59 protein-coding genes (1 of these 59 running past the window's edge) are annotated in these 54,653 nt (G+C 67.5%); 29 read left to right on the forward strand and 30 right to left on the reverse strand.

The window, feature by feature from the left end:
* The first annotated feature begins 418 nt into the window (after positions 1-418).
* From GGR48_RS08515 to GGR48_RS08525, 3 genes are read left to right on the forward strand one after another with little or no spacing between them, the layout of a single operon-like run.
* Positions 419-1,423, forward strand: coding sequence for a glycosyltransferase family 2 protein (locus GGR48_RS08515; RefSeq protein WP_183951495.1), 1,005 nt, complete (start codon positions 419-421; stop codon positions 1,421-1,423).
* The gene (locus GGR48_RS08520; protein ID WP_183951496.1) at positions 1,420-2,898 is read left to right on the forward strand and encodes an oligosaccharide flippase family protein; all 1,479 of its coding nucleotides are present in this window, start codon (positions 1,420-1,422) and stop codon (positions 2,896-2,898) included. Before GGR48_RS08515 ends, GGR48_RS08520 begins: the two co-directional genes overlap by 4 nt.
* Positions 2,899-2,942: 44 nt before the next feature.
* Entirely contained in the window at positions 2,943-3,221 is a 279-nt protein-coding gene (locus GGR48_RS08525; RefSeq protein WP_183951497.1) for a hypothetical protein, read from the forward strand.
* Between the two features lie 63 nt (positions 3,222-3,284).
* On the opposite strand, the gene GGR48_RS08530 is transcribed toward GGR48_RS08525, so the two are convergent.
* From GGR48_RS08530 to GGR48_RS08550, 6 genes are all read right to left on the reverse strand, one after another.
* Complete coding sequence (locus tag GGR48_RS08530; protein ID WP_183951498.1) at positions 3,285-4,112, reverse strand: DUF4167 domain-containing protein; 828 nt, start codon at positions 4,110-4,112, stop codon at positions 3,285-3,287.
* Positions 4,102-4,239 carry a hypothetical protein gene (locus GGR48_RS17925; protein ID WP_206362501.1) on the reverse strand — a complete coding sequence of 46 codons (138 nt, stop codon included), beginning with the start codon at positions 4,237-4,239 and terminating at the stop codon, positions 4,102-4,104. The genes GGR48_RS08530 and GGR48_RS17925 overlap by 11 nt, the downstream gene beginning before the upstream one ends.
* A gap of 141 nt (positions 4,240-4,380) precedes the next feature.
* Positions 4,381-5,193, reverse strand: coding sequence for a peptide chain release factor N(5)-glutamine methyltransferase (prmC, locus tag GGR48_RS08535; RefSeq protein WP_183951499.1), 813 nt, complete (start codon positions 5,191-5,193; stop codon positions 4,381-4,383).
* A 174-nt stretch (positions 5,194-5,367) separates the two neighbouring features.
* Positions 5,368-6,441, reverse strand: coding sequence for a peptide chain release factor 1 (gene prfA, locus GGR48_RS08540; RefSeq protein WP_183951500.1), 1,074 nt, complete (start codon positions 6,439-6,441; stop codon positions 5,368-5,370).
* The gene (gene hisS, locus GGR48_RS08545) at positions 6,438-7,760 is read right to left on the reverse strand and encodes a histidine--tRNA ligase (RefSeq protein WP_183951501.1); all 1,323 of its coding nucleotides are present in this window, start codon (positions 7,758-7,760) and stop codon (positions 6,438-6,440) included. Before hisS ends, prfA begins: the two co-directional genes overlap by 4 nt.
* A gap of 48 nt (positions 7,761-7,808) precedes the next feature.
* Positions 7,809-8,393: a cysteine hydrolase family protein gene (locus GGR48_RS08550; protein WP_206362502.1), complete on the reverse strand. Its 585-nt coding sequence runs from the start codon at positions 8,391-8,393 to the stop codon at positions 7,809-7,811.
* A gap of 145 nt (positions 8,394-8,538) precedes the next feature.
* On the opposite strand from GGR48_RS08550, the gene GGR48_RS08555 reads away from it, so the two are divergent.
* From GGR48_RS08555 to ppa, 3 genes are all read left to right on the forward strand, one after another.
* A complete protein-coding gene (locus GGR48_RS08555; protein WP_183951502.1) occupies positions 8,539-9,192 on the forward strand; it encodes a DUF1345 domain-containing protein in 654 nt (217 codons plus the stop codon).
* A gap of 93 nt (positions 9,193-9,285) precedes the next feature.
* On the forward strand, positions 9,286-11,214 hold the full coding sequence (locus GGR48_RS08560) for a M61 family metallopeptidase (protein WP_183951503.1): 1,929 nt from the start codon (positions 9,286-9,288) through the stop codon (positions 11,212-11,214).
* 112 nt (positions 11,215-11,326) lie between these two features.
* On the forward strand, positions 11,327-11,905 hold the full coding sequence (ppa, locus tag GGR48_RS08565) for an inorganic diphosphatase (RefSeq protein ID WP_183951504.1): 579 nt from the start codon (positions 11,327-11,329) through the stop codon (positions 11,903-11,905).
* Positions 11,906-12,175: 270 nt separating this feature from the next.
* Here the strand turns inward: ppa and GGR48_RS08570 are convergent, their stop codons facing one another.
* Positions 12,176-12,655 carry a GNAT family N-acetyltransferase gene (locus GGR48_RS08570; protein WP_183951505.1) on the reverse strand — a complete coding sequence of 160 codons (480 nt, stop codon included), beginning with the start codon at positions 12,653-12,655 and terminating at the stop codon, positions 12,176-12,178.
* On the reverse strand, positions 12,652-13,545 hold the full coding sequence (locus tag GGR48_RS08575) for a DMT family transporter (RefSeq protein ID WP_183951506.1): 894 nt from the start codon (positions 13,543-13,545) through the stop codon (positions 12,652-12,654). The genes GGR48_RS08570 and GGR48_RS08575 overlap by 4 nt, the downstream gene beginning before the upstream one ends.
* A gap of 127 nt (positions 13,546-13,672) precedes the next feature.
* Between GGR48_RS08575 and GGR48_RS08580 the strand changes: the two genes are divergently transcribed.
* Complete coding sequence (locus GGR48_RS08580) at positions 13,673-14,449, forward strand: transporter (RefSeq protein ID WP_183951507.1); 777 nt, start codon at positions 13,673-13,675, stop codon at positions 14,447-14,449.
* On the opposite strand, the gene GGR48_RS08585 is transcribed toward GGR48_RS08580, so the two are convergent.
* The 3 genes from GGR48_RS08585 to ispG form a co-directional block, all read right to left on the reverse strand.
* The gene (locus GGR48_RS08585; protein ID WP_183951508.1) at positions 14,450-14,755 is read right to left on the reverse strand and encodes a hypothetical protein; all 306 of its coding nucleotides are present in this window, start codon (positions 14,753-14,755) and stop codon (positions 14,450-14,452) included.
* A gap of 418 nt (positions 14,756-15,173) precedes the next feature.
* The gene (locus GGR48_RS08590; protein WP_183951509.1) at positions 15,174-15,587 is read right to left on the reverse strand and encodes an NUDIX domain-containing protein; all 414 of its coding nucleotides are present in this window, start codon (positions 15,585-15,587) and stop codon (positions 15,174-15,176) included.
* Positions 15,584-16,711 (reverse strand): flavodoxin-dependent (E)-4-hydroxy-3-methylbut-2-enyl-diphosphate synthase, encoded by a 1,128-nt coding sequence (gene ispG, locus GGR48_RS08595; protein WP_183951510.1) that lies wholly within the window; start codon positions 16,709-16,711, stop codon positions 15,584-15,586. The genes GGR48_RS08590 and ispG overlap by 4 nt, the downstream gene beginning before the upstream one ends.
* A 60-nt stretch (positions 16,712-16,771) precedes the next feature.
* Here ispG and GGR48_RS08600 point away from each other — a divergent pair, with 60 nt between their 5' ends.
* Genes GGR48_RS08600 through GGR48_RS08610 form a run of 3 tightly spaced genes read left to right on the forward strand, consistent with a single transcriptional unit; the run spans position 16,772 to position 19,779 of the window.
* Positions 16,772-17,938, forward strand: coding sequence for an acyltransferase family protein (locus tag GGR48_RS08600; RefSeq protein ID WP_183951511.1), 1,167 nt, complete (start codon positions 16,772-16,774; stop codon positions 17,936-17,938).
* A gap of 42 nt (positions 17,939-17,980) precedes the next feature.
* Entirely contained in the window at positions 17,981-18,907 is a 927-nt protein-coding gene (locus tag GGR48_RS08605) for an isoaspartyl peptidase/L-asparaginase family protein (protein WP_183951512.1), read from the forward strand.
* Between the two features lie 11 nt (positions 18,908-18,918).
* On the forward strand, positions 18,919-19,779 hold the full coding sequence (locus tag GGR48_RS08610; RefSeq protein ID WP_183951513.1) for a S1/P1 nuclease: 861 nt from the start codon (positions 18,919-18,921) through the stop codon (positions 19,777-19,779).
* A gap of 529 nt (positions 19,780-20,308) precedes the next feature.
* On the opposite strand, the gene pal is transcribed toward GGR48_RS08610, so the two are convergent.
* From pal to GGR48_RS08640, 6 genes are read right to left on the reverse strand one after another with little or no spacing between them, the layout of a single operon-like run.
* Positions 20,309-20,833, reverse strand: coding sequence for a peptidoglycan-associated lipoprotein Pal (pal, locus tag GGR48_RS08615; protein WP_183951514.1), 525 nt, complete (start codon positions 20,831-20,833; stop codon positions 20,309-20,311).
* 54 nt (positions 20,834-20,887) lie between these two features.
* On the reverse strand, positions 20,888-22,294 hold the full coding sequence (gene tolB / locus GGR48_RS08620) for a Tol-Pal system beta propeller repeat protein TolB (protein WP_183951515.1): 1,407 nt from the start codon (positions 22,292-22,294) through the stop codon (positions 20,888-20,890).
* A gap of 11 nt (positions 22,295-22,305) precedes the next feature.
* Complete coding sequence (locus GGR48_RS08625) at positions 22,306-23,343, reverse strand: cell envelope integrity protein TolA (protein ID WP_183951516.1); 1,038 nt, start codon at positions 23,341-23,343, stop codon at positions 22,306-22,308.
* Positions 23,343-23,786, reverse strand: a complete 444-nt coding sequence (gene tolR / locus GGR48_RS08630) for a protein TolR (RefSeq protein WP_183951517.1) — start codon at positions 23,784-23,786, stop codon at positions 23,343-23,345. Before tolR ends, GGR48_RS08625 begins: the two co-directional genes overlap by 1 nt.
* Before the next feature lie 13 nt (positions 23,787-23,799).
* Complete coding sequence (tolQ, locus tag GGR48_RS08635; protein ID WP_183951518.1) at positions 23,800-24,492, reverse strand: protein TolQ; 693 nt, start codon at positions 24,490-24,492, stop codon at positions 23,800-23,802.
* Positions 24,489-24,959: a YbgC/FadM family acyl-CoA thioesterase gene (locus GGR48_RS08640; RefSeq protein WP_183951519.1), complete on the reverse strand. Its 471-nt coding sequence runs from the start codon at positions 24,957-24,959 to the stop codon at positions 24,489-24,491. Before GGR48_RS08640 ends, tolQ begins: the two co-directional genes overlap by 4 nt.
* A 98-nt stretch (positions 24,960-25,057) precedes the next feature.
* On the opposite strand from GGR48_RS08640, the gene GGR48_RS08645 reads away from it, so the two are divergent.
* Together GGR48_RS08645 and GGR48_RS08650 are read left to right on the forward strand one after the other, a co-directional pair.
* Positions 25,058-25,480 carry a hypothetical protein gene (locus GGR48_RS08645; protein ID WP_183951520.1) on the forward strand — a complete coding sequence of 141 codons (423 nt, stop codon included), beginning with the start codon at positions 25,058-25,060 and terminating at the stop codon, positions 25,478-25,480.
* On the forward strand, positions 25,477-25,683 hold the full coding sequence (locus GGR48_RS08650; protein WP_183951521.1) for a helix-turn-helix transcriptional regulator: 207 nt from the start codon (positions 25,477-25,479) through the stop codon (positions 25,681-25,683). The genes GGR48_RS08645 and GGR48_RS08650 overlap by 4 nt, the downstream gene beginning before the upstream one ends.
* A 9-nt stretch (positions 25,684-25,692) precedes the next feature.
* Here GGR48_RS08650 and GGR48_RS08655 read toward each other — a convergent pair whose 3' ends face one another.
* The 3 genes from GGR48_RS08655 to GGR48_RS08665 form a co-directional block, all read right to left on the reverse strand.
* Positions 25,693-26,487 carry a hypothetical protein gene (locus GGR48_RS08655; RefSeq protein ID WP_183951522.1) on the reverse strand — a complete coding sequence of 265 codons (795 nt, stop codon included), beginning with the start codon at positions 26,485-26,487 and terminating at the stop codon, positions 25,693-25,695.
* 214 nt (positions 26,488-26,701) lie between these two features.
* Positions 26,702-27,739 carry an NAD(P)H-dependent flavin oxidoreductase gene (locus tag GGR48_RS08660; RefSeq protein ID WP_183951523.1) on the reverse strand — a complete coding sequence of 346 codons (1,038 nt, stop codon included), beginning with the start codon at positions 27,737-27,739 and terminating at the stop codon, positions 26,702-26,704.
* Between the two features lie 176 nt (positions 27,740-27,915).
* Positions 27,916-29,166, reverse strand: a complete 1,251-nt coding sequence (locus tag GGR48_RS08665) for an aspartate kinase (RefSeq protein WP_183951524.1) — start codon at positions 29,164-29,166, stop codon at positions 27,916-27,918.
* A gap of 54 nt (positions 29,167-29,220) precedes the next feature.
* Between GGR48_RS08665 and ubiG the strand changes: the two genes are divergently transcribed.
* The 3 genes from ubiG (at position 29,221) to GGR48_RS08680 (ending at position 32,186) form a co-directional block, all read left to right on the forward strand.
* Positions 29,221-29,961, forward strand: a complete 741-nt coding sequence (gene ubiG, locus GGR48_RS08670; protein ID WP_183951525.1) for a bifunctional 2-polyprenyl-6-hydroxyphenol methylase/3-demethylubiquinol 3-O-methyltransferase UbiG — start codon at positions 29,221-29,223, stop codon at positions 29,959-29,961.
* Positions 29,958-31,376, forward strand: coding sequence for a DUF2029 domain-containing protein (locus GGR48_RS08675; RefSeq protein ID WP_338110514.1), 1,419 nt, complete (start codon positions 29,958-29,960; stop codon positions 31,374-31,376). Before ubiG ends, GGR48_RS08675 begins: the two co-directional genes overlap by 4 nt.
* Before the next feature lie 72 nt (positions 31,377-31,448).
* Positions 31,449-32,186 (forward strand): polysaccharide deacetylase family protein, encoded by a 738-nt coding sequence (locus GGR48_RS08680; protein WP_183951526.1) that lies wholly within the window; start codon positions 31,449-31,451, stop codon positions 32,184-32,186.
* Here GGR48_RS08680 and GGR48_RS08685 read toward each other — a convergent pair whose 3' ends face one another.
* The 5 genes from GGR48_RS08685 to GGR48_RS08705 form a co-directional block, all read right to left on the reverse strand.
* Positions 32,187-32,636: a hypothetical protein gene (locus tag GGR48_RS08685; RefSeq protein WP_183951527.1), complete on the reverse strand. Its 450-nt coding sequence runs from the start codon at positions 32,634-32,636 to the stop codon at positions 32,187-32,189.
* Positions 32,633-33,106 (reverse strand): hypothetical protein, encoded by a 474-nt coding sequence (locus tag GGR48_RS08690; protein WP_183951528.1) that lies wholly within the window; start codon positions 33,104-33,106, stop codon positions 32,633-32,635. Before GGR48_RS08690 ends, GGR48_RS08685 begins: the two co-directional genes overlap by 4 nt.
* 83 nt (positions 33,107-33,189) lie before the next feature.
* Positions 33,190-34,374 carry a glycosyltransferase gene (locus GGR48_RS08695; RefSeq protein ID WP_183951529.1) on the reverse strand — a complete coding sequence of 395 codons (1,185 nt, stop codon included), beginning with the start codon at positions 34,372-34,374 and terminating at the stop codon, positions 33,190-33,192.
* 10 nt (positions 34,375-34,384) lie between these two features.
* A complete protein-coding gene (locus GGR48_RS08700) occupies positions 34,385-34,912 on the reverse strand; it encodes a DUF2141 domain-containing protein (protein WP_183951641.1) in 528 nt (175 codons plus the stop codon).
* A gap of 20 nt (positions 34,913-34,932) precedes the next feature.
* Positions 34,933-35,868, reverse strand: a complete 936-nt coding sequence (locus GGR48_RS08705) for a hypothetical protein (protein WP_183951530.1) — start codon at positions 35,866-35,868, stop codon at positions 34,933-34,935.
* 230 nt (positions 35,869-36,098) lie between these two features.
* On the opposite strand from GGR48_RS08705, the gene GGR48_RS08710 reads away from it, so the two are divergent.
* Positions 36,099-37,229: a glycosyltransferase gene (locus GGR48_RS08710; protein ID WP_183951531.1), complete on the forward strand. Its 1,131-nt coding sequence runs from the start codon at positions 36,099-36,101 to the stop codon at positions 37,227-37,229.
* Here GGR48_RS08710 and GGR48_RS08715 read toward each other — a convergent pair.
* From GGR48_RS08715 to pyrE, 5 genes are all read right to left on the reverse strand, one after another.
* Complete coding sequence (locus tag GGR48_RS08715; protein WP_183951532.1) at positions 37,173-38,243, reverse strand: AI-2E family transporter; 1,071 nt, start codon at positions 38,241-38,243, stop codon at positions 37,173-37,175. The genes GGR48_RS08710 and GGR48_RS08715 overlap by 57 nt on opposite strands.
* A gap of 5 nt (positions 38,244-38,248) precedes the next feature.
* Positions 38,249-39,217 (reverse strand): signal peptidase I, encoded by a 969-nt coding sequence (lepB, locus tag GGR48_RS08720; protein ID WP_183951533.1) that lies wholly within the window; start codon positions 39,215-39,217, stop codon positions 38,249-38,251.
* Positions 39,214-39,624 (reverse strand): holo-ACP synthase, encoded by a 411-nt coding sequence (gene acpS, locus GGR48_RS08725; RefSeq protein ID WP_183951534.1) that lies wholly within the window; start codon positions 39,622-39,624, stop codon positions 39,214-39,216. Before acpS ends, lepB begins: the two co-directional genes overlap by 4 nt.
* A gap of 133 nt (positions 39,625-39,757) precedes the next feature.
* Positions 39,758-40,486, reverse strand: a complete 729-nt coding sequence (locus GGR48_RS08730) for a pyridoxine 5'-phosphate synthase (RefSeq protein ID WP_183951535.1) — start codon at positions 40,484-40,486, stop codon at positions 39,758-39,760.
* Positions 40,483-41,067: an orotate phosphoribosyltransferase gene (gene pyrE, locus GGR48_RS08735; RefSeq protein WP_183951536.1), complete on the reverse strand. Its 585-nt coding sequence runs from the start codon at positions 41,065-41,067 to the stop codon at positions 40,483-40,485. The genes GGR48_RS08730 and pyrE overlap by 4 nt, the downstream gene beginning before the upstream one ends.
* 240 nt (positions 41,068-41,307) lie before the next feature.
* On the opposite strand from pyrE, the gene coxB reads away from it, so the two are divergent.
* From coxB to GGR48_RS08795, 13 genes are all read left to right on the forward strand, one after another.
* A complete protein-coding gene (gene coxB, locus GGR48_RS08740; protein WP_425326505.1) occupies positions 41,308-42,492 on the forward strand; it encodes a cytochrome c oxidase subunit II in 1,185 nt (394 codons plus the stop codon).
* 3 nt (positions 42,493-42,495) lie between these two features.
* Positions 42,496-44,169 carry a cytochrome c oxidase subunit I gene (gene ctaD, locus GGR48_RS08745; protein ID WP_183951537.1) on the forward strand — a complete coding sequence of 558 codons (1,674 nt, stop codon included), beginning with the start codon at positions 42,496-42,498 and terminating at the stop codon, positions 44,167-44,169.
* A 205-nt stretch (positions 44,170-44,374) separates the two neighbouring features.
* Positions 44,375-46,099, forward strand: coding sequence for a DUF1800 domain-containing protein (locus GGR48_RS08750; RefSeq protein WP_183951538.1), 1,725 nt, complete (start codon positions 44,375-44,377; stop codon positions 46,097-46,099).
* A 5-nt stretch (positions 46,100-46,104) separates the two neighbouring features.
* Positions 46,105-47,502 carry a DUF1501 domain-containing protein gene (locus GGR48_RS08755; protein ID WP_240456074.1) on the forward strand — a complete coding sequence of 466 codons (1,398 nt, stop codon included), beginning with the start codon at positions 46,105-46,107 and terminating at the stop codon, positions 47,500-47,502.
* Positions 47,503-47,747: 245 nt separating this feature from the next.
* Positions 47,748-48,812 carry an NAD(P)-dependent alcohol dehydrogenase gene (locus tag GGR48_RS08760; RefSeq protein ID WP_183951540.1) on the forward strand — a complete coding sequence of 355 codons (1,065 nt, stop codon included), beginning with the start codon at positions 47,748-47,750 and terminating at the stop codon, positions 48,810-48,812.
* 234 nt (positions 48,813-49,046) lie between these two features.
* Positions 49,047-49,946 carry a heme o synthase gene (locus GGR48_RS08765; RefSeq protein WP_183951541.1) on the forward strand — a complete coding sequence of 300 codons (900 nt, stop codon included), beginning with the start codon at positions 49,047-49,049 and terminating at the stop codon, positions 49,944-49,946.
* Positions 49,943-50,077 (forward strand): hypothetical protein, encoded by a 135-nt coding sequence (locus tag GGR48_RS18315; RefSeq protein ID WP_007406524.1) that lies wholly within the window; start codon positions 49,943-49,945, stop codon positions 50,075-50,077. The genes GGR48_RS08765 and GGR48_RS18315 overlap by 4 nt, the downstream gene beginning before the upstream one ends.
* Entirely contained in the window at positions 50,077-50,616 is a 540-nt protein-coding gene (locus tag GGR48_RS08770) for a cytochrome c oxidase assembly protein (RefSeq protein ID WP_183951542.1), read from the forward strand. Before GGR48_RS18315 ends, GGR48_RS08770 begins: the two co-directional genes overlap by 1 nt.
* 37 nt (positions 50,617-50,653) lie before the next feature.
* A complete protein-coding gene (locus GGR48_RS08775) occupies positions 50,654-51,565 on the forward strand; it encodes a cytochrome c oxidase subunit 3 (protein ID WP_183951543.1) in 912 nt (303 codons plus the stop codon).
* Positions 51,525-51,962, forward strand: coding sequence for a DUF983 domain-containing protein (locus tag GGR48_RS08780; RefSeq protein ID WP_183951544.1), 438 nt, complete (start codon positions 51,525-51,527; stop codon positions 51,960-51,962). The genes GGR48_RS08775 and GGR48_RS08780 overlap by 41 nt, the downstream gene beginning before the upstream one ends.
* A complete protein-coding gene (locus tag GGR48_RS08785; RefSeq protein ID WP_183951545.1) occupies positions 51,959-52,579 on the forward strand; it encodes an SURF1 family cytochrome oxidase biogenesis protein in 621 nt (206 codons plus the stop codon). Before GGR48_RS08780 ends, GGR48_RS08785 begins: the two co-directional genes overlap by 4 nt.
* Positions 52,580-52,592: 13 nt before the next feature.
* A complete protein-coding gene (gene thrC, locus GGR48_RS08790; RefSeq protein WP_183951546.1) occupies positions 52,593-53,981 on the forward strand; it encodes a threonine synthase in 1,389 nt (462 codons plus the stop codon).
* 9 nt (positions 53,982-53,990) lie between these two features.
* A protein-coding gene (locus tag GGR48_RS08795; protein WP_183951547.1) for a class I SAM-dependent methyltransferase crosses the window boundary here: on the forward strand, positions 53,991-54,653 show its 5' portion. 207 nt of this gene lie beyond the right edge of the window; only the first 663 of its 870 coding nucleotides appear in the window; it begins with the start codon at positions 53,991-53,993; the stop codon falls past the right edge of the window.

Here is a 54,653-nt window from a genome sequence, read left to right on the forward strand (position 1 = left end):
CGATCCCCAACACACCTTGAATGTGTGAGTGACCGCCAAGCCGCCGCCCGCATGTCCCTTCATCTAACCTACAATGTCAAAGAGCCCGACAACAATACGGGCGCCTCTTTCACCCCTAAACCTTTCGGTCTAGAGACCCAGAGCGCCAGCATCTCGATGCCAGTACCGCAGACCCCGAAGCCACCGCAGCGGCCCGCTCCGTCGCGGTGAAACCCCTCTAGGCGGACGTGCCAAATGGGTCAACACAAAAATCGACATGAAACCGTAAAAATCCGCAATCCCGCTATTTTTCAATGCCTTATCGGATCGGAATGTTGGATATCGAACGGGAACCTTTCGTCCATTCGGGATTAGGCCCTTTATCGTCACCCCTTTAAGGGGCTGTTTAGCCCTCGCTTATAGGACCGGTGATACGAGCATGACGTCGCCCCGCATCACCGTCGCCCTGAGCGTTTACAACAATGACCGCTATCTGGCGGCCGCGCTGGACAGCCTGTTGGCGCAGAGCTTCGGCGATTTCGAGCTGCTGGTCGTCAACGACGGATCGACCGATGGCTCACGCGCGATCATCGACGCCTATGCCGCACGCGATCCCCGTATCCGTCCCATCCATCAGCCCAATCGCGGGCTGGTCCCCAGCCTGAACCGGATGATCGCCGAGGCGCGGGGCGACTATATCGCGCGGATGGATGGTGACGACATCGCGCTGCCTGAGCGTTTCGCCCGGCAGGTGGCGTTTCTCGACGCGCATCCCGATCATGGCGTCGTCGGGACGCGGGTGATCGCCATTACCGAGACCGGCGAACCGCGTGCCGACTGGACGATCGATCACCCGATCGACGCGGACGCGGTCCATGCCGCGCTCGAGGCCGGGCCACTCTTGTGTCACCCCTCGGTGATGATGCGGCGGTCGCTGATGACGATGGTCGGCGGCTATCGCGCGGCCTATCGGCATTGCGAGGATTACGACCTGTGGCTGCGGCTGGACGAGCGGACTCGCATGGCCAATCTGCCCGAACGGCTGCTGCGCTATCGCTATTCGACCACCCAGGTGTCGCATCGCCATGTGCTGGCACAGCATTATGGCGCGGCGGTCGCGCGACTGGCGCGGGCCGAGCGGATCGCGGGGCGGCCCGATCCGACCGATGGCTGGACCACGCTGCCGCCCGTCGACGATCTGGACGCCGCTTTCGGCCGCGCCGGCGTCGCGCGGGCGATCCGCGCCGAAGTGACGCGCGGAATTCTCTATCATCCCGACTCGCTGGCGGGGGACGGTCTGCCGCTGATCGCTAAGCATGTCCGGGATACACGGTCGGACCGCGGCGCGCGGGTGCCCGGGCTATGGCGCGCGGTCGCGCGGCTCGCACGCAGCGGCAAACCGGTCGCGGCGATGCGGCTCGCCAAGGCCCTGGCCCGAGGATGAGCGGATCGTCGATACGCGGCGCGGCGCTCTGGTCGATCGGCTCGCAATATATCGCCTTTTCGATCCAGTTCGTGGTCAGCGTGCTGATCTCGCGCTTCTTCCTCACGCCGCCCGAAATGGGGCTGTATTCGATCGCGCTGTCGGCGGCGATGCTGGTGTCGGTGCTTCAGGATTTCGGCATCAGCCGCTTCGTCGCGGGCGAGCGCAACCTGACCGATGCGCAGGTCGAGACGTGCTTCTCGGTCTCGTTGATCTTCGCGCTGGGCATCGGGCTGTTGATCTTCGTACTCGCCTGGCCGGTGGCGTGGTTCTACGACAATGTCCGGCTGACGCCGCTGCTGATCATCATCGCCGGCTCCTATCTGGTGGTGCCGTTCGGGATCGTGCCGAGCGCGATGCTGCAGCGGCGGATGGACTATTATTCGCTGTTCCTGGTCAATGTCGGTGCGGCGGTCGTCAACGCCGCCTTCTCGCTGGGGCTGGCCTGGGCGGGCTATTCGGCGTTCGCGCTCGCCTGGGCGGCCGTGGCGCAGCAGATCGCGCGCGCGCTGATCGGCCAGTGGCGCTCAGGCATACGCCCCCCCTTCCCGCCGCGCCTGGAAGGTGTCGGACCGATCCTGCGCTTCGGCTCGAACAGCTCGCTCCTCCATATCAGCGGCGCGATCGGCACGCGCAGCCCCGATCTGGTCATCGGTCGCGTCCTGACGCTGACCGCCGTCGGCCTGTTCAGCCGCGCCTCCAGCCTGGCGGCGCAGTTGCAGATGCTGGTCAGCGGCGCGGTCGACGGCGTCTTCTATCCCGCCTTCGCCCGGTTGCGCGACACCGGCGCCGACCTTGCCGCCCCCTATCAGCGGGTGGTCGCGGCCTATAGCGCGGCGACCTGGCCGGCGATGGCGTTCCTGGCCGCCGCCGCGACGCCGATCGTGCTGATGCTCTATGGCCCGCGCTGGGAAGGCGTGGCGCCGCTGCTCGCCTGGATCGCGATCGGGCAAATCTTCTTCGCCGCGCTGCCGCTGCATGTCGAGCTGCCCATCCTGCTGGGTAAGATCCGGCGGCTGGTGGTGCTCAACGTCTTCGATACCGTCGCCTCGATCGGGCTGCTCTTGCTGGGGGCCATGGTGGGGCTGGAGGCAGCGGCGGCCTCGCGCATCGGTTACGGCGCGATCTGGTTCCTGCTCTATGTCGGGCTGATCCGGCGGCTGACCGGTTTCGCATGGCGGGGCATGGCGATCGTCTATCTCCAGAGCCTGATCGCCACGCTGGCGACGGTGGCACCGCTGCTCGCCGTCTATCGCTGGGTCGCCGCCCCCGACGCGGTGGGGCTGATGCTGCTCGCCGGCGCGGCGGTGGCGGGGGTGCTGGCCTGGCTGGTGGTGGTCTATGCGCTGCGCCACCCGATCCGGCTGGAGATCAACGCGATCGTCGGCGGGGTCTGGACGCGATTCCGCTGCGCAAAGGCACCTGCCGGCATCTGACCGCTCGGCTTGCCGGGACGGTGCGCGCGTTCCATAGTCGCGTCATGCAGCCACCCCCCTCCGGTCTCGACGATCCCGATCAGGCGGCCTTCGCCTGGGCGCGGTTCCGGCTGATCATGGCGTGGATGACGCTGGCCGCCGCGATCGCCGTGGCGCTGGCGATGATGGCGCTGGCGCATGTCTATGGCCCGCTCAACTGGGTGACGATGCTGGGGGTTATCGGCGGGATCGGCGGCACGGTGATGCTGACCGGCGCGCTGATGGGTCTGGTGTTCCTGAGCTCGGGCACCGGCCATGACGAGGATGTCGACCGGCGGCCATGAAAAACCGGCCCCCGCGACGATCGCGGAGGCCGGTCCTTCATCGTTCGAAGGGATGGAGGGCGATCAGCCCGCCGCCGCCTCCGGCTCCACCGGGGCGGCCGCGCGAACGCGACGACGGCGGGGCTTTTCTTCCGGTGCGGCGTCGGCCTCCGGCGCGGCGCTGAGCGCGGGCGGCAGGCGATCGGCGTCGAAGCCAACGCTCTGCTCACCGGCATCCTGCACCTCGGGCGCGCGTTCGCGACGCGGACGACCGCGACGGCGGGGTGCTTCCTCCTCGGCCTGGGGTGCCGCGACGACCTCCGCGTTCATGGCGGGGGCGGCGATGGCCGGCTGGGCGTCCTCGGCCATGACGGGCTGTTCGGCGCGCATCGGGCGGCGATCCTCGCGCGGCTCGCGCCGGGGACGATCGTCGCGGTCGCGGCGCGGACGGTCCTCGCGCTGCTGCGTGTCGCGCTGATAATTCTCGCGTGGTTGGCGCTCGCGGCGCGGTTGTTCGACCTCGCCCTGCTGTTCGCCGGGGCGGATGGGATCGCCCTCGTCGCCATAATCCTCGGCATCGTTGTCGAAGCCGTCGTCATACTGGTCGTCGCGCGATTCCTCGCGCTGGCGGCGCTGATTCTGTTCCTCGAAGCGCGAGCGGGTTTCGCTCAGCACCCGGAAATAGTGATCGGCGAACTGCCAATAATATTCGGTGTTGACGCGGTCGCCCTGGCGCTGCGCCTCGGCCGCCAGATTCTTGTACTTCTCGTACAGCTGGCTGGCGTTGCCGCGCGCGCGATTGTCGATGCGATTGCCATTGTCGGGGCGACCAGGATTGCCACCCGGACGCTGCCCACCATTGTTATTGCCGCCACGACCGCGACGGCGGCCGGCCTGCCGATTATTGATCAAGCTGTTCGTCCTTAGTCGTCAAACCAACAAGGTCCACTTTTCCCGACACCGCGCGCGTGTCGCACGATGCGAAGCTCTCGCGCCCCGGGAGGCGCTTGCCACGGCCGCCGGACAGCAGCGACTGCATGACGAGGGGTACGGGCATCGGCCCGAAATCAACGACCCCGATAAAACGGTGCAAGGTGTCGATGTTCGCGTGCCCCTGTACGCGCTGTAGCGGGTCCGGGCACGGTCCTACAAGCGAAATATGGGGCATGGTCGCAATTGTTCAATGGGCCAGCAGGGCGCGCGGACGGCCGCCCAGATCACGGTGGAGCGCGACGCGAAAACCCTGTTCTTCCAGCAGGCTGGTGACGGCCGGCGCCTGTTCGTGCCCGATCTCCACCACCGCCGCGCCGCCGGGCGCGAGCAACCGGCGCAGTTCGGGGGCGAGCGCCCGATAATCGTCCAGACCGTCGGCGCCGGCGAACAGCGCCGATGCCGGTTCATACCCGCGCACCTCGTGCGACAGGGTTTCACCGGTGCCGATATAGGGCGGATTGGTGACGATGCAGTCGAACGGCCCGGTCAAGGCGGTCGCCCAGTCGCCGCACACGAACCGCGCCCGGTCGGCCATCCCGCAGGCTTTGGCATTGGCGACGGCATAGTCGAGCGCTTGCGGGGAGCGGTCGACGCCCAGCCCCCTGGCATCCCGCCATTCGTCGAGCAGCGCGAGCAGCAGCGTGCCCGGCCCGGTGCCCAGGTCGAGCAGCGTGGTGGGCCGACGCCCCTTGAAGTGCCGGAGCGCCGCGTCGATTAGCGTCTCGCTATCCACCCGCGGCACCAGCGCGCCGGGACCGACCATCAGGTCCAGCGTCCAGAACCCGCGCGTGCCGGTGATATAGGCGACCGGCTCCTGGCGCGCGCGGCGCTCGACCAGCGGCCAGAATCTGTCGGGGACGAGTCGGGTCAGGTCGAGCAGCAGCGCGTTTCGCTCGATCCCCAAGGCATGGGCGAGCAGCAGTTCCGCGTCGAGCCGCGCGGTGGGGGAGAAAATAAAACGCTCTGCGGCTTGTGCGAGCGCCGTGCGGGCGTCGGTCACGCCGCCGTCTCATCCCGGCAAATGCCGGAAATGAGAAGAGGGTTCGCGCGGAGGCGCGGAGGCGCGGAGATGTCCGGCATGGCGCAACGCCTGGGCGCCATCAACCGGCGGAGATGGAGAGCCTGCGGCGCAGCGGGCTGGACCGGTCCGCGTCTCCGCGCCTCCGCGCGAATATCACCCATCGAGCGCGGCAAGCCGTTCGGCCTCATCCTCCGCGAGCAGCGCGCCGACCAGTTCGTCGAGTTCGCCTTCCAATATCTCGGGCAGGCGATGGAGCGTCAGGTTGATCCGGTGATCGGTCACCCGCCCTTGCGGAAAATTATAGGTGCGAATCCGCTCCGACCGGTCGCCCGAGCCGACCATCGAACGCCGTGCGCCCGCGCGCTCCGACGCCAGCCGCTCGCGCTCCGCCTCGTACAGACGCGTCCGCAGCACCTTCATCGCCTTGGCGCGGTTCTTGTGTTGCGAGCGTTCATCCTGCTGGATGACGACGAGGCCAGTCGGGATATGGGTGATGCGGATCGCCGAGTCGGTGGTGTTGACGTGCTGTCCGCCCGCGCCCGACGAGCGATAGATGTCGATGCGCAGGTCCTTGTCGTCGATCTGGAGGTCGACCTCCTCCGCTTCGGGCAGCACCGCGACGGTCGCCGCCGAGGTGTGGATACGCCCGCCCGATTCGGTGACCGGCACGCGCTGGACACGGTGGACGCCGCTCTCGAACTTCAGCTTGGCGAACACGCCCGCCCCCGCGACCGAGGCGACGACTTCCTTGTAGCCGCCGGTGTCGGGCACTGAGGCGGAAATGACCTCGACCCGCCAGCCCTGCCGCTCGGCATAACGCTGGTACATGCGGAACAGGTCGCCCGCGAACAAAGCCGCCTCGTCACCGCCGGTCCCGGCGCGAATTTCGAGCATCGCGGCGCGTTCGTCGGCGGCGTCGCGGGGCAGCAAGGCGAGGGCGAGATGCCGATCCGCCGCCGCCAGCGCATTGCGGTTGGCGTGAAGCTCCTCCGCCGCCAGCTCGCGCAATTCGTCGTCGCCGTCCTGCGTCATGAACGCCAGGCTGTCGGCCTCCTGCCGCAACCGGCGCACCTCGGCGGCGGCGTTGGCGACCGGCTCCAGCTCGGCATATTCCTTCGACACCGCGACGAAGCGGTCCGAGGGCAGGTCGCCGGTGGCCATCATCGCCTGAAGTTCGTCGCGCCGCGCCTCGATCTGCGCGATGCGCTCGGCCGAGATGGTCTTCATCGCGGAGTCAGACGCTGCGCCAATGGAGGAAGCTGCTCGCCATGATCTTCGGCGATCTCGTCCTCGAACAACAGGTCGGACAGGCTCTGCGCCGCCACGTCCAGCGACACGGTCGCCTGCTCGCCGGTCTTCAACGCCTTCACCTGGACCTGACCGTTCGCCAGTTCGTCATCCCCCAGGATCAGCGCATAGCGGGCGCCCTGATCGTTCGCCTTGGCCATGCGACGCTTCATATTGCCGCGAAACGCCATGTCGGTGGCGATGTCCGCGCGACGCAGTTCGGCGACGAGGCCGGTCGCGCGCAGCTCGGCCGCTGCGCCCATCGGCACAACGACCGCGTCGATCGCCAGCTTGGCAGGCTCGTCCAGCAGCATCGCCAGCCGCTCGACCCCGGCCGCCCAGCCCACACCCGCGGTCGCGGGACCGCCCAGCGACTCGACCAGCCCGTCATAGCGACCGCCCGCCAGCACCGTCCCTTGCGAGCCCAGCCGGTCGGTCACGAACTCAAACGCGGTGTGGCGATAATAGTCCAGGCCACGCACCAGCCGCGCATTGCGCGTCCAGGCGACCCCCGCCGCATCCAGCCCCGCCGTCACCGCCTCGAAAAAGGCGCGCGCTTGCGGAGTTAGATAGGCGTCGATATCCGGCGCCGCATCGGCGATCGGCCGGTCGCGCGGGTCCTTGGAGTCGAGGATGCGTAAGGGATTCTTCTCCAGCCGCGTCAGGCTGTCCTCGGACAGCTGATCCCGGTGCGCCTCGAAATGCGCGACCAGCGCGTCGCGCCACGCATCGCGCGTCGCGGCATCGCCCAGCGTGTTGAGCTGCAACGTCACGCCCTCGGCGATGCCCAGTTCGCGCAGCAGCTGGTCGGCCATCACCAGCAATTCGACATCCGCCGCTGGTTCGGCCGCGCCCAGAATTTCGGCGTCGATCTGGTGGAACTGGCGATAGCGCCCCTTTTGCGGGCGCTCATAGCGGAAGACCGGGCCCGAGGTCGCGAGCTTGAGCGGCGCATATTGCTGCCACCCCTCGGTCAGATAGGCGCGCGCGATCCCGGCGGTGAATTCGGGCCGCAGCGTCAGCAGGTCGCCGCCGCGATCGGGGAAGGTGTACATCTCCTTCGACACGACATCGGTCGTCTCGCCGATCGAGCGGGCAAAGACCTGCGTATCCTCGAACACCGGCAGGTCGAGCCGCTGAAAGGCGTAGAGGCCGTGGACATGCTCGAAGGTGGCGAGCACCTGCGCGAAGCGGCGCTGCTCTTCGCCGAAGATGTCCTGCGTGCCGCGCACGCGCTTGGGGGTTTCGATCCGTGCCATAGAGGTGGCGCTATCTAAGGTAGCGAAGGCCCGTGCGCTAGAGTGCGTTCAACCGTCGCGGGACAGCCAGTCCGCCAGTGCCAGTTCATGGGTGGGACCGGTCTCGGCGCACATGCTGTGCCGCATGATCTCCAGCGCCCAGCGGCGATGGTCGTCGCTCTCGCTCGCCACCGTGTCGCCCGGCACCCACAGGTCGTACTCGCGCATATGCGCATCGGCGGCGGTGAACAGCACGCAGATGTCCGCCGCCACGCCTGTCAGGATCACGCGAGACACGCCCAGCTGCGGCAGCAGCACCGGCAGGTTGGTGGCATAGAAGCCGGAAAATTGCGGCTTCACGATGAAATAGTCGCTGTCGCGCGGTCGCAGCGCCGCGATCAGCGCGCGGCCGGGGCTGCCGTCGCGGTCGCAATGATCGACGATCGACGATCGCTCCGAATGCCAATGGCCGAAATTGTCGTTGACGTAGATGACCGGCACCCCGGCGTCATCGGCGGCGGCGCGCAAAGCGACGATCCGCTGCGCCGCCGCCTCGGCAGGCCCTCGCAAATCCTCGCCGCCCTCGAAATCCAGGTCGTTGATCATGTCGATGATGATCAGCGCGGCGGAATGACAGCCTTGGTCCATGATCATGCTTTGCCACATCGAACGGCCCAAGACCTTGATGCAGCCCAATATTTACAGGCCACTCACCCCGGGACCCGCCCGGTCGGCCCCGTGTATGGCCGGCCGGGATTGGCACTGGCTGAATCGGCCCCCGTTCGGATAGATCATCGGCATGACCTCCCGCTGGCACCGCCTGCAAGCCCGTATCGGCGACCGGATCGCGCCGCCGCGATTCCTGGCCTTCGCGCTGATCCTGGCCGTGGCGAGCCTTATATTGTCCCCGCGTTTCGGGATGACGCGGGGCATATTGGCGGGTTTCGATGCGGCCGCCTTTCTCTTCCTCGCTTCGCTGGTGCCGCTGCTGAGACAGGGACAGGCCGCGAAGATGCGGGCGCGGGCCGCGCGCAATGATGCCAATCGCGCCGTGCTGCTCGTCTTTTGCGGGATCGTGCTGTTCGTCGTGCTGGTCGCGGTCGGTGGCGAGTTGCGCGGGCGGAGCAGCACCGTCACCATTGCGCTGGTCGTCGGCACGCTGATCCTGGCCTGGCTGTTCTCCAACATCGTCTATGCGCTGCATTATGCGCATCTATTCTACAGCGCGGGGGCGGACGGCGATGTCGGCGGGCTGCAATTCACCGACACGGCCGAGCCGGATTACTGGGATTTCCTGTATTTCGCGGTGACGCTGGGCATGACCTTCCAGACGTCGGACGTCGCCATCGCCTCGCGCCGGATGCGCCGCGTGGTGACGGGGCAATGCCTGGCCGCCTTTCTGTTCAACCTGGGCGTCATCGCCTTTACGGTCAATGTGTTGGGCAGCAGCTAGGGCGGGCGCGGGCGGTCCGGCGAAAGGGTCTGGACGACTGGCCTATCGGGTGCCTAACCTGCCGCCGTCTCCTCCCGCCGCAAAAGGCCTTTCATGATCCGCCTGCCTTATCGTCCCCTGCTCGTCGCGTCGCTGCTCGCCACCACCGCTTCCGCCGCCATGGCCCAGGTTCCGGCCGGCAACTCCGCCCCCGTGGCGCAGGCCCCCTTCGTCAACACCATCCCCGACGCGGTCGACACCCCCTATCCGGGCACGATCAAGCTGATGGTCGATGCCACCGACACCGATCGTGGCATCTTCCGCGTCAAGGAGACGATCCCCGTCGCCAAGGCGGGGCCGATGGCGCTGCTGTTCCCCAAATGGCTGCCCGGCGCGCATAATCCGCGCGGCGAGATCGAGAAGCTGGCCGGCCTGGTCATCCGCGCCAATGGCCAGATCCTGCCCTGGACGCGCGATCCCGAAGACGTCTTCGCCTTCCATATCGATGTGCCGGCGGGCGCGCAGGCGCTGGACGTCGAGTTCCAGTTCCTGTCGGCGACCAAGCCCGATCAGGGCCGCATCGCCGTCACCCCGACGATGATCTCGCTGCAGCCCAATTCGGTCAGCCTGTATCCGGCGGGCTATTATACCCGTCAGATTCCGATCCAGATGACCGCGACCTTCCCCGCCGGCTGGACCGCGGCGGGCGCGGTGCCGGCGCAGGCCTCGGGGGCGACCTACACCTATCACACGACCAATTACGAGATCCTGGTCGACTCGCCGATCCTGGCGGGCAAGTACGGCAAGGTCTTCCCGCTGACCCCGCAGGTGAAGCTGAACGTCTTCGCCGACAACGCCGCCGAATTGAACGCCAAGCCCGAACAGATTGCGGCGCATACCCGACTGGTCGAACAGGCGGTCAAGACCTTCGGCGCGCAGCATTACGATCATTACGAGTTCCTGCTGTCGATCAGCGACCAGCTGGGCGGCATCGGCCTGGAGCATCACCGCTCGTCCGAAAACGGCGTGACGCCGGGCTATTTCACCGAATGGGATGCCGGCCCGGGCCGTCGCAACCTGTTGCCGCACGAATTCACCCATAGCTGGGACGGCAAGTTCCGGCGCGGCGCGGACCTGTGGACCCCCGATTTCCGCACGCCGATGCGCAACTCGCTGCTGTGGGTCTATGAGGGCCAGACCCAGTTCTGGGGTTATGTCCTCCAGGCGCGGTCGGGCATGGTGTCGAAGCAGGACACGCTGGACCAGTACGCCTCGATCCTGGCGATCTACGACACCGCGCCCGCGCGCCAGTGGCGCAACCTGGTCGACACCACCAACGATCCCATCATCTCGTCGCGCAAGCCCAAGGGCTGGACGAGCTGGCAGCGGTCGGAGGATTATTACAACGAAGGCCTGATGGTCTGGATGGAGGTCGATGCGATGCTCCGCCAGAAGTCGAACGGCACCAAGTCGATCGACGATTTCGCCAAGGCCTTTTTCGGCATCCGCAACGGCGACTGGGGCGAGGTGACCTATACGTTCGACGACGTCGCCGCGACGCTGAATAGAATCGTCCCCTATGACTGGGCGACGTTCCTGAACCGCCGCATCACCGAGACCGGCCAGCCCGCCCCGATCCAGGGCTTCGCGATGAACGGCTACAAGCTGGTCTATACCGACCAGCCGACCCCGACCTTCAAGCAGGGCGAGAAGAACAGCACCAATGTCAGCTATTCGCTGGGCATGATCGTGTCGAACAGCGGCGAGGTGACCAGCTCGATTTGGGACAGTCCGGCGTTCAAGGCCGGCATCGATGTTGGCACCCAGATTCAGGCGGTCAATGGCGAGGCCTATTCGGGCGACCGGCTGAAGGCGGCGATCGTCGCGGCCAAGGATTCGGCGCACCCGGTCAAGTTGGTGATAAAGAACCAGGATCGCTTCCGCGACGTGACGCTGAGCTATACCGGCGGCCCGCGCTATCCGCGCCTGGAAAAGGTCGGCACCGGCGAGACCGGGCTGGATCGTCTGCTGAAGGCGCGCTGAGCGCGGACTGACCGACATCTATCGACAGGCCATGGCGGGTTGCGCTATCGCGCCCGCCATTGTTTTTCCACCGGAAGATGTTTTCCGGTCATTGGCAAAGAAAGACTGACCGATGCGTATCGATCTCATTCCCGTCGGCAAGAGCCCGCCCGACGACATCAACGTCGTGATCGAGGTGCCGACCGGTGGCGAGCCGGTGAAGTATGAGTTCGACAAGGCGAGCGGCGCCCTGTTCGTCGACCGCATCTTGCACACGCCGATGCGCTATCCGGCGAATTACGGTTTCGTGCCGCACACGCTGTCGCCCGATGGCGACCCCCTCGACGCGCTGGTCGTGTCGCGCACGCCGTTCATCCCGGGCTGCGTCGTCCGCGCGCGTCCGATCGCCGTGCTGAACCTGGAAGACGAAGCCGGCGGCGACGAGAAGCTGGTCTGCGTGCCGGTCGACTCGACCTTCCCATACTATTCGAATGTCGGTGGTCGCGACGACCTGCCCGAGATCGTGTTCCAGCAGATCGAGCACTTCTTCACCCACTATAAGGACCTGGAGAAGAAGAAGTGGGTGCGCATCGGCACCTGGGGCGACCGTGACGAAGCCCGCCGCATCGTCGTCGAGGCGATCGAGCGCTATGACGACGCCAAGGCCAAGGGCGAAGAGCCGCACGACCACGACGTGCCCGGCCGCGAATAAACGTCCCGGTTTCGGTTTGAGAATGACGCCCCGGCGCACCGCGCGCCGGGGCGTTTTTTCTGCGTGGCGTACGCGACCGCCGCTCTTCTTACTCCCCTCCCGCAGGCGGGAGGGGTTGGGGGAGGGCAATCCCAGAGCTTGAGGAGCGGTTCATCCCGTGGCCTTCGACTGCGCTCAGGCTGAACGGAGCGAAGGGATGCCAGGCGGCGCGAGGGGAAGAACGAGGCAAGCCTCAAGTCCCGACACCTCCGCGTCTCCGCGCGAACCGAGTTACCGCCCCGCCAGCTTCTCCAACGCCTCACCCGACACCCGCTGCACGGTCCATTCCTCCATTCCCCGCGCCCCCATCGCGCGGTAGAATTCGACCGCGGGCGTGTTCCAGTCGAGCACCGACCATTCGAACCGCGCCCAGCCCCGGTCGCGCGCGATGCCGGCCAGATGGATCAGCAACGCCTTGCCCACCCCGCCCCCTCGCGCGGGCGGCGTGACGTAGAGGTCCTCGAGATACAGCCCCGGCCGCCCGGTCCAGGTCGAGAAGTTGCGGAAGAACAGCGCGAAGCCGACCGGAACACCGCTCCGCTCGGCGATCACCGCCTCGGCCGCCGGATCGGCTCCGAACAAAGCCTCGGCCAGCATCGGCTCGGTCGCCGCGACAGCGTCCGGCTCGCGCTCGAACGCGGCCAGTTCGCGCACGAAATTCAGGATCGTCGCGACATCGTCGGGCGTAGCGGGGCGAATATCGATCGTCATAACCCTGCCTCGCTCTGGGGCCCCGGTCCCGGTCGCCGCACCGCGACGACGCAGCCCGCAATGATCAGCGCGGCCCCGACCAGGGTGAACAGCGAGACATGCTCGCCGAACACCGCATAGCCCAGACAGGCCGCCCACACGAAGGCGGTATATTCGACCGGCGCGAGTACCTGCGCCTCCGCCCGCGCATAGGCCCAGGCGAGCAACAGGGCCGAGATGCTGCCCAGCGCCGCCGCGATCGCGATGGCCGGCCATTGCGCCATGGCGGGCCAGGTCGCGACGAAGGGCGCGGCGGGCGTCATCACCACCGCGATGACCAGCATGGTGAACAGCGCGACCTCGACCGGCCCCGCCGCCTGCGCCTGTCGCCGCAACAGGACGAGGCTGACCGCATAGAGGATAGAGGCCAGGATGATCGCCAGCGACCCCAGCACGACCTGGGTCGAGGCCTGGGCCTGCACCTCGCCGGCCGCGATCACCAGCACACCGCCGCCGGCGATCAGCGAGCCGAGGATCGCCGCGCGCCGGATGCGTTCGCCCAGCGTCAGCGCGGCGAGGAACAGCGCCATCAGCGGCGACAGGAAGGTCAGCGCCACGCTCTGCGCCATCGGCACCCGCGCCAGCCCCCAGAAGAACAGCACGACCGAGATCCCGCCCGTCGCCCCGCGCGCGATGTGCAGCGTCAGCGCATGCCGCCCCGGCCAGCGCCCCCGCCTGGCCAGGAAAATCAGCGTCATGATCGCGACGCCGACCCAGGATCGCCACAGCACCGCGCTATAGGCCCCGCTGTCGATGGAGAGCTGTTTCATCAGCGTATCCATCACCGAGTAGATAGCGATCCCCGCCGCCGCGACGGCAAAGGCGATGACGGGAGAGGTGCGCGCACTCATGCCCGCCGCGTTACCGGCGCGACGCGGCAAAGGCGAGAGGGGGATGCTCCGCTTGTCGACGACAGGCCGGGATGAAAGCCAAGATGGCATCCGTTCTCCTGAAAAATGCCATTGGGAAACACACGATATGAAGACGATCATGCTGACGACCGGGCTGGCCATGATGGCGCTGGCGGTGCAGCCGGCGCGGGCGCAGGTCACCGCCTCGGTCGGCGCGGACTATGCCAGCGGGCGCTATGGCACGACGCAGCGGATCAGCACCGCCAGCACGACCGCTTCGCTGCGCGCGAAGCGCAAGCGGGTGACCGTCTTCGCCGCGCTGCCGGTGGTGCAGGTCGACGCGCCGGGCAATGTCGTGGCACCTGGCGGCCCACTGGGCCTGCCGATCTTCACCGACCCCACCCGCCCCGCGACGCGCGAGCGGCGCTCCGGGCTGGGCGATGCGGTCGTCGGTGCCTCGGTACAGCTCCTGCCCCCGCGCGCCCATCATCCGTCGCTGGCGCTGACCGGCAGCGCCAAGCTGCCCACCGCCTCGGCGGCGCGCGGGGTGGGCACCGGCAAGGCGGATTACACGATCCAGGGCGAGGCGGCGGTGCCCGGCAAGGTGACGCCCTTCGCCGCGATTGGCCACAGCTTCATCGGACAGCCCGACACCTATCGCCTGTGCGACGTCACCAGCGCGCGCGGCGGCGTGGGGTTGCGTATCGGCCAGGCGAGCGAAGTCAGCGTCGCCTATAGCTATGCCTCGCGCGCCAGCGACCAGGCCGCCGACCGGCAGGAGATCGGCGCAGGGCTCGACACCGCGCTGTCGCAGCGGCTGTCACTGGGCGTGCAGGGCAGCGCCGGCCTCAGCCGGGGCGCGTCCGATGCGGGCGGCGGCATCCGGCTGGGACTGCGGCTGTGATCAGGCGTCGGGTTTGGGTGGATCGGCGTCGGGTCCGTAATATTCGTAGCGATAGGGTTTGAGCCTGGCGCCGACGCATTCCACGCTGGGGGCGGCATGTGTCTCGCTCTCCTGCGCCGCGTCCCGGTAGCGGAAACGGACATAGGGCAAGCCGCTGCGCGCCATCTTGAACTCGGTTGGCGTGACACCGCAGGTCCGCGCGATCCGGTGGAAGGCGCGCTTGGTCAGCACGGGCTCGCCGGTCGACGGCGTCACGCAGCCGGAGAGCAAGAGCGCGGCCGTCACGATCCAGCCAGTGTGTTTCATGCCGCCCCCCTCACCCGTTTCGTACGCCATCATGACCGTGTCGAGCGCGGGGTCAACGCAATGGCGGCACCTTCCTCCCCTGTAAGGAGTGTCAGGTGGATTGCCTTCCAGGCCGGATCGACATTCGAATAGGCCCTTTTTGTCCCTCGCCCCTCATAGAGGGGAGAGGGTTGCGCAGACTTGGTCTTTGCCAGAGCAAAGGCTTAGTCGGAGCTGGGTGAGGGGTGCTGCGCTCGCCCTGCGAGCGCACGAGCCGTTAGGCTCGCTCAACCCCTCCGTGGTGAAGAAGGTCCTGCCCCTCAAGCGGGGACACCCCTCCGTCAGGCCTTCGGCCTGCCACCTCCCCTGCAAGGGGAGGAATTGGGGTGTCCCTCCACCACCTCTTCGCGGCGGTTCCCCTCCCCGTGCCGGGGAGGATTCAGGCCTGGGTGAGTGCCTCGCGATACCAGGGCAGGATATGGTCGCGGGTCAGAGGGGCGAGCGGCAGGGCGTCGGCCTCTTGCCGACTCACCCATAGCGCTTCCGCGATCTCCGCCGCCGGGACCGGTTGGTGATCGGTGCGCAAGCGAAAGACATGCGCGTCGACGCGGGTGCCCGCTTCATTCGCCGCGTCGGCGGAAAAGCGACCGATGGGCTGCAAATCGGCCGGCGCGACGATCAGGCCGATTTCCTCGTGAAGCTCGCGGGCGAGCGCGGCGGCCGGCACCTCGCCCGGTTCGATCTTGCCGCCGGCCTGCATGAAGAAGCGACTGCCCGCCTTGCGGACCAGCAGCACCCGCCCCGCCCCGTCCTCGATCAGGGCGGCGGCGATGCGGATGACGGGCGCCGTCACTCCGCCGCGATCGCCGCCTTGGCGGCCTCGGCCGCGTCCAGTTCGGCGGCCTTGGCCTCGACCAGCTTGACGATGTGATCGACCATGTCGGCATCCTCGACCGTGTGGTCGGTCAGGCCCGACAGATAGACCATGTGCTTGCCATTGCCGCCGCCGGTCACGCCGATATCGGTCTCGCGCGCTTCGCCCGGACCGTTGACGACGCAGCCCAACACCGACAGCGACATCGGCGTGCGGATATGCTGGAGCCGTTCCTCCAGCACCTGCACGGTGCGGATCACGTCGAAACCCTGTCGCGCGCAGGACGGGCAGGACACGACTCGCACGCCGCGATTGCGGATGCCCAGCGCCTTCAGGATCTCGAAGCCGACGCGCACCTCTTCCTCGGGCTCGGCCGAGAGCGAGACGCGGATCGTGTCGCCGATGCCGAACCACAGGAGCGAGCCGATGCCGATCGAGGACTTGACCGTGCCCCCGATCAGACCGCCCGCCTCGGTGATGCCCAGATGCAGCGGGCAATCGGTCGCCTCGGCCAGCCCCTGATAGGCCGCGACCGCCAGGAAGACGTCGGACGCCTTCACCGCGACCTTATATTCGTGGAAGTCATGGTCCTGGAGTAGCTTGATATGGTCGAGCGCCGATTCGACCAGCGCCTCGGGGCACGGCTCGCCATATTTTTCGAGCAGGTCCTTTTCGAGGCTCCCGGCATTCACGCCGATGCGGATGGCACAGCCATTGGCCTTGGCGGCGCGGACGACCTCGGCGACGCGCTCGGACGAACCGATATTGCCCGGATTGATGCGCAGGCACGCGGCGCCCGCGTCGGCGGCTTCCAGCGCGCGCTTGTAATGGAAATGGATGTCCGCGACGATCGGCACGCGCGCCGCCTTGGTGATCTTGGCCAGCGCGGCGGTCGAATCGGTGTCGGGGCAGGACACGCGGATGATGTCCGCCCCCGCCTCTTCGCAGCGCCGGATCTGGTTGATCGTGGCGACCGGATCGCTGGTCGGCGTGTTGGTCATGGTCTGCACGGTGACGGGCGCGTCGCCGCCCACGGGCACATTGCCCACCATGATCTGACGGCTTTGGCGACGGGCGATATCACGCCAGGGACGAATGGACATGGGCCCTATATACGCGCAAGCGCGTTGCGGTTCAAAGTCAGTGCTGTACCAGACCCGCAAATGACCGCCGCCGCCCCCATCCCCCGCCATTACGGCCTCGACTGGCTGCGCATCGGTGCCTTCGCCATCCTGATCCTGTACCACATCGGCATGGTCTTCGTGCCCTGGGGCTTCCACGTCCAGCTGGCGCGGCTGCCCTGGGTCGCGATCCCGATGCTGGCAAGCAATCCCTGGCGGCTGATGCTGCTGTTCGTCGTGTCGGGCTATGCCACGCGCGCGCTGGCGGTGCGGCATCCGACCATTTTCAGCTTCGCACGCGGGCGCAGCATCCGGTTGCTGGTGCCGCTGGCCTTTGGCGTCGTGGTGCTGGTGCCGCCGCAGATCTGGGCCGAGCTGGTCAGCAAATATGGCTATCCGGGCAGCTATGGGACCTTCTGGGTGCATGACTGGCTGCGCTTCGGGCGGATCGGCGGGGTCGTGCCGTCGCCCGCCTGGAACCATCTGTGGTTCGTCGGCTATCTCTGGGCCTATACCATGGCGATCGCGCTGATGCTGGCAGTCGCCGGCCGTTGGGGCCGCGCAGGGCAGCGTCTGTTCGACCGGGTGTTCGGCGGCTGGGGCGGCGTGATCCTGCCCGTCGCCTGGCTGCTGCTGGTCGACATCCACTGGTTTCCCGGCGAGAGCGAAACCCATGGCCTGTTCGACGACGGGCTGGCGCATATCCTCTATTTCCCCGCTTTGCTGTTCGGGTTCGGCATGGCCGGGTCGGAGCGGGTGCTGGACAGTTTTCGCCGGGGATGGATCGTCGCCGGCGTCATCGCGCTGATCAGCTATGGCGTCGCGGCGGGGCTGGAGCTGCGCTGGCCGGGCATGGCGGGGGCGCCTGCCGGGGTGGGCAATATCTTCGCTGGCGCGCGCGCGGTGCAGGGATGGATGGCGGTCGTCGCGCTGATCGGCATCGCCGAGCGCTTCTGGAACCGCGATCACCCCTGGCGCCGGACGCTGACCGAGGCGGTGTTCCCCTTCTATCTGATCCATCAGACGATCATCATCCTGGTCGCACTGGCCTTGCGCAACGCGGGCCTGCCGCTGGCGCTCGACGCACTGGTCCTGATGATGGCCACGGTGGCGGGCTGCTGGCTCTTCTATCTGATCGGGCGGCGGGTGCGGTGGCTGCGTCCGCTGATCGGGCTACGGCCGGGGGATGGCAGCCGCCAAGCGATCTGATAGGGGGCGCGGGACTTTCCCCGTCTTTTCTGGAGTATCCCCATGTCCGCATCCTGGTCGCTGGTCATCCATGGCGGCGCGGGCCGGATCACCCGTGACGTCCTGACGCCGGAGCAGGATGCGGGCGCGCGCGCCGGTCTCGACGCCGCGCTGAAGGCCGGGTCGGCGGTGCTGGCGGCCGGCGGCGAGGCGCTCGACGCGGTCGAGGCGGCGGTGCGAGTACTGGAGGATGATCCCCATTTCAACGCCGGGCGCGGCGCCTGCTTCACGCAGCATGGCACCAACGAGCTGGATGCGGCGATCATGGACGGGCGCGACCGCCGTGCCGGATCGGTCGCGGGCGTGACCCGCACCCGCAACCCGGTGTCGCTGGCGCGCACGGTGATGACCGCCAGCCCGCATGTCCTGCTGGCGGGGGCGGGCGCGGATCGATTCGCGCTGGAACAGGGGCTGGAGCAGGTCGACCCCGCCTGGTTCCATACCGACGAGCGCCGCCGCCAGCTCGACGAGCTGCTGTCGCGCGGGGCCGATGCATTCGACAGCGACATGAAGTACGGCACGGTCGGCGCGGTCGCCTGCGACGCGCAGGGCCATGTCGCCGCCGCCACCTCGACCGGGGGCGTGACGGGCAAGCGCTGGGGCCGGATCGGCGATTCGCCGCTGATCGGCGCTGGCACCTATGCCGACGACCGCGCCTGTGCGGTGTCCTGCACCGGTTCAGGCGAGGTCTTCATCCGCGTCGGCGTCGGGCATGAGATCGCCGCGCGCCGCCGCTTCACCGGCGAGGGTGTCCAGCAGGCCGCCGACACGGTGCTGGCCGAGGTGCGCGATCTGGGCGGGACCGGCGGCACCATCGTCGCCGCGCCCGACGGCACGATCGCCTGGAGCATGACCACGGCGGGCATGTATCGCGGCCGTGCGACGAGTGGAGGCGAACACAGGGTGGCGATCTACGCCGACGAGGGATAAAGCCCCACGACATGAAGCACTTGCGCCTGTTCGCCGCGCTGATCGCGGCGTCCCTCCTGCCCTCGCCCGCCGCCGCCTATTGGGAATATGGGCATGAGACCGTCGCGGCGATCGCCTGGGCCAACATCACCCCCCATGCCCGCACCGAGATTCGCCGGATCTTGCGCGCGCAGGCACAGCTCGACACGCCGACCTGCCCGGTTCGCACCATCGAGGAGGCGAGCGTCTGGCCCGATTGCGTCAAGCCGCTGAAGGACGACGCCGGTAAGTCGCGCTTCGGCTATGCCTATAGCTGGCACTATCAGAATGTGGACATCTGCCAGCCCTTCCGCCTGCCGCCCGCCTGCGACAGCGGCGATTGTGTGTCGGCGCAGATCCCGCGCCAGCTCGCGATCCTGAAGGACAAGCGCGCCAGCGAGAAGGACCGGGTGATGGCGCTCGCCTTCCTCGTCCATTTCGTCGGCGACCTGCACCAGCCGCTGCATGCCGGGGACAAGGGCGACAAGGGCGGTAACGACACCCGCGTCGATTACGGCATCTACGCCACACCGCGTCTGAACCTGCATTCGGTATGGGACGGGCTGCTGGCCGAGCGTGCGATCTCGACCCCGCCCAAGCTGGTCCGCCGCTATCCGCTGGCCGAGCAGCGACGCGAGGCGACCGGCGGCGTGATGGCCTGGAGCCGCGAGAACTGGGCGATCGCCAAGCGCGCCTATGCCGCCGCGATGGGCGGCGATGCGTGCCGGCCGACGCCGGCGCTCATGCAGATGGACGAAGCCGCGATCCAGGCGATGGCCCCGGTCGAACGCGAGCAAATCAAGCGCGGCGGGCTGCGGCTGGCCAAGCTGCTGAACGGCGCGTTTCGGGGCTGAAGGCGGGGTCGCGTGGCCTTCGACTTCGCTCCAGGCTGAACGGGGGTGGGATATGCGGCATTGCCGCGAAGGTCGGGTGCCACGCCTCCCAACCACCGCTCATGCTGAGCGAAGTCGAAGCGCACGCCCCGCCCCTTTCGGCAAAGCGCCGGGGACACGGCTTTTAAATGACCGGGCTGAGATCAACCTGAGCGCGTTGCGTGGCCTTCGACTACGCTTAGGCTGAACGGGGGGCGGGATACCCGGCATCGCCGCGACGGTCAGGCGCGCCCCATCCCAACCTCCGTTCACGCTGAGCGAAGTCGAAGCGCACGCCTCGCCCCTTCGGTAAAGCGCCAAGGACACCGCGTTTAGACCACCAGGCCGGGATCAACCCGAGCGCATCGCTTGGCCTTCGACTACGCTCAGGCTGAACGGAGCGGCGGGATATCCGGCATTGCAACGACGGTCGGGTGCCACGCCTCCCAACCGCCGTTCACGCTGAGCGAAGTCGAAGCGTACACCCCGCCCTCGCCCAGCGCGCGTCCCATCACCCCAGGACGATCGTCACCGCGCGGCGGTTCTGCGCATAGCTGGCCTCGTCCGAACCCAGCGCGATCGGGCGTTCCTTGCCATAGCTGATGACGGTCATGCGGTCCGCCGTCACGCCGCGCGCCGCCAGATAGTTCTTGGCGGCGTTCGCACGGCGATCGCCCAGCGCGAGATTGTATTCGCGGGTGCCGCGCTCGTCGCAATGCCCCTCGATCGTGATGCGGACATTGGGATAACGCTGCAGCCAGGCGGCCTGGCTGTCCAGGATCGCGCGCGCTTCGGGATCGATGTCATATTGATCCAGCCCGAAATGCACGGTGTTCGAGGTCACCGAGCGCTTGAAGTCGGCGTCCGAGCCGGGGACGATCGCGCCGTCGCCGGGATTGGTCTGGCCCGCATTGGGGTCAACGCCCGCATTCTGGTCGACCGGCGCCGGCGGCAGCACGGCGGGACGCTTCTTGGCGCAGCCGGCGATGGCCAGCGCCATGGCGGCGACGACGAGCGTGGTCTTGATCTTGGTCACTGGACTGTCACTCCCTCTAAATTCGTTTCGCCCCCGAAACTCATCCCAAAGCGATTACGGCCGCAGCGGCCCCCAGGCGGGGTCGGAGCCATCGAGCGGGGTCGGGATGCGGCGTTCGTTGACCCCGGTCAGGTCGACCATCCACACATCCGCCTTGCCCGACGCGCCTTGCGTCGAGCGCTGGAAGGTGATGACGCGGCCATTGGGCGACCAGCTCGGCCCCTCATCCTGCCAGCTGTCGGTCAGCAGCTTTTCCCCGCCCCCCGACGGGTTCATGATGCCGATCCGGAACGCACCGCCCAGCTTGGTGAAGGCGATCAGGTCGCCGCGCGGGCTCCACACCGGGGTCGCATAGCGTCCGCCGCCAAAGCTGATCCGCTGCTGGTTGGAGCCATCGGCGTTCATGACGTAGATCTGCTGCCCGCCCGACCGGTCGCTCTCGAAGACGATTTTCGAACCGTCGGGCGAATAGCTGCCGCCCGTGTCGATGCCCGGCGCGTTCGTCAGCCGCTGTGGGCTCCCCCCTTGCGACGACACGCGGTAGATATCGGTATTGCCGCCCTGCGCCATCGAGAAGAGAATCCAGCGGCCATCGGGCGAGAAGCGCGGCGCGAAGGTCGTCGCGGCGTTCTGCACCACCAGCCGCTGGCGACCCGAGCCGATGTCATAGACATAGATGGCCGGCCGCTTGTCGACATAGGACATATAGACGATCGACTGCTGGTTGGGCGCGAAGCGCGGGGTCAGCACGATCGACTGGCCGTTGGTCAGGAAGCGGTGGTTCGCGCCGTCCTGATCCATGATCGCCAGCCGCTTGATCCGCCGACCCTTCGGTCCCGTCTCGGAGACATAGACGACGCGGCTGTCGAAATAGGGGCCTTCGCCGGTCAGCTTGGTATAGATGCTGTCGGCGCATTTGTGCGCGGCGCGGCGCCATTCGCCCGGCGCCACGACGAAGCCCTGCCGCGCCAATTCGCTGCGCGCCAGCACGTCATAGAGATAGCAGCCGACCGTCAGCGTCCCGTCGCCATTGGCGCGGACATAGCCCTGGACCAGCGCCTGCGCGCCGGTGCCGTTCCAATAGTCGAAGGCGGGCGCGGTCACTTCCGGGAAGGACACGGTGCGCAGCTGCGTCGGCGGCACGGGGGTGAACAGGCCCGAATTACGCAGGTCGTTGGCGATGATCTGCGACAGCTGCTGCCCCACCACATCGGTGGTGCCCGCCGCCGTCTGCACCACGGCATTGGTCGGCATGGCGGGAATGGCGATCGGCATGGGTGCGGAGATGCCGCCCTCGACATCGACGACCAGCCCTTCCTGGCCATTGGCGGGTGCGAGCGCGGGCTGCTGCCCGGCGGGGGCCTGTACCGGCTCGGCCTGGGGCGCGGGCGCCTCCTGTGCGGACAGGGCGCTGGCAGCGAGGGCCAGCGTGAGCGGAAGAGTCAGCAGGGAACGGGGCATAAGCATCATCCTCAACCCGGAAGTTTGTAGCGCAGCGTGAAGTTGCTCCAGCCGCCGGGCACATCGTAAAGTTCCGCCGGCAGTCCACGCAGCGGCGAGCAGCCCTTGAAGGTGGCGATCGCCAGATCGTCGACGCGGTCGACATAGCGATCATTCTCGCCATCGACGCCGCTATGGCCGACCACGCGCGGTGCGGCGGCGAGACTGCCATCGCGATTGAGCTTCAGGTTCATCGTCACGCGAATCCGCTCGGCCCCGGGGCCGGGCGTCACTTGACGATTGGCGCAGGGTTGCACCTGACGCAGGATCGCCGAGGCGATGTTGGCCAGTTGCTGCGCGCCGATCTTGGTCGCGGGCGCGGCCTCCGACTTGGACGGCGACGGATCGGGCGACAGGCCCTTCAGGAAATTATCCCCCAGCCGCGATCCGCGCGGCTTGGCGGCGGTCGCGGTCGCGCTGCTGCCCTGTCCGCGCGCCGGGGTCGTCGGCTTGGTCGCCGAAGGCTTGGCGGCCGACTGGCTCGGCTTGGATACGGCCGGTGCGGGCTTGGCGGCGGGCGCGGGTTTCGCCGGTACGGGCTTGGCCGGGGCCGGTTTGGCGGGCGCGGGTTTGGCCGGTTGCGGCTTCGGCTTGGGTTGCGGCCGCTCCACCGGCTTGGGCTGGGGTTTCGGCTGTGGTTGCGGTTTCGGCGCCGGGCGCGGTTCTGGCTTGGGCGCCGGCTGGGGCTTGGGTTGCGGCTTGGGCTGCGGACGCGGCTCGGGTGCCGGCGGCGGCGGGGCCGGCTGCGGTTCGGGTTCGGCCTCGACCGGCTCGGGCGGCGCGGCGTCCTCGGGTGCGCCTTCTTCGGGTGCGATCGACTGGGCGGGTTGCTGATTGGGCGTCGGCGATTCGGCCTCCAGCCCGACATCCTTGACCAGCGAGATGTCGATCGGCGTGACCTTCAGCTTTTCGGGGTTGGGCGTCGACAGGAAGCCGACCGACAACAGGCCGAACAGGACGATATGCCCCGCGACCGCAACCGCCAATCCGATCCGCTCACCGCGCTCCATCAGCGGGGGCCCGCCCCCTCTACCGTGACCAGCGACACGCGGTTCAACCCGGCGCGGTTCAGCTCGCCCATCACCCGCATCACACGGCCATAATCCAGCGCACGGTCGGCGCGCAGATAGATTTGCGGCACCTGCCCATCGGGGTCCTTGCGCGCGGCAATCGCATCCAGCTTCGCGGGCAGGTCGGCGTCACTGATCTCGTCCTCGTTCAGGAACAGCCGTCCCTGCTCGTCGATCGAGATCTGCTCGGGCTTCTGCTCCTGCTCCAGCGCCTTGGCGCGGCTGTCGGGCAGGTTCACCGGCACGCCGGTGGTCAACAGCGGCGCGGTCACCATGAAGATGATCAACAGCACCAGCATCACGTCGACCAGCGGCGTGACGTTGATCTCCGCCATCGGCGCGCGGCGGCCCCGGCCGGAGCGGGAGGGAAGGTTCATGGCCATCGCCTGTCCCCTTTCAGCGCGCCTGGTCGAGCTGGCGGCTGAGCGTGGTGTGGAAGCCGTCGGCGAAGCGGTTGAGCTGCGCCTCCACCTTGTTCACGCCGTGGCTGAACCGGTTATAGGCGATGACCGCCGGGATCGCGGCGAACAGGCCGATCGCGGTGGCGAACAACGCCTCGGCGATGCCGGGGGCGACGACCGCCAGCGACGAATTCTGCGCCTGCGCGATACCGGTGAAGCTGCGCATGATGCCCCAGACGGTGCCGAACAGCCCGACGAACGGCGCGACCGAGCCGACCGTCGCCAGCACGTTCAAACGGTCGGACAATTTGTCGATCTCGCCCGCCACGGCCGATCCCATCGCGGTCGCCAGACGCTCGCGCGTGCCGTCGCGGTCGATATGCCCGCCGGCGGTCGAGCGCCGCCATTCCTGCACACCCGCCGAAAAGACGCGCGCGGAGGGCAGTTCATTATCCTGCTCCATCCGGTGGAAGGCGTCGATATCCTCGGCCTTCCAGAAATCGCGCTCGAACCGGGTCATGCCCTTCCGGGTCCGCGCCAGCTTGCGCGAGAAGGCGACGATGATCGTCCAGGTCCACATGCTGGCGAGCAGCAGCCCGATCATCACGAACTTCACCACCCAATCGGCCTGCAGGAACAGCGCGACGGGCGACAATGTGGCGGCATCCATGTTGAAGACGGGATTCATGGGTGTTGGGTGTCCCCCTGCCAGACAAGGCGTTGGTAGATGGCGATCCAGTCGGCGGGTTGCCGACGCGGGCGGCCGTTCGGGCCGACCCAGGCGACGGTAACCCTGGCATCGGTCAGCTTGACCGCGCCGCACCTGACTGTCTGATGAATGACGACGCGAACCGCACTGACCTCGATCAGCCTCGACGTGACGACCAGGTCGTCGTCGAGCCGTGCCGAGGCCGCATAACGGATGCCGATGTCGGTGACGGCATAGGCGCCCTGCCCCGCCTCATGCGCCGCGCGCTGGTCGATCCCGGCGACGCGCAGCATGTCGGAGCGGGCGCGCTCCATATAACGCAGATAATTGGCGTGATAGACCACGCCCGACAGGTCGGTATCCTCGAAATAGACGCGCACCGCAAAGCGATGCTCGAACCCGTCGAAGCGGCCGCCGATCGGCAGGTGTTCTCCCGTCACCGTCATGGTGACCGCCCGTTAACCTATCCGCCCGGGGGAAGGAAGGCACTTGCGCGCCTGTTACCTACGGGTTACATGAAACCTATAGGTTACAGGAGGTCGTGATGAATCTCGTGGAAAAGGCCGAAGCCAGAAGCCGTGGCCGGGCGGTCGTCTTCTATCTGTTGTCCGTGGCTCTCCTTGCATCGACCATCCTGTCCGTCGCCAACGGCCATGACGAACCCAACCGGCTCCTGCCTTGGTTCGTCATGATCGGTGCTTCCGCACTGAACCTGACCGGCCTGCCGTTTCGCTGGAGCCGGTGCGGTCCGATCGCCCGATTGATGAATGACGAGACGACCCGGGATCATCGTCGATCCTCTTTCGAGGCCGGGTTCTGGGCGATGATCCTCTCGACGGCATCGATGACCGCCATTTTGAACGCCGTACCATTCAGCGCGGTGACAATGGGCCGGGTTGCGATCACCGCCGGGTTGATAGCCGCACTCACAAGCTTCGCCACGCTGGAACTGCGCGCCAGCCGATGAACGAGACGCTCGGTAACGATCTGAAGGCGGCGCGCGAGGCGGCGGGGCTGACCCAGGGCGGCCTGGCCCAGGCGATCGGGGTCAGTCGCAAGACGATCAACACCGTCGAGAACGGCGTCTTTCAACCGTCGACTCTGCTCGCGCTCAAACTCGCGCGGGCACTGGGCCGACCGGTCGAATCGCTATTCTGGATCGCCGACTGATCCGGCCGCTTATTGCAGCGCCGACGGATTCACCGACAGGCTGGGCGGGTTGATCGTCGGGGCCGGCGTGTAGGGCTTGGCGGCGGGGACCGGCTGGCTCGACAGGATGCGCGGCTGGGTCGCGGGCGCGACGCCGGGCTGCGCGGTGGTGGCGACGGTCAGCGGCGCGGAGAGCGACTGGACCGGCACCATCGTGCCCGAGCGCCAGGCGTCATAGGCGCGGAAGAAGGCGATGAACGGCTCGTTCAACTGGTCCAGCCGCTTCGGCGCGGCGGTGTCGAAGTCGCCCATGGTGGTGGCGGTGATGTCGGCCAGCACCTGATCGGCAGCGGCGCAGAAGGTCTTGCGCACCGGCGTGATCGAGAAGAAATTGTACAGCCGGGTCATCGCATCGTCATAGCGATCGCGCCAGTCGCCGCCCTGCGACTGATATTCGGCCGAATAGCGCTTTTCCGCCGCCGCCAGCGCCGTCTTCTGCGTGGTCAGCATCGTGTTGTAGCGGGTGACGATCAGCCCCTCATCGGCACCGCGACAGGCGAGCGCGGCGACGTTGAGCGCGGAGCGGAGGTGCCAGACGGTCGCCGCGCTGGTCAGCGCGCGATTGGGGGTGGCGTAATTGCCATCGGGCAGCTTGGCGGGGATCATCATCCCCGGCGTGGCACCGGGCGGCAGCGGCGCGCGCACCACCTGCGGCTGGGCGGGGACCATCACCGGCGGCGGCGCGACCTTGGCGGTTTCGCGTGCGGTACAGCCCGCCAGCGACAGGCCGATCGCCACACCCGTTACAATACGCACACTCGCCATGACCCTGATCCTTGGAAAAATCCCGCCCCCGGCTCCTGGGCCCCGTCATGCCGAATCAAGGTTAACGCGTCGTAAGCGCTGCGACGAAGCGGGTCATATGTCAGGGAGAATTCACGTGAGGGCCTGACGGAGGGGTGTCGCCCTCTCGATAGGGGTGACACCCCTCCACCATGCTGCGCATGGTCCCCATCCCCTTACAGGGGAGGAATCCGGTCTACGCCGCGCGTGCCACCAACGCGGCGGCGGCTTCGGCCATCAGTTGCGCCAGGATGTCGGCGATCGACTCTTCCTTGGTCACCATGCCGACCGACTGGCCCGCCATCACCGAGCCATGCTCGACATCGCCCTCGATCACCGCGCGGCGCAGCGCACCCGCCCAGTAATGCTCGATCTGGAGCTGCGCCTCGGCCATCGCCACCTTGCCCTCGTCGAGCGACTGGGCGACTTCGCGCTGCTTGGCGGTGAAGAGTTCGCCGCCGGCGTTCTTGAGCGCACGAACCGGGATGACCGGCAGGCGCGGGTCGATCTGCACGCTCGCCACCGCGTCGCGGGCCGAGGCGCGGATGAACGCCTTCTTGAAATTGGGATGCGCGATCGACTCGGTCGCGCAGACGAAGCGCGTGCCGAGCTGGACGCCCGCCGCGCCCATGTCGAGATAGCCAGCGATCGCCTCGCCCCGACCGATACCGCCCGCGACGAAGACGGGAACCTGCTCGGCGATCTCGGGCAGCATTTCCTGCGCCAGCACGCTGGTCGAGACGGGGCCGATATGGCCGCCGGCCTCCATCCCCTCGATCACCAGCGCGTCGACGCCCGAGCGGATCAGCTTCTTGGCCAAGCTCAGCGCGGGCGCGAAGCAGATGACCTTGGCCCCCGTCTCCTTGATCGCCTCCAGCGCGCCCTTGGGGGGCAGGCCACCCGCCAGCACGACATGGCCGACCTGATGGCGGCCGCACACCGCGATCAGGTCGAACAGCTGCGGGTGCATGGTGATCAGGTTCACGCCGAACGGGCGGCTGGTCATCGCCTTGGTCGCGGCGATCTCGGTATCGAGCAGCTCGGGGGTCATCGCCCCGCACGCGATCACGCCGAAGCCGCCCGCGTTGGACATGGCGGAGACCAGATTGCGCTCCGACACCCAGGACATGGCCCCCGCCATGATCGCCATCTCGGCGCCAAGGAACGCCGCGCCGCGCGCCATGCGGGTGGCGAGACGCTGTTCGCCGGTGGTGGTGGTGTGGGTGTCGGTCATCGACGCTCCATGCCGTGGGTAGCGCCGGACGGCAAGATGCGAGCGCATTCCTCCCCATCGTCAGATGGGGAGGGGGACCGCGCCCGCAGGGCGTGGTGGAGGGGCATGGCCCCTCGCCCCTCCACCATCGCTTTGCGATGGTCCCCCTCCCCAAGCACAGCTTGGGGAGGATCGAGTTAGGCCGCCTCGGCGTCCAAGCCGTAAGCGGTGTGCAGCACACGCACCGCCAGTTCGGTATAGTCCTCTTCGATCAGCACGCTGACCTTGATCTCCGAAGTGGTGATCGCAAGGATGTTGATCCCGCGCGCGCCCAGCGTCTGGAACATGGTCGAGGCCACGCCCGCATGGCTACGCATGCCCACACCCACGACCGAGATCTTGGCGACGCGCGTGTCATGGACCAGGCTGGCATAGCCGATCTCACCCTGGCCCTTTTCCAGCACGTCGAGGCTGCGGGCCAAGTCGGCCGACGGCACCGTGAAGGTCACGTCGGTCGAACCGGTCGAATGCGCGATGTTCTGGACGATCATGTCCACATTGATCCCCGCATCGGCCAGCGGCGCGAAGATCGAGCCGACCGCGCCGGGGCGATCCGGCACGGCGGTCAGGGTGATCTTGGCTTCGTTCTTGTCATGCGCGATGCCGGTGATGAGCTGGCGTTCCATATCGTCGATTTCCTCTTCGCCCACGATCAACGTGCCGCGATGTCCGTCTTCGTCCCGTGCGTCGTCGAACGAGCTCAAGACCCGCACGCGCACCTGTTCCTTCATCGCCAGACCCACCGAGCGGGTCTGGAGCACCTTGGCGCCGACGCTGGCGAGTTCCAGCATCTCCTCATAGGTGACCTTCGACAGTTTCCGCGCGCGCGGTACGATGCGCGGGTCGGTCGTGTAGACGCCGTCGACGTCCGTATAGATGTCGCACCGTTCCGCCTTCATCGCCGCCGCGACCGCGACCGCACTCGTGTCCGACCCGCCGCGACCCAGCGTGGTGACCCGGTTGCCCTCGGCCACGCCCTGGAAGCCGGGGATCACCGCGACCACGCCGCTGGCCAGACTTTCGTCGAGCGCCGTCGTATCGATCTCGCCGATCCGCGCCTTCGCGAACGCCGTGTCGGTGTGGATCGGCAGCTGCCAACCCAGCCACGAGCGGGCGGGGACGCCCATCGCCTGGAGCGTGATCGCCAGCAGCCCGCTGGTGATCTGTTCGCCCGCCGAGACGACGACGTCATATTCCTGGGGATCGTAGAGCGACGAGGCCTCGCGGCAGAAACCGACCAGCCGGTCGGTCTCCCCCGCCATCGCGGAGACGACGACCGCGACCTGATGGCCCGCCTCAACCTCGCGTTTGACCCGCGCCGCCACGTTGCGGATGCGCTCGATTCCGGCCATCGAGGTGCCGCCGAACTTCATCACGATACGGGCCATGCGGTTTTTGCCAATCTCCTTGGGGTAAAACGGCGGTCCTGATAGGTAGCCCCCATGACGAACGCAAGCCATTTGAACGATTCTACCATTATTGGGGCCGAAGCCGCACATTTCGGAAAGATGGCCGCCGAGTGGTGGGACCCCAAGGGGTCCAGCGCGATGCTGCACCGGCTGAACCCGCCCCGCCTGCGCTACATCCGCGAGCAGATCGACCTGCATTGGGATGCCGACGGACAGGGCTTCACGCCGCTGAAGGGCAAGCGCGCGCTTGACGTCGGGTGCGGCGCGGGGCTGTTGTGCGAGCCGCTCGCGCGCCTCGGCGCCGAGGTGACCGGGCTCGACGCCGCGCCGGAGAATGTCGCGGTCGCCGCCGCGCATGCCGCCCAGTCGGGACTTGAGATTCACTATCGCGCGGGCAGCGTCGAGGGGCTGGCGGGCGAGACCTTCGACCTCGTCACCTCGCTCGAGGTGATCGAGCATGTCGCCGATCCGGCCCGATTCGTGCGCGGGCTGGCCGATGCGCTGGCGCCCGGCGGGCTGATGATCCTGTCGACCCCCAACCGGACGCCCTTGTCCAGGCTGGCGCTGATCACGCTGGCGGAGGGGACGGGCACGATCCCGAAGGGCACGCATGACTGGTCGAAATTCCTGACACCCGATGAACTGACGGGGCTGCTGGAGGAGGCCGGGCTGACGGTACGCGATGTGCGCGGCCTCAGCTTTTCGCCGACCAAGGGCTTCATGGTCGGCGATTCGACCGCGCTCGACTATTTCGTCACCGCGACCGCGGCGTGACCGCGAACGGCCGGGCGGATCGGCCCTGGTGGATGGCGGGACTGCTCGCGGTCCTGCTCTGCGCCTTGGCGATCGCCCGCCCGGTCGACCATGACGAAAGCCAATATGTCGCCGCCGCGATGCTCAGCGGCGCCGGGCTGATCCCGTATCGCGACTATGCCTATCTGCAGACGCCGCTCCAGCCGTTGCTGTTCGCGCCGATCGCTTGGGCGAGCGGGCGCTGGGCCTGGCCGGTGCTGCGGCTGGTCAATGCCTTGCTCGGGCTGGCGGCGATCGCGGGCGTGTATCGGGCGGCAAGGCTGTGGGGCGCGGATCGGCGTGCGGCGCGCTGGGCGGCGGGGCTGTTCGCGACCTGCGACATCCTGTTGTTCGCGGTCGGCACCGCCCGCAACGATGCGCTGCCCGCCGCCCTGCTCGCCTGGGCGCTGGTCGGGGTGGCCAGGGGCGAGCGGGGCGATGCGAGTCGGGGCACCGCGATCCTGACCGGCCTGGTCTTGGCCGCCGCCGCCGCCGCCAAGATCTCCTATGCGTTGCCGGCCGTCGCTTACGGTCTGTGGGCGCTGGCCCATCGCGGGCATCGGCCCGGCTGGGTGGTCGCCGGGACATTGCCCGTCATCGTGCTGATCGCGGCGCTGTACGCCGCCGCACCGGAGGGATTCCTGTTCGGCGTCCTGCATTTCCCTTCACAAGCCCCGGCCGAATATTACGCCGCCCGCCCCTGGAAGCTGAGCTGGGCGGCCAAGCTGATCGATTCGCTCAAATTCCTGGCGCTGGGGCCGGCACTGGTCGGGATCGTCATGGTGGTGCGGAGACGCCCGCCCGCCGTGCTGGTCCTGTTGATGATCGGCGGCGCGATCGGCGCGATGCTGCCCTTTCCGACCTGGCGGCAATATTGGTTGCCCCTCCTGCCGCCGCTGTTCGTCGCGCTGGCGCTGCTGTGGCACGTCGCCCAGCCCTCCCCGCGCTGGCGTGGCGCGCTCGCCTTCTTCGCCATGATCGGGCTGGTGCCGACGCTGATCACCTTGATCGGCCGCGACGAGGCGATGAGCCTGCCCGCCGCGCTTGGCGAAGGGCAGCGTGTCGCGGCGACCATGGACCGGATCGGCGTGACCGGCCCGGTCGCCACGCTGGCGCCGCAGATGCTGGCGGTGACCGGGCGGATGCCGCATCCTGATTTCGCCACCGGCCCCTTTTATTTTCGAAGCCGCGCTTTGCTGGATGCCGGCGCCGAGCGCCGGCTGCATCTGGTCGCGCAGACCCGGCCGCGAATCGCCGCCGACTGGGTGCTGGTCGGGGGCGAAGGTCCCTGGTCGGCGGGGGATGCGCGGCTGGACGCGACGCTCGCAGCGGCGGCCGGGGGGCAAGCCGTCGCGATTCCCGGCACCCGCTTGCGGCTGATCCGCGTGGCGCACTGATCCGGCGGGTCGATCACGCCGGCGGGCATCTTCCATTGGGCAGCGTGGCGGCGGGGGTGTAAGGGGTTGGCCATGAAACGCCTCCTCGCCTCGATCCATGACGTCTCCCCCCGTTTCGAGGGGGCGGTCGATTCGCTGTTCGACCGGCTGTCGGGGCATCTGGGCGGCCCGCGCCTGGCGATGCTGGTCATCCCCGACCATTGGAACAGCGCGCCGATCGTGCCCGGCACGCCCTTCGCCACGCGGCTGCGGAACTGGGCGGACATGGGGATCGAGATGTTCGTCCATGGCTGGTCGCACAAGGACGACATGGTCCACACCGACCAGAAGACCGCTTTGAAGGCCAAGCATATGACGGCGGGAGAAGGCGAGTTCGTCGGCTTGGATCGCGCCGAGGCGCTGCGCCGGATGCGGCGCGGCACCGCGCTGATCGAGGATATCATCGGCCGCCGCGCGACCGGCTTCATCGCGCCCGCCTGGCTCTATTCGGATGACGCCCGACTGGCGCTCGGCGATGCGGGCTTTGGCCTTGCCGAGGATCATTTCCGTGTGTGGACGCCCGCCGATGGCAAGATCATCGCGCGCGGCCCCGTCGTCACCTGGGCCAGCCGCTCGCGCGGTCGCCAGCTCAGCTCGCTCGCCGCCGCCGCCGTGCTGCGCCATGGCCTGCGCCCCACCCCGGTCGCGCGGGTCGCGGTGCATCCCGGCGACAATGGCGTGCCCGCGCTGCTCGACAGCATCGACAAGACCTATGCGCGCCTCGCCCGCACCCACCGGCCGTCCCGCTACGCGGACCTGCTCGCCGCCTGATCAGCGCGCGGCCAGCGCATGGAGGTAGCGATGCCGCGCCTCCGACCCGCGCGGATAGCGGGCGAGCGTCCTTTCCTCGGCACGGGTCAGTGTGACGCGGCGATAACCCTTGTCGGTCAGGCACCGTTCGACATCGCCGACGTGAATCGCATGCAGATCGCGCTTCTGGCGATCGGGCTGGGTGCGTAAAATGGAGTCGGTCCAGCTTGTGGAAGCGCCACCGCCATTCAGAGCATTATCCGCTGCCGTAAAGCCAGCGATAAACCGCTTGGCGGGTTCGTCCTGCGACACATCCCGAAAATAGCCGATCTTCGCACAGGCGATCGCATCGCCGCGATACTCGTCATAGCCGACACCCGGCTTGCCCCAGGTTTCGATCGGGGTCCGGGTCGCGGCCTCGGCCGTTCCCGTCGCCAGAAACAGCAAGATGGATAGGGTCCGCCCCTTCATTCCACCGCTCCTCGGGCCGCCAGCGCATGGAGGTAGCGATGCCGCGCCTCCGACCCGCGCGGATAGCGGGCGAGTGTCTTTTCCTCGGCACGGGTCAGTGCGACGCGGCGATAGCCCTTGTCGGTCAGGCATCGCTCGACATCGCCGACCTGAATCGCATGCAGTTCGCGCTTCTGGCGATCGGGGCGCACCCGCTGCACCAAATCGATCCAGAAATCCAGATTGGGCGTGCCGGCCTGATTGAGACCGTTGTCCGCCGTCTCGAAGCCCCGGATGAACCGCTTGGCAGGTTCGTCCTGCGACACGTCCCGGAAATAGCCGATCGTCGCGCATGCGACTGCGTCGTTGCGATATTGGTCGAAGCTGACGCCGGGCTTGCCCCAGCTTTCGACGGGAGGACGGTCCGCAGCCAGTGCAGCGCCCGAACAGGCCAGCATGATGCCGATCACGACCGTGAAGCCACGACTCATCCACCGTCTCCCATGACAGTCTTGTCATGATGACATACTCACAGGAGGCGCGAAAGGCCCGGTCCGTTCCGGTGCAATTCCGCTCAGGCGGCGGCGCGTTCGCCCTGTTCGCCGTCGAGCAACCGCTGGTAGCGCGCGATCAGCGCCTCGGCATGGTCGCGGTCGCTGAACACCTTGGCGGCCGCGACGCGCGCGGCATTGCGCAGGACGCGCTGGTCGCGCGACAGCAGCCGCTCGATCGCCTCGGCACAGGCCGCGCCGTCGCGGGCGCGGAAGGTCTCGGCGAACAGCGGCTGCGCGACCTCGGCACAGCCGCCATAATCGGGCACTACCAGCGGCAGGCCCGAGGCGAGCGCCTCGGACGCCACCAGCCCGAACGTCTCGGTCTCGCAGCCATGGACCAGCGCGTCGCAGCTCGCCATGATCCGCGCCAGGCGCGGGCGGTCATAGACCGGGCGGAACAGGCGGATATGGGGGCTGCCCGCGATCCGCTTTTCCAGCGTGCGGCTGGCGACGCCGCCGCCGATCAGGATCAGCCCGACCGGGCGGGTCGAGGCCACCCGCTCGACCGCGTCGATGACCATCGGCCAGCGCTTCTCGGGGTGATGCCGGCCCAGGCCCAGCAGCAGATGCGCATCCTCGGGCAGCGCACACTGCGCCAGCAACGCGGCGCGCAGGCGTTCGTCGCGGTGTTCGGGCGAGAAGAAGTGCCGCTCGATGCCCAGCGGAATCCCCTCGTCCACCCGCACGCCGCGCTTGCCGAGCCGCTTGACCAGCGCCGGGCCGTTGGACAGCACCAGGTCGTAATGGTCGAGGAAGCGGTTCATGTAGCGGCTGTACCAGCTGAACCAGTCCTCCACCCGTTCCTGCGCGACGATGCCGTCCAGCCAGCGGACCGGATAGGTGCCGACATTGTCGTTGTGCATGAAGAAGACCTTCTTCGCGCGCCCCTGCCACCCGGCGACGAACCAGGCGGGCTTGGCGGGCGAGGAAACCTCGACGATGTCGGGGTCCAGCTCGTCGAGCAGGCGGCACACGGGATCGCCGTCCCAGAACATGCCGTAATTGGTGTCCAGGATCAGGCGCGGCGCCTTGATATAGATGATCTTGCCGCCGCCGGGACGCTCCTCGACCATGTCCTCGGTACCGGGGGCGAGCACGATCAGCTCGTGACCCATCTCGGCCAGGATCGCCATCTTGCGGTCGATATAGGTCCTGACACCCCCGCCGGTGGGCGAGTAGAATTCATTGACGTCGACGATGCGCATCGTCTTCCCCTCAGTCCGGGTCGACCGGGCCGAAACCGCCCAGCCCGCGCAGATATTGCGCGCGGATCGTGACATTGGCGACGCCACTCGGCACGTCGATCAACGCCGAGGCGAGCGGCGGCTTGCGCCGGCCCAGCTTGGTGTTGGCCGGAAAGCCCGCGCCATCGCTCCAGAAGTTGAACTTGTTCTTGCCGTCGCGGTCATGCGTGAACAGCAGCGCATAGCGGCCGGGATGCGGCACGCGGATGCACATCATCGGCGTCCCACCACCCGCCGGGGTCGGCACCTGCACGCGGCGGAACGTCTTGCCCGCGCGGATCAGGACGCCGTCATCGGCCAGGAAATCCTCTTCATTCGCCGGATAGAGTTCCAGCTTCAGATTGCCCTTGCGATCCTTCAGCCCCTCGATCCGGGCCAGGATGGCGGGACCGCCGCCACCGGTGCAGGCGGCGGCATCGCTGCCCAGCACCTGCGCGGTCGCCGCCTGCGGCACCGCCACCGCCATCATCGTCGCGGCCGCCAGCCCGGTCGCCGTCATCCATGTCGCCATCGCGCGGTTCATGCTCTTACTCTCCGCACCAGTTCCATCAGACCGAACAGCGCGATCAGCACGACATGGACCAGCAGGGTCAGCGCCGCGGTGAAGGCGATCAGCTCGCTCAATGCCTGATCCTGCCCGATCAACAGGATCGCGAAATTGGCGAAAAGAAGGTCCTTGTTGGGCACCAGTGGCAAACGTGAGACGAGCAGCCGCGCCGCCGACAGGAACAGCCACATGCCCAGCGAGACATCGGGCATGCCGAAATGCCAAGCGAGCGCGATCAGCAGCGAGTTGACGATCAGGCGCACGCAGTGGACCGTGAAGATCCACCACAAGGTCTTGCGATCGAGCGAAAAGACCCGTCGCGAAAAGATCAGGAAGGGCAGCGAGGTCGCCATGACGATGGCGATCGATCCCCATACCAGCCGCAGCTGCTCATGGGTCAACAGCTCGCGACCGACCGGCAGCGCCAGCGCGACCATCAACAGCGTGATGGCATTGCCCGCGATCGCGGAGAGAATGCCGACATCCTTGACCGCGCCGAAGGGGGCCGCGACCATCTTGGCATGCGCGCGCGCCCAGGCGTAGAAATAGGCCTCGCCCGAATAGCTGAAGGCGACTTCGTTGGCGATCCGCTTGCGGATCAGCGCGGCCAGCCCGCTGACCGGAATGCCCCATAGCCGCCGGAAGATGATATAGTCGCCGATCGGCAAGGCCATGTAGAGCCCCACGAACACGACGTAGAACAGTGGGTTGGTCGGCACAGAATGGCTGAGCCCCACCAGTCCGCGCCCGAACAGCTCGCGCCCCAGCCCCACGACCATGGCCAGCGTCAGCAGCCCGCCGATGATGGCGGGCCAGCGGCGCTTGACCGTCTTCAGCGGCTCCAGCGCGGCCATATCGGTCGCGACCGGTCCGGCCGCCCCGGCTGGCATCGCCTGCTCAGGGGTCATGGGATCATTCCGTTCATCTTGCACGTTATAGGCAATCCTCGGCGGCGAATGCCCGGGAGCGTTCGCAAACCTCAAACCAGCTTTCTCACACCTGAATATGTCGCCGCTGTGTCCGGCGATTGTGTCCTCGATAGGGCCGCGCCTGACATAATTGCGCGACAAGGTGCAATTAACCCCAGGATCAACCGCCTCTTTTCCCATCCCGCCCCCATCCGGACAAGGCCCAATCCATGCCAGCCGATCATATCCTGACCTATGCCCAGACCATGTCGGGCGGCGTGGAGGCGGCGCTCGGCCGGATGCTGGGCGGCTGGATCGAACGGGGGCGGCGGGTGACGCTGTTGCTGGGCCAGGACGGCGGCAGCTTTCGCGATGCGGTGCCGCGCGGGGTGGAGACGGTGACGCTGGGCCGCGATCATTATGCCGGGGTCGGCGCCGCGCTGCCGCTGCTGATCGACGCGGTCCGGCCCGACATCCTGTTCTGCCCCGGCAATCATTATACCAGCATGGCGGCCTATGCCCGGCTGCGGCTGGCGGAGCGCTGTCCGCCGATCGTCGCCAAGATGTCCAATGCCGTCGATCGCGGCGACCATTCCGCCTGGCTGGCCTGGGGCCAGCGGCAATGGCTGGCGCTGCATGGGCTGTTCCTCGACATGCTGGTCGCGATGACGCCGGCCACCGCGCGCGCGGCGCAGGCGGCGACGGGCATGTCGGTGGCGGTGATCCCCAATCCCCCGGCCGCGCTGCTCGGCGGCACGCTGGCCCAGGCTCTGGCGGGCGAGCGGCGTATCCTGGGCGTCGGACGGCTGGAGCCGCAGAAGCGCTGGGACCGGCTGATCGCCGCGATGGCGCATCTGCCCGAGAATGTCGGGCTGACCCTGCTCGGCGAAGGAAGCCTGCGCCCGGCTTTGACCGCGCAGATCGATACGCTGGGGCTAAGCCACCGGGTGGCGATGCCGGGTCACAGCGCGCACGCCCCGGCGGCGATGGCCGCCGCACATGTCCTGGCGCTCCCCTCAGACTATGAGGGCGTGCCGGGCGTCCTGCGCGAGGCGCTGGCGGTCGGGACGCCGGTGGTCGCCACCGATTCAAGCCCGGCGGTGGCGGAGATCGTCACCCATCCGGGTCTGGGCAGCGTCGTCGCGCGCGAGGATGGCGCGGCGCTGGTCGCCGCCTTGCGCCACTGGCTCGATCCCGCGACGCCGCGCCCCGCGCCGGTATCGCAGCCGGGGGCCGACTCGGCCGAACGCTATCTGGCGCTGTTCGATTCGGTCGTCGCCACGCGGCGACGCGAGACGGCACGGTCAGCCGCGCTCGGCCAGTCCCTCTTCCGCCGCCTGACGCTCCGACCGGCGCTGTAGCGCGGACTTGATCATCGCGGTCATCGGGTCGGCCAGCGCCAGCCCCATGATGCCGAACAGCGCGCTCGCCAGGATCTGGGTCGACAAAGTGAGCGCGGGCGGCAGGTCGACGGTGCGCTTGGCGACCATCGGCACCACGACATATCCATCGAAGGTCTGCACGACCAGATAGGTGCCGATCGCCCAGAAGCCCGCATCGGTGCCCGCCGAAAAGCCGACCGCGACCATCAATATGCCGGTGACGATCGCGCCGATATTGGGGATGAAGGCCAGGATGCCGGCGATGATGCCCAGCAGCAGCGCCATCGGCACACCGCCGATCATCAGCGCGATCCCGGTCAGCACGCCTTCGAACGCCATGCCCAGCAGACGCCCCGCCAGCAGCTTGCGCAGCGTGGTCATCACCCGTTCCTGGGTAATCGCGAACTCCGCACGGCCGGAGCGCGGCACCATCCATTGCAGCCCGCGCGCATAGCCATCGGGATTCATCGCCAGGAACAGCCCGATGATCAGGATCATGAACAGCGAGGTGACCGCCCCCACTGCCGTACCGACCCACGAGGTCAGCCGCCCGATCGACCCCAGCGACTGGCGCAGCAGCCCGTTGAGGTCGGACGGCCCCGGCATCAGCCCCTGCGACGCCAGCCAGCCGGTCGCGCGTCCCGCCTGGCCCTCCAGCGTCGAGCGCAGCTGCGTCACCTGCTGCGTGACCTCGACTCCGGTCAGATAGAAGGTGCCGAGCAGGAAGACCGTCACCGCGAGCACGACGATCAGCAATCGCCAGCCGCGCCCGATCGGCAGGACCCGGCCGAGCAGCCGCACGCCACCGTCGAGGAGCGTGGCGAAGACCAGCCCGCCGAAGATGACGAGGAGCGGCTGGACCAGCAGCACCGCGATCGCCATCGCGCCGGCCAGCCCCAGCCAGATCGCCGCGCGGGTCAGTTCACGCCGGGCGAAACCATCCTTCATTTCCAGGGGAGCGGGACGGTCCGTCAGCGGCGCGGGGTCGGTCATCGCGATCAGTTCACCGTGGTCGGATGCAGCGAGGTTCCCGCCCGGCCCGATCGCAGCGACCCCCACCAGGTCAGCGGGTTGAGCGTCGCGTCGCCATCCAGGCTGAAGGTCACGAACTCGGCACGGCCGCCGATATTCTCATAGGGCACCGGCCCGCCCAGCCCCAGCTCGGCCAGCGAGAAGCGGCTGTCGGCCGAGCGGTCGCGATTGTCGCCCATCAGGAAGACATGGTTGGCCGGAATGGTTATCGGCCCGTAATTGTCGCCCGGGCTCCAGCCCAGCTCGACTGTGTCGTAGCGGCGATTGTTGGGCAGCGTCTCGGTCACGATCGGCAGGTGGCAGACCCATTGCCCGCTGGCGTTGCGGACGCGCGCCTCCTCGCCATAATCCGACGCCTTGCACGGGCTGTTGGTGTCGACGGGTATGTCAACATAATGCACCGGGCCGCGCTGGACCGGCTTGCCGTTGAGGATCACGGTGCCGTCGCGCACCTCCAGCCGGTCGCCGGGCAGGCCGATCACCCGCTTGATATAGTCGTTATGCGTGCCCGGCGGGGTCACGATCACGACATCGCCGCGCGTCGGCAGCGATCCGAACAGACGGCCATGGACGAACGGCATCTGCCAGCTCCAGCTGTCCTCGGGCTGGCGTAGCACGACCGATTTGAAGATCGCGACCGGGTTGGGGATGGTCGGCGAGACGAACGACCAGCCATAGGCGAATTTCGACACGACCAGCCGGTCGCCGACGCGCAGGCCCGGCAGCATCGACTCGGACGGGATGTAGAAGGGCTTGGCGATAAAGCTGTGGAAGCCCAGCACGATCAGCAGCAGCCAGAACAGCCCCTTGACCTCGGCCCACCAGTCGGTGCCCTTCTTCTGGCTCGCGGGCGGCGGCGCGGCGTTCACCGGCTGATCGCCCCCCGGCTGGTTCACCGGCGAGCCTGGGTTCGTGTCCAACACCGCGTCCTTCATGCGGAAACTTCCGGTCGTGCCTCGATCACGACAAAGGCCTGCGCCCAGGGGTGATCGTCGGTCATGGTCAAGTGGATATGGGCGACGTGGCCCTCCGGCATCATCGCGTCAAGCCGTTCGCGCGCGCCGCCGGTCAAAGACAGGGTCGGTGCGCCACCGGGGAGGTTCACCACGCCGATGTCGCGCATGAACACGCCTTGCGAAAAGCCGGTCCCGACCGCCTTGGAAAAGGCCTCCTTGGCGGCGAAGCGCTTGGCGTAGGTGCCCGCGCGGGTGAAGGGACGCCTGGCGGCCTTGGCCTGTTCGATGTCGGTGAAACAGCGCGCCTCGAACCGGCCGCCATGCCGGTCCAGCGCGGCCTGGATACGCTCGATATTGCAGAGATCGGAGCCGAGACCGATGATCATAAAATCCTCCCCGGCACGGGGAGGGGGACCGTCGCGCAGCGATGGTGGAGGGGGTTCTCCACCACGCGAATCCTATGGGGCGCGCCCCCTCCACCAGCCTGCGGCTGGTCCCCCTCCCCGTGCCGGGGAGGATTCACCGCGCGAGGTCCATCGCGGCGCGCATCTTGCGCACCGTTTCGGGCAGGCCGACGAACACCGCGTCCGCGATCAGGAAGTGCCCGATGTTCAGCTCGCGCACCTGCGGAATCGCGACGATGGGCGCGACATTGTCATAGGTCAGGCCGTGGCCCGCATGCACCTCGATCCCGTTCTTCGCCGCCAGCGCCGCTGCGTCCGACAAGCGGCGCAGCTCCACGCTACGCGCCTCGCCGTCCAGCTCGGCATAACGGCCGGTGTGCAGCTCGACGACCGGCACGCCCAGGTGCAGCGCCGCTTCGATCTGGCGCGGATCGGGTTCGATGAACAGCGAGACGCGGATGCCCGCCTCGCCCAGCTTGGCCACCATGGGGCTGAGCCATTCGCGCTGCCCGGCGGCGTCGAGGCCGCCCTCGGTCGTCCGCTCCTCGCGCTTTTCGGGCACGATGCAGGCGGCGTGCGGACGATGCTTCAGCGCGATGGCAAGCATCTCCTCCGTCGCCGCCATCTCGAGGTTGAGCGGCACCGTCAGTTCCGCCGACAGGCGCGCGATGTCGTCGTCGGTGATGTGCCGCCGATCCTCGCGCAGATGCGCGGTGATGCCGTCCGCGCCCGCGTCCGCCGCGATCAGCGCCGCCTTGACCGGGTCGGGATAGCCCGCGCCGCGCGCGTTCCGCACCGTCGCGACATGGTCGATATTGACGCCCAGGCGCAAATGCTCGGTCATGCCGCCGCGCGGCTCCCCGGCTTGATCGCAGGGATCGCGGCCAGTTCAGGCGGCAGATCGTCGGGGCTGTAGCTCGGCACGTCAAGGCGGATCAGCGGGAAGAAGGGCACGCCCAGATCAGCCGTCCCGTTCGAACGATCGACCAGCGAGGCCGCCGCGATCGTCTCGCCCCCTTCGCGTGCGATGGCGGCGATCGCCTCGCGGCTGGACAGGCCGGTGGTGACCACGTCTTCCATCATCAGCACCTTCTGCCCCGGCTCCAGGCGGAAGCCGCGGCGCAGGTGGAAGGTTCCCTCGGGCCGCTCCAGGAACATGCCGGGCACGCCCAGCGCGCGCGCCATTTCATGGCCGACGATGACGCCGCCCATGGCGGGGGCGACGACCGCGCTGATCTGCGCCTTGATGTCCGCCGGGATCTTGGCGGCCACCGCCTCGCACAGCCGGGCCGCGCGCGCCGGCTCCATCAGGACGCGTGCGCATTGCAGATAGCGCGGGCTGCGCAGGCCGGACGACAGGATGAAATGCCCTTCGAGCAGCGCCTCGGCGGCACGGAACTCGGCGAGGACGTCTTCATCGGTCATGGGGCAACTCCGGCATCGGTCAGATGACCCGGCCTCATAGGATCGCGCCCCTGTTCGCGCAATCTGGCATGTGACGCTCAAGGGTTGAGGGGGCGCGGTCCCGTGCTATAGTCCACCTAACAAAAACGACATGACGCCCCGCATGAGGACCGTCGGACGACCGACGGACAGGCGAGGGAGATGGGAGACGAGAGCGGGATGAGCGAGGTCAAGCGCATGTCCGGACCCCGGAGGATGAGGATGCCCAAACGCATGAAGGCGATCGCGGTCGCCGCCGGGCTGGGATGCGCCGCGCTGTCGGGTGCCGCCTTCGCGACTCCGGCCGCGCCCCCTGCCCCGACCGCCACGCCCGCGCCGCAGGCCGCCGCCGAAGGGGCCGGCGTCTCCAACACCGCACCGACCAGCGCCGCCGCACCGGCGACCGCCGCGCCCACCAGCCCGCTGCTGGCGCAGGACGGCGCGCCCGCGATCACGATCGATCCCAATGTCGGCCTGCCGATCGACGGGCGCATCGGGCTTCAGCCGCAGGTGACGAAGAACGGCGAGTTCGCGCACTGGATGCACAATGGCGTCCTGTTGCCGGTCATCACCGCGATCTGCGTGCTCGTCCTGCTGCTGCTCGCCTGGGTCGTGTTCCGCTATCGCCGCGCCGCCAACCCGGTCGCGTCGAAGACCAGCCATAACACGCTGGTCGAGGTGCTGTGGACGCTCGGCCCGGTCGTCGTCCTGGTCCTGATCGCCATCCCGTCGATCGGCCTGCTCCAGGCGCAGTTCAAGCCCGCGCCCGCCGGTGCCGTCACGCTGAAGGCGATCGGCAACCAATGGTACTGGACCTATCAATATCCGGATCACGGCGGGATCGAGATCACCGCCAACATGCTGAAGGAAAAGGATCAGGTGGCCCCCGGTGAACGTGCGCGCACCGATGCCGACGGTCCGCGCCTGCTGGCGGTCGACAATCGCATCGTCCTGCCCGTCGGCGTGCCGATCCGCCTGATCACCACGTCGAACGACGTCATCCACAGCTGGGCGATCCCGGCCTTCTGGATGAAGCTGGACGCGGTGCCCGGCCGGTTGAACGAGACGAGCTTCACCATCGAGAAGCCGGGCCTGTATTTCGGGCAATGCTCCGAACTGTGCGGCGCACGCCACGCCTTCATGCCCATCGCGGTGCAGGCGGTGCCCCCGGCACAATTCGCCGCCTGGGTCGCGGCCAAGGGCGGCCAGATGCCGGGCACGAAGGCGCCCTCCTCCTCGGTGATCCCGCAACCGGGTGCCGAAGGTTCGGCCGTCGAGGCCGCGCAGGCCAATGCCGCCGAGGCGGTGACGGGGCCGGCCGACAATATGGCCACCCCCGCCCAGTCCCCCACTTCCGCGCAGGGCGCCACCGGCAATCCGGCCGGCCCCGGCAACGCTGGACAATAAGCCATGACCGACACCGCACTTCACCCCGGATCGGCTTTCGTCGGTCATGAGGATCACCACCACGCGCATCATGACGCCGATCACAAGCCCGGCTTCTTCGCGCGCTGGTTCCTGTCGACCAACCACAAGGACATCGGCACCCTCTATCTGATCTTCGCGATCGTCGCGGGCATCATCGGCGGCGCGATCTCCGGCCTGATGCGCGCCGAACTGCGCGAGCCCGGCATCCAGTATCTGGGCGTCTGGGCCGGCATGCTCCACGGCGGGGCACAGAGCCTCGACCAGTCGCTGCACCTGTGGAACGTGCTGATCACCGCGCACGGCCTGATCATGGTGTTCTTCATGGTCATGCCCGCGATGATCGGCGGGTTCGGCAACTGGTTCGTGCCGATCATGATCGGCGCGCCCGACATGGCGTTCCCGCGCATGAACAACGTGTCCTTCTGGCTGCTGATTCCGGCCTTCACCCTGCTGCTCGCCTCGCCCTTCTTCGGGTCGGGCGCGGGCGTGGGCTGGACCGCCTATGCCCCGCTATCGACCTTTGGCGAGCCTGGGCCATCGGTCGACATGGCGATCCTGTCGCTCCATCTGGCGGGCGCGTCGTCGATCCTGGGCGCGATCAACTTCATCACCACCATCTTCAACATGCGCGCGCCGGGCATGACCCTGCACAAGATGCCGCTGTTCGTCTGGTCGGTGTTGGTCACCGCCTTCCTGCTGCTGCTCTCGCTGCCGGTTCTGGCCGCCGCGATCACCATGTTGCTGACCGATCGCAATTTCGGCACGACCTTCTTCGACCCCGCCGGTGGCGGCGACCCGATCCTGTACCAGCATCTCTTCTGGTTCTTCGGCCATCCCGAAGTGTACATCATGATCCTGCCGGGCTTCGGCATCGTCAGCCAGATCATCGCGACCTTCAGCCGCAAGCCCGTCTTCGGCTATCTCGGCATGGCCTATGCCATGGTCGCGATCGGCGTGGTCGGCTTCGTCGTCTGGGCGCACCACATGTTCGCCACCGGCCTCTCCGTGAACACCAAGATGTACTTCACCGCCGCGACGATGATCATCGCGGTGCCGACCGGCATCAAGATCTTCTCGTGGATCGCGACCATGTGGGGCGGCTCGATGAGCTTCAAGACGCCGATGGTCTGGGCGATCGGCTTCATCTTCATGTTCACCGTCGGCGGCGTGACCGGCGTGGTGCTCGCGAACGGCGGCATCGACGACTATATGCACGACACCTATTATGTCGTGGCCCACTTCCACTATGTGCTGTCGCTGGGTGCGGTGTTCGCGCTGTTCGCCGGCTTCTATTACTGGTTCCCGAAGATGTCGGGCAAGATGTACAGCGAGTTTCTCGGCCAGCTGCACTTCTGGGTGTTCTTCGTCGGTGTGAACCTGCTGTTCTTCCCGATGCACTTCCTGGGCCTGCAGGGCATGCCGCGTCGCTATCCCGACTATCCGGACGCCTATGCGACCTGGAACGCGGTCGCCACCCATGGCTATGAGATCATGGCCGCCGGCATGGTGATCTTCTTCGTCAACCTGGTCTGGTCGCTGGTCGCGGGCAAGCCGGCGGGTGACAATCCCTGGGGCGATGGTGCGACGACGCTGGAATGGACGCTGTCCAGCCCGCCGCCCTATCACCAGTTCGAGACGCTGCCGCGCATCCACTGATCCTTTCGCGGCAAGGTCGGATAAGGGCTTCGGGGCATCGTCCCCGAAGCCTTTTTTGTTACGCTATCATAACGATACGACCGCATCGGCCCAAATGATGCTTCGTTGCGACGAGCCGAGGAACCATTTCATCCTTCGTTAGCCAAACAGCCCGCATTTTGGCGGCGGCCCGCACAGATTGCGGCCGCAGCGAAACGGACATGCGATGACGGGGTGGGACGATCACATCGCGGAGCCGCTCTTGACGGCGCCCGGCGATACCGACGGACAGAGGATCGACAAGGCCAGCAAGGGCCTGGCCATGGGCGGCGCGGCCTTGCCGCTGCTGGCGCTCGCGGCCTGTGGCGGCGGAGGCGGCGGCGGGACGTCGACCGCGACTCCGGCGGGCAGCAGCACCCCCTCGACCCCCGTCGTGGTCGTCACCCCGCCGCCGACCGCGACCGAGGCCAGCCGCTTCCTGGCACAGGCGACGATGGGCGCGACGCGGGGGCTGATCGATGCGGTCGTCTCGCGCGGCTATGACGGCTGGCTGACCGACCAGTTCGGCATGGCGCGCGCCACCAGCCACTATGACTGGCTGGTCGCCAACGACTATGTCAAAGAGAGCGACCGCTTCATGGTGAACGGCTATGACGCCACGCTGTGGCGGCAGATGATCGTCGAGCCGGATCAGCTGCGCCAGCGCGTCGGCATGGCGTTGTTCGACATCTTCGTCGTCAGCATCGACGGCGTCACCCGCTCGTGGCGCGCCATCTCGACCGGCTCCTATGTCGACATCCTGCTCGACAACGCGTTCGGCAATTATCGCGAGCTGATGGGCGCGGTGACGACCAGCTTCGCGATGGCCAGCTATCTGACCTATTTCGAGAATCGCAAGGCGAACCCGACCACCGGCACCCAGCCCGACGAGAATTACGCGCGCGAGCTGATGCAGCTGTTCACCATCGGGCTGTACCAGTTGAACATGGACGGTTCGCTGAAGATGAACGGCGGCCAGCCGATCGAGACCTATGGCCAGGCCGATGTCTCAGGGTTGGCGCGGGTCTTTACCGGCCTGATCCAGCCCAATGCCGAGGATCTGCCGCCGCGCTATCGCCAGCCGCTGGTCGTCAATGCTGGCATGAACGAGACCGGCGCATCGAGCTTTCTGGGCACCACCGTCAGCGGCGGCGGCATGGCGGCGATCAACAGTGCGCTCGACACCATCTTCGCGCATCCCAATGTGCCGCCCTTCGTCTCGAAGCAGTTGATCCAGCGGCTGGTCACCAGCAACCCCTCCCCCGCCTATATCAACCGCGTCGCGTCCAAATTCGCCGATAATGGCCAGGGCGTGCGCGGCGACATGAAGGCGGTGATCCGCGCCATCCTGCTCGACAGCGAGGCGCGTACCCTCCCGGCCAGCGGCGCGGTGGGCAAGCTGCGCGAACCGGTGATCCGCTTCACCAACTGGGCGCGGGCCTTCGGCGCCACCTCGCCCTCCAACGCCTGGGCGATCGGCGACACCAACGCCGCCACCCGGCTCAGCCAGACCAAGGGCCGCAGCCCGTCGGTCTTCAACTTCTACCGCCCCGGCTACACGCCGACCGGCACCAGCCTGGCGAGCAGCGGCCTGGTCGCGCCCGAGTTCCAGATCACCAACGAGCAGACGGTGATCGGCTATGTGAACTTCATGTACGGCGTGATCGCCAACGGCATCGGCGATGTGAAGGCGGACTATACCAACATCCTGACGCTCGCCGCCGACTCCAAGGCGCTGGTGGACGAGATCAACCTGGTGCTCGCCGCCGGACAATTGTCGAGCGCGACGCAAGCGGCGATCCGCAATGCGGTCGACAGCGTGTCGGCGACCGCGACCGGCGGCCCGATCAACCGGGTCGGCATCGCCATCCTGCTGACCATGGCCTCCCCCGATTATCTGAACCTGCGGTGATGAGCATGATCCACGATCAATCCCCCCATGACCAGTCCCGGCGCGCCTTCCTCAAGCGCAGCGCGCTGCTCGGCCTGGCCGGCACCGCCACCCCCTTCGTCTCCAGCCTGGCCGCGATCGGCGAGGCGGCCGCCGCCACCGCGTCCGATTACAAGGCGCTGGTGTGCGTGTTCCTCTATGGCGGCAATGATTACGCCAACACGCTGGTCCCCTATGACGAGACCAGCTTCGCCGCCTATCGCACCGCCCGCCCCAATATCGCCTATCAGCGCGACGCGCTGGCGGGCAGCGTCCTGAACCCGGCGGTCGCGCTGCCCGGCGGCCGCGCCTATGCGCTGTCGCCCGCCATGCCCGAACTGCGCCAGCTGTTCGATGCGGGCAAGATGGCGGTGGCGCTGAACGTCGGCACTTTGGTCGAGCCGACCACCAAGACCCAGTTCACCAATCGCACCGTCAAGCTGCCGCCCAAGCTGTTCAGCCATAACGATCAGCAGAGCTTCTTCCAGGCGTCCAACCCCGAAGGCGCGACCAGCGGCTGGGGCGGGCGGATCGGCGACGTGTTCCAGAACGGCAACGGCACCGCCGCGCTGACCTGCATCAATACCAGTGGCAACGCCATCTATCTGAGCGGGCGGACCGCGATCCAATATGCGGTGGGCACCGGCGGCCCGGTCGCGCTGCTCAACAACAGCAAGACGCTTTACGGCTCCTCCTCGGCGCTCGACGCGCTGCGCGGGGTCATGACCGCCGAGTCGAGCTATGCGATGGCGACCGAACATGCCCGCATCACCAAGCGCGCCTTCGACGTCCAGGCCCAGCTCAGCAGCGCGCTGGCCGGCGCGCCCAGCGGCAATTTCCCGCTCTTCCCGTCGAACAACAACCTCGCCGACCAGCTGAAGATGGTCGCGCGGATGATCTCGGTCAGCCAGACCCTGGGGCTGAAACGTCAGGTCTTCTTCGTGTCGATGGGCGGGTTCGATCTGCACGACAATCTGGTCGCGCAGCACCCCATCCTCTTGGCCAAGGTGTCGGCGGCGATGAAGGCTTTTTACGACACTTCCGCCGCGATGGGCGTCGCCAACCAGGTGACCAGCTTCACCGCCTCCGACTTCGGCCGGACGCTCCAGTCCAATGACGGCGGCGCCGATCATGGCTGGGGCGGCATGCACTTCGTCGTCGGCGGCGCGGTGCGCGGGCAGCGCTTCTATGGCAAGGCGCCGATCGTCGGCGTCAACACCAGCGACGATGTCGGCAGCGGCCGATTGCTGCCCAGCATGTCGGTCGACCAATATGCCGCGACGCTCGCCAGCTGGTTCGGGATCGATTCGGGGGGCCTGCGGACCGTGCTGCCCAATATCGGCAATTACGATGCCTCGACCTGGAATCAGGGGTTCATGGGATAATTGTCCCGAGCCCGTCGGGTGGGCGGGCGAAGCCGATCGACCGGCGGATTGAGTATCCGCTGCGGCTTCGCGCCCTCCCGCCACTATTGACCAAGTAACGATACAACATTGCACAGACCGTCAATTTGCCGATCATCGCCGATCGGAAAAACTTTGGTTTGCCAATGGCTGGCATGGAAAGCCGGGGAACCCATATGGGCGCCGCGATCGTTGGGTCGCGTCACCGTTTTCCTACAGGAGCTTCCATGCCCACTCCCGCCAAGGGTTATGCCGCCCAGTCGGCCGAAACCCCGCTCGCGCCCTTCTCGTTCGAGCGTCGCGACCCGCAAGGTGACGATGTCGCGATCGACATCCTGTATTGCGGCGTCTGCCATTCCGACCTGCATACCGCGCGCAGCGAATGGGAGGGCACGCTCTACCCTTGCGTCCCGGGCCACGAGATCGTCGGCCGCGTGACCGCGGTCGGTGGCGACGTCACCAAGTACAAGGTCGGCGATCTGGTCGGCGTCGGCTGCATGGTCGACAGCTGCGGCCGCTGCCCGTCCTGCCATGACGGCGAAGAGCAATATTGCGAGACGACCGGCTTCGTCGGCACCTATAACGGCCCCGACCCCGTCATGGGCGGCCACACCTTTGGCGGCTATTCGGACCATATCGTCGTCAAGGAAGGCTTCGTCCTGAAGATCAACCATGACGAAGCCGATCTCGCCGCCGTCGCGCCGCTGCTCTGCGCCGGGATCACCACCTATTCGCCGCTGCACCATTGGAAGGTCGGGCCCGGCCAGAAGGTCGGCATCGTGGGTCTGGGCGGCCTGGGCCATATGGGCGTGAAGATCGCCGCCGCGATGGGCGCCGAGGTCTATGTCTTCTCGACCTCGCCGGGCAAGACCGAGGATGCCAAGCGGCTGGGTGCCAAGGGCCTGATCGTGTCGAAGGACGAAGCGCAGATGGCCGAACACGCCAACAGCTTCGACTTCATCCTGAACACGGTCGCCGCCCCGCACAATCTCGACGCGTTCCTGGGTATGCTCAAGCGCGACGGGACGATGACGCTGGTCGGCGTGCCCGACTCGCCGCACCCCTCGCCCTCGGTCGCCAACCTCGTCTTCCGCCGCCGTTCGCTGGCCGGCTCGCTGATCGGCGGCATCGCCGAGACGCAGGAGATGCTCGACTTCTGCCACAGCCACGGCCTGACGGCGGACATCGAGATGATCGCGATGGACGAGGTCAACACCGCCTATGACCGGATGCAGAAGAGCGATGTGAAGTATCGCTTCGTCATCGACATGGCGACGTTGAAGCAGGACTGAGGCGAGAAAAGCCAAGTCTGGTTCAGGCCCCTCCCTCGATGCTTGGCACGCCCCTCCCGCAAGCGGGAGGGGATGGGGGAGGGCAGAGCCACGAGCGACAGGCTCGGTGAGACTCCAGGCCCTCCCCCCTCCCCCTCCCGCCTGCGGGAGGGGGTGCGCTAGGGGCTGGCGTTGGCTAGATACCAACCGCTTCGATTGCCCCCCTCCTCGCCACGCCCTATATGCGGGACGCCCATGTCCAGCATTCCCTCCTCCGTCTTCGTTCCCGCCGACTGGCGCGATTTCCTGGCGCTCACCAAGCCGCGCGTGATGACGCTGGTGGTGTTCACCGGCCTGTGCGGCATGCTGGCGGCGCCGGTCGGAATCGATCCGGTGATCGGCTTCACCGCCATTATGTGCATCGCGCTGGGTGCGGGCGCGGCGGGGGCACTCAACCAATGGTATGAGGCGGATCTGGACGCGCTGATGAAGCGCACCGCCAAGCGGCCTTTGCCCGCCGGGCGGATGAGCCGCGAATCGGCGCTGCATTTCGGGGTGGGGCTGGCCTGTTTCTCGGTGCTGCTGATGGGACTGGCGGTCAATTATGTCGCCGCCGGCATCCTGACCGTCTCCATCCTCTTCTATGTGCTGGTCTACACCGTCTGGCTGAAGCGTCGAACGCCGCAGAATATCGTCATCGGCGGCGCGGCGGGGGCGTTTCCGCCGCTGATCGGCTGGGCGGCGGCGACCGGCGAGATCGCGCTGCTGCCCTTCCTGCTGTTCAGCCTGGTCTTCCTGTGGACGCCGCCGCATTTCTGGGCGCTCGCGCTGTTCGTGAAGACCGATTACGCCAATGCGGGCGTGCCGATGCTGCCCGTGGTCGCGGGTGAGCGGGTGACGCGGGTGCAGATTGGGCTTTACACCATTCCGATGGCGATCGCCGCCGTCGCACCCTGGCCGCTGGGGCTGACGGGCGCGATCTATGGCGTGATCGCGACCGTCGGCACCGCGCTGTTCGCGCTCTACGCCGCCATCGTCGCCTTTCGTCATACCGTACCCGACGACACGATGAAGCCCGAGAAGCGGTTGTTCAAATACTCGATTCTCTATCTTTTCCTTCTCTTTGGCGCGCTGGTGGTGGATCGTTGGGCATGACGCCTGACGATTCGAATCGGATTCGCGCCAAGCAGCGCGCCCGCGCCACGGTGATGGCCCTGCTGCTCGGCTTTCTGGTGGTGCTGATCTTCTTCATCACCCTATCCAAAATCCGGTCGGGGATGCACTGATGCGCCTGACCCGCCAGGCCCGAACGGTGGTGTTCGCGCTGTTCGGTGTGGTCTTCATGACCGGCCTCGCCTGGGCCAGCGTGCCGCTCTACCGCATGTTCTGCCAGGTGACGGGCTATCAGGGCACGACGCAGCGGGGCAGCGAGGCGCCGGGCAGCGTCCATCGTCAGATCCGCGTCGATTTCGACGCCAATGTCGCCTCGCGGCTCGCCTGGACCTTCAAGCCCGAAAATCCGCACGAAACCGTCGATATCGGCGCGCGCGACATGGTGTTCTTCACCGCGACCAACAACGCCAAGGTGCCGGTGACGGGCACCGCGACCTTCAACGTCACCCCCGATCAGGCCGGCCGCTACTTCACGAAAATCCAGTGTTTCTGCTTCACCCAGCAGACGCTGCAGCCCGGCGAGACGGTGCGGATGCCGGTGATCTTCTTCGTCGACCCCAAGATCCTGAACGACCCCGACGCGCGCGACATCGAGACGATCACCCTGTCCTACACATTTTACCCGGTGGATTCGGGGAAGAAAGCGGGTTAGCCTGCCCCCAAAATAGCAAAATCATAGGGACGGGATCATGGCTGGCGCGAAGAACCACGACTATCACATCCTGCCGCCGAGCCCCTGGCCGCTGGCCAGTTCGATGTCGGCGCTGCTGATGGCCTCGGGCGCGATCATGTGGATGCACAGCGTGCAGGGCGGCGGCTGGGCCTTCCTGGCGGGTCTGGCGGCGGTGCTGTTCTGCATGGGCAGCTGGTGGGCCGACGTGGTGCGCGAGGCGCATAATGGCGACCATACCCCGGTCGTCCAGCTTCACTTCCGCTATGGCATGATCCTGTTCATCGCCTCCGAAGTCATGTTCTTCGTCGGCTGGTTCTGGGCTTTTTTCGATTTCGCGCTGTTCCCGACCGCGATGAGCTTCGTCGACGGACAGGTCGAGCGCGCCGCCGAAGGCACCGCCGCCATCGCCGCGACCTGGCCGCCCAAGGGGCTGGAGGTGATCGACGCCTTCAAGCTGCCGCTGCTCAACACGCTGATCCTGCTGACCAGCGGCACCACCGTCACCTGGGCGCACCATGCGCTGATCCACAACCAGCGTGGCGGCGAGAAGAAGGGGCTGTGGGGTGCGTTGGGCGTCGGCGACCGCGACGGCGTGCTGAAGGGGCTGTGGCTGACCGTGATCCTGGGCCTGATCTTCAGCGCGATCCAGGCATACGAATACATGCACGCGCCCTTCCCCTTCAAGGGCATCAACTATGGCGCGGCCTTCTTCATGGCGACCGGCTTCCATGGTTTCCACGTCATCGTCGGCACCATCTTTCTGATCGTCTGCCTGATCCGCGCCTATCGCGGTGACTTCACGCCGCGCCAGCATTTCGGGTTCGAGGCGGCGGCCTGGTACTGGCATTTTGTCGACGTGGTGTGGCTGTTCCTGTTCGTCACCATCTATGTCTGGGGTGGCTGGGGCGCGCCGGTTCATAGTGGCTGATACCCCTCCGACCCTATCGCAGGCTGCGTTTCAGGGGCTGTGTCCGCGTTGCGGCCAGCCCCATTTGTTTGCCGGGCCGGTCTTCTCGACGCAGGTGGTGACCTTCGCCGAGCGTTGCGCGGCCTGCGGGCTGGACTTCACCCGCTTCAATGTCGGGGACGGACCGGCGGCGTTCCTGACCCTGATCCTGGGTACGATCATCACCATCGCGGCGATCCTGGTCGAACTGACGCTGCGGCCGCCACTCTGGCTGCACATGCTGATCTGGCTGCCGCTGACCGCGATCGGCGTGGTCTATAGCTTGCGCATCGCCAAGGGCGCGCTGATGGCCGCCGAATATCGCAACGAGGCGCGCGAGGGCGCGGTCGTCGAGCCCGCGCGGGACGAGGAGGCATGAGGCGCCTGCCCGTCCTCCCCACGCTGATCGTCGGTCTGGCGGTCGCCGCGATGATCGCGCTGGGCCTGTGGCAGCTGCTCGATCGCCTGCCGCAGAAGCAGGCCTATCTCGCCCAACTGGCAGCCAACCCGACGCGCGCACCGATCCCCTTTCCCCTCTTCCCCGACGAAAGCCTGCTCTTCCGCCGCACAGTCGGTGACTGCCCGCCGCCGGTGACCATCCGCCGCGCAGGCGCCGGCGCGGCCGGGTTCCGGCTGATCGCCACCTGCTCGGTGCCGCGCGGATCGATGCAGGTGCAGCTCGGCACGACGCACGACCCGCGCGCCGAAACCGGGTGGGCGGGCGGGCGGGTCAGCGGCTATATCACCCATGCCCCGGACAGCCGCTCGCTGATCCAGTCGGCCTTCGACCATCGGCCGCAAGCCATGATGCTGGTCGCCGACACCCCCGCCGCGGGGCTGGAGCCGAACCCCAGCCCCGCGATCGACGCGGTGCCCAACAACCACCTCGCCTATGCGGTCCAATGGTTCCTGTTCGCCGGCATCGCCGCAATTATCTATGCTTTGGCGGTCGTTCGGCGCAATCGAATGGTTGTGACAAGCGCCGCACCCCGTTAAGCCGCACCGCATCATGCGCTATATCAGTACCCGTGGCTCCGCCCCCGTCCTCGATTTCCGGGGTGCGACCCTGGCCGGTCTCGCCAGCGATGGCGGGCTCTATGTCCCCGAGACATGGCCCAGCCTGACGCCCGAGGACATCGAAGGACTGGCCGGCCTGTCCTATGCGCAGACCGCTGCGCGGATCATGGCGACCTTCGTCGGCGACAGCCTGAGCGCGGAGGAACTGCAAGGCCTGTGCGACGCCGCCTATGGCCGTTTCTCGCATGCCGCCGTCACGCCGCTGGTCCAGCTCGATCACGACCAATGGCTGCTGGAGCTGTTCCACGGCCCGACGCTGGCGTTCAAGGACGTCGCGCTCCAGATGCTGGGCCTGCTGTTCGAGCGGTTCCTGCGTGGCACCGATACCCGCCTGACCATCGTCGGCGCGACCAGCGGCGACACCGGCTCGGCGGCGATCGACGCGGTGGCGGGGCGCGCCAATATCGACATCTTCATGCTGCACCCGGCCGGCCGCGTCACCGACATCCAGCGCCGCCAGATGACGACGGTGCTCGCCCCCAATGTCCACAACATCGCGATCGAGGGCAATTTCGACGACGCGCAAGCGCTGGTGAAGGCGATGTTCAACGACCGCGCCTTTGCCGATCGGCACACGCTGTCGGCGGTCAACTCGATCAACTGGGCGCGGTTGATGGCGCAGGTCGTCTATTATTTCTACGCCGCCGTCCGGCTGGGCGCGCCGGGCCAGCGTATCGCCTTCTCGGTGCCGACGGGCAATTTCGGCGACGTCTTCGCCGGATACGTCGCGGCGCGTATGGGCCTGCCCATCGAGCGGCTGATCGTCGCGACCAACGTCAACGACATCCTCCACCGCGCGCTGTCCTCGGGCGATTATTCCAAGGGACAGGTGCAGGCGACCGCGACGCCGTCGATGGACATCCAGGTCAGCTCGAACTTCGAACGCCTGCTGTTCGACGCGAACGGCCGCGACGGCGCGGCGCTGGCGGCGCAGATGAAGGGGTTCGAGGGGACGGGCGCGATGCGGCTGACCAATGCACAGAGCCAGGCCATCGCGCCGCTCTTCGCCAGCGCGCGCGTCGATGCCGACGATATGAGCCGTGCGATGCGCTGGGCGGCGGACCATACCGGCCAGATCCTCGATCCGCACACCGCCATCGCCCTGTCCGCCGCGCGCGCGGCGGAAACCGACGTGCCGGTGGTGACGCTGGCCACCGCACACCCGGCCAAGTTCACCGATGCGGTCGAGCGTGCGACCGGCGTCCGGCCGCCTTTGCCCCGCCGCGTCGGCGACCTGTTCGAGCGTGAGGAGCGGTTCGAGACGCTGCCCGCCACATTCGACGCGGTTACGGCCTATATCGACGGGCGTTCTTTGCGCTAACGGGGGCGCATGACACTCGAAACGATGATTGGCGAGCCCTGGGCGGATTACGGGCTGGTGGACTCGGGCCATGGCCGCAAGCTGGAACGCTATGGCCGGTTCCGCTTCATCCGCCCCGAGCCGCAGGCGATGTGGGCACCCGCCACCGCCGACTGGCGTGCGGCCGCCGAGTTCGTCCCCGGCTCGGACGAGGATGGCGGCGGCCGCTGGAATTTCAACGAGCCGGTGCCGCGCGACGGCTGGCCGCTGAAGTGGAACGAGGTCCGCTTCACCGCGCAGAACACGCCGTTCCGCCATCTGGGCTTCTTCCCCGACATGGCGCCGGTGTGGAGCTGGATGCGCGAGCAGGTGGCCGACCTGGAATCGCCCGAGTGCATGAACCTGTTCGGCTATACCGGCGTCGGCACGCTGGCGATGGCGAGCGCGGGGGCCAAGATGGTCCATGTCGATGCGTCCAAGAAATCGGTCGAGGCGGCGCGCGGTAACGCGATGCTGTCGGGGCTGGGCGATGCGCCGGTGCGCTGGATCATCGACGACGCGGCCAAATTCGTGGCGCGCGAGGGGCGACGCGGGCGGCGTTATGACGGCATCCTGCTCGATCCGCCGAAATACGGACGTGGACCGGAGGGCGAGGTCTGGCGGCTGGAAGAGGATCTGCCCGGCCTGATCGCC

It is taken from the genome of Sphingomonas pseudosanguinis (genome assembly GCF_014196255.1).
In the GTDB taxonomy this organism is placed as follows: Bacteria; Pseudomonadota; Alphaproteobacteria; order Sphingomonadales; family Sphingomonadaceae; genus Sphingomonas; species Sphingomonas pseudosanguinis.

Coding starts and splice junctions, on each gene's coding strand:
- GGR48_RS08645 (WP_183951520.1), top strand. CDS start 25,058: ATGAATCTCGTGGAAAAGGCCGAAGCCAGAAGCCGTGGCCGGGCGGTC.
- GGR48_RS08770 (WP_183951542.1), top strand. CDS start 50,077: ATGCGCCTGACCCGCCAGGCCCGAACGGTGGTGTTCGCGCTGTTCGGT.
- GGR48_RS08685 (WP_183951527.1), bottom strand. CDS start 32,636: ATGAAGGGGCGGACCCTATCCATCTTGCTGTTTCTGGCGACGGGAACG.
- GGR48_RS08695 (WP_183951529.1), bottom strand. CDS start 34,374: ATGCGCATCGTCGACGTCAATGAATTCTACTCGCCCACCGGCGGGGGT.
- GGR48_RS08660 (WP_183951523.1), bottom strand. CDS start 27,739: ATGACCGACACCCACACCACCACCACCGGCGAACAGCGTCTCGCCACC.
- coxB (WP_425326505.1), top strand. CDS start 41,308: ATGCCCAAACGCATGAAGGCGATCGCGGTCGCCGCCGGGCTGGGATGC.
- thrC (WP_183951546.1), top strand. CDS start 52,593: ATGCGCTATATCAGTACCCGTGGCTCCGCCCCCGTCCTCGATTTCCGG.
- GGR48_RS08520 (WP_183951496.1), top strand. CDS start 1,420: ATGAGCGGATCGTCGATACGCGGCGCGGCGCTCTGGTCGATCGGCTCG.
- GGR48_RS08560 (WP_183951503.1), top strand. CDS start 9,286: ATGATCCGCCTGCCTTATCGTCCCCTGCTCGTCGCGTCGCTGCTCGCC.
- GGR48_RS08680 (WP_183951526.1), top strand. CDS start 31,449: ATGAAACGCCTCCTCGCCTCGATCCATGACGTCTCCCCCCGTTTCGAG.
- GGR48_RS08580 (WP_183951507.1), top strand. CDS start 13,673: ATGAAGACGATCATGCTGACGACCGGGCTGGCCATGATGGCGCTGGCG.
- tolQ (WP_183951518.1), bottom strand. CDS start 24,492: ATGAATCCCGTCTTCAACATGGATGCCGCCACATTGTCGCCCGTCGCG.
- GGR48_RS08605 (WP_183951512.1), top strand. CDS start 17,981: ATGTCCGCATCCTGGTCGCTGGTCATCCATGGCGGCGCGGGCCGGATC.
- GGR48_RS08665 (WP_183951524.1), bottom strand. CDS start 29,166: ATGGCCCGTATCGTGATGAAGTTCGGCGGCACCTCGATGGCCGGAATC.
- GGR48_RS08570 (WP_183951505.1), bottom strand. CDS start 12,655: ATGACGATCGATATTCGCCCCGCTACGCCCGACGATGTCGCGACGATC.
- GGR48_RS08765 (WP_183951541.1), top strand. CDS start 49,047: ATGTCCAGCATTCCCTCCTCCGTCTTCGTTCCCGCCGACTGGCGCGAT.
- GGR48_RS08600 (WP_183951511.1), top strand. CDS start 16,772: ATGACCGCCGCCGCCCCCATCCCCCGCCATTACGGCCTCGACTGGCTG.
- GGR48_RS18315 (WP_007406524.1), top strand. CDS start 49,943: ATGACGCCTGACGATTCGAATCGGATTCGCGCCAAGCAGCGCGCCCGC.
- pyrE (WP_183951536.1), bottom strand. CDS start 41,067: ATGACCGATGAAGACGTCCTCGCCGAGTTCCGTGCCGCCGAGGCGCTG.
- GGR48_RS08780 (WP_183951544.1), top strand. CDS start 51,525: ATGTCTGGGGTGGCTGGGGCGCGCCGGTTCATAGTGGCTGATACCCCT.
- acpS (WP_183951534.1), bottom strand. CDS start 39,624: ATGATCATCGGTCTCGGCTCCGATCTCTGCAATATCGAGCGTATCCAG.
- GGR48_RS08710 (WP_183951531.1), top strand. CDS start 36,099: ATGCCAGCCGATCATATCCTGACCTATGCCCAGACCATGTCGGGCGGC.
- GGR48_RS17925 (WP_206362501.1), bottom strand. CDS start 4,239: ATGCAGTCGCTGCTGTCCGGCGGCCGTGGCAAGCGCCTCCCGGGGCGC.
- hisS (WP_183951501.1), bottom strand. CDS start 7,760: ATGGCACGGATCGAAACCCCCAAGCGCGTGCGCGGCACGCAGGACATC.
- ppa (WP_183951504.1), top strand. CDS start 11,327: ATGCGTATCGATCTCATTCCCGTCGGCAAGAGCCCGCCCGACGACATC.
- prfA (WP_183951500.1), bottom strand. CDS start 6,441: ATGAAGACCATCTCGGCCGAGCGCATCGCGCAGATCGAGGCGCGGCGC.
- GGR48_RS08655 (WP_183951522.1), bottom strand. CDS start 26,487: ATGGCGAGTGTGCGTATTGTAACGGGTGTGGCGATCGGCCTGTCGCTG.
- GGR48_RS08585 (WP_183951508.1), bottom strand. CDS start 14,755: ATGAAACACACTGGCTGGATCGTGACGGCCGCGCTCTTGCTCTCCGGC.
- GGR48_RS08625 (WP_183951516.1), bottom strand. CDS start 23,343: ATGGAGCGCGGTGAGCGGATCGGATTGGCGGTTGCGGTCGCGGGGCAT.
- ubiG (WP_183951525.1), top strand. CDS start 29,221: ATGACGAACGCAAGCCATTTGAACGATTCTACCATTATTGGGGCCGAA.
- GGR48_RS08650 (WP_183951521.1), top strand. CDS start 25,477: ATGAACGAGACGCTCGGTAACGATCTGAAGGCGGCGCGCGAGGCGGCG.
- GGR48_RS08760 (WP_183951540.1), top strand. CDS start 47,748: ATGCCCACTCCCGCCAAGGGTTATGCCGCCCAGTCGGCCGAAACCCCG.
- GGR48_RS08515 (WP_183951495.1), top strand. CDS start 419: ATGACGTCGCCCCGCATCACCGTCGCCCTGAGCGTTTACAACAATGAC.
- GGR48_RS08715 (WP_183951532.1), bottom strand. CDS start 38,243: ATGACCGACCCCGCGCCGCTGACGGACCGTCCCGCTCCCCTGGAAATG.
- GGR48_RS08785 (WP_183951545.1), top strand. CDS start 51,959: ATGAGGCGCCTGCCCGTCCTCCCCACGCTGATCGTCGGTCTGGCGGTC.
- GGR48_RS08690 (WP_183951528.1), bottom strand. CDS start 33,106: ATGAGTCGTGGCTTCACGGTCGTGATCGGCATCATGCTGGCCTGTTCG.
- ispG (WP_183951510.1), bottom strand. CDS start 16,711: ATGTCCATTCGTCCCTGGCGTGATATCGCCCGTCGCCAAAGCCGTCAG.
- GGR48_RS08705 (WP_183951530.1), bottom strand. CDS start 35,868: ATGACCCCTGAGCAGGCGATGCCAGCCGGGGCGGCCGGACCGGTCGCG.
- GGR48_RS08640 (WP_183951519.1), bottom strand. CDS start 24,959: ATGACGGTGACGGGAGAACACCTGCCGATCGGCGGCCGCTTCGACGGG.
- GGR48_RS08555 (WP_183951502.1), top strand. CDS start 8,539: ATGACCTCCCGCTGGCACCGCCTGCAAGCCCGTATCGGCGACCGGATC.
- GGR48_RS08775 (WP_183951543.1), top strand. CDS start 50,654: ATGGCTGGCGCGAAGAACCACGACTATCACATCCTGCCGCCGAGCCCC.
- lepB (WP_183951533.1), bottom strand. CDS start 39,217: ATGAAGGACGCGGTGTTGGACACGAACCCAGGCTCGCCGGTGAACCAG.
- GGR48_RS08575 (WP_183951506.1), bottom strand. CDS start 13,545: ATGAGTGCGCGCACCTCTCCCGTCATCGCCTTTGCCGTCGCGGCGGCG.
- GGR48_RS08525 (WP_183951497.1), top strand. CDS start 2,943: ATGCAGCCACCCCCCTCCGGTCTCGACGATCCCGATCAGGCGGCCTTC.
- GGR48_RS08550 (WP_206362502.1), bottom strand. CDS start 8,393: ATGATCATGGACCAAGGCTGTCATTCCGCCGCGCTGATCATCATCGAC.
- tolB (WP_183951515.1), bottom strand. CDS start 22,294: ATGCCCCGTTCCCTGCTGACTCTTCCGCTCACGCTGGCCCTCGCTGCC.
- GGR48_RS08730 (WP_183951535.1), bottom strand. CDS start 40,486: ATGACCGAGCATTTGCGCCTGGGCGTCAATATCGACCATGTCGCGACG.
- GGR48_RS08610 (WP_183951513.1), top strand. CDS start 18,919: ATGAAGCACTTGCGCCTGTTCGCCGCGCTGATCGCGGCGTCCCTCCTG.
- GGR48_RS08700 (WP_183951641.1), bottom strand. CDS start 34,912: ATGACGGCGACCGGGCTGGCGGCCGCGACGATGATGGCGGTGGCGGTG.
- GGR48_RS08750 (WP_183951538.1), top strand. CDS start 44,375: ATGACGGGGTGGGACGATCACATCGCGGAGCCGCTCTTGACGGCGCCC.
- GGR48_RS08755 (WP_240456074.1), top strand. CDS start 46,105: ATGATCCACGATCAATCCCCCCATGACCAGTCCCGGCGCGCCTTCCTC.
- tolR (WP_183951517.1), bottom strand. CDS start 23,786: ATGGCCATGAACCTTCCCTCCCGCTCCGGCCGGGGCCGCCGCGCGCCG.
- ctaD (WP_183951537.1), top strand. CDS start 42,496: ATGACCGACACCGCACTTCACCCCGGATCGGCTTTCGTCGGTCATGAG.